The 55892-nt window shown below is 65.8% G+C and carries 56 protein-coding genes (1 of these 56 running past the window's edge); 30 read left to right on the top strand and 26 right to left on the bottom strand.

Annotated features, from left to right (window positions below):
* The 4 genes from fusA to BT264_RS25000 all read right to left on the bottom strand — a co-directional run.
* Positions 1-1217 carry the 5' portion of an elongation factor G gene (gene fusA, locus BT264_RS25015; protein WP_034178833.1) on the bottom strand. Its footprint begins 895 nt before the window's first position, so 1217 of the gene's 2112 nt are visible here — the first part of the coding sequence; the start codon lies at positions 1215-1217; its stop codon lies beyond the left edge, outside the window.
* Between the two features lie 219 nt (positions 1218-1436).
* The gene (locus BT264_RS25010) at positions 1437-1937 is read right to left on the bottom strand and encodes a DUF192 domain-containing protein (RefSeq protein WP_034178832.1); all 501 of its coding nucleotides are present in this window, start codon (positions 1935-1937) and stop codon (positions 1437-1439) included.
* Between the two features lie 160 nt (positions 1938-2097).
* The gene (locus BT264_RS25005; RefSeq protein ID WP_072444916.1) at positions 2098-2316 is read right to left on the bottom strand and encodes a hypothetical protein; all 219 of its coding nucleotides are present in this window, start codon (positions 2314-2316) and stop codon (positions 2098-2100) included.
* A gap of 279 nt (positions 2317-2595) precedes the next feature.
* A complete protein-coding gene (locus BT264_RS25000; protein ID WP_034178831.1) occupies positions 2596-3174 on the bottom strand; it encodes a pseudouridine synthase in 579 nt (192 codons plus the stop codon).
* Positions 3175-3450: 276 nt separating this feature from the next.
* On the opposite strand from BT264_RS25000, the gene icd reads away from it, so the two are divergent.
* Both icd and BT264_RS24985 read left to right on the top strand, forming a co-directional pair.
* Positions 3451-4707, top strand: coding sequence for an NADP-dependent isocitrate dehydrogenase (gene icd / locus BT264_RS24990; RefSeq protein WP_072444911.1), 1257 nt, complete (start codon positions 3451-3453; stop codon positions 4705-4707).
* Between the two features lie 282 nt (positions 4708-4989).
* Positions 4990-7218, top strand: a complete 2229-nt coding sequence (locus BT264_RS24985) for an NADP-dependent isocitrate dehydrogenase (protein ID WP_072444909.1) — start codon at positions 4990-4992, stop codon at positions 7216-7218.
* Between the two features lie 123 nt (positions 7219-7341).
* Here the strand turns inward: BT264_RS24985 and BT264_RS24980 are convergent, their stop codons facing one another.
* Positions 7342-7566 carry a hypothetical protein gene (locus BT264_RS24980; RefSeq protein ID WP_034178827.1) on the bottom strand — a complete coding sequence of 75 codons (225 nt, stop codon included), beginning with the start codon at positions 7564-7566 and terminating at the stop codon, positions 7342-7344.
* Positions 7567-8233: 667 nt separating this feature from the next.
* Here BT264_RS24980 and BT264_RS24975 point away from each other — a divergent pair.
* Positions 8234-9832, top strand: coding sequence for a multicopper oxidase family protein (locus tag BT264_RS24975; protein ID WP_072444906.1), 1599 nt, complete (start codon positions 8234-8236; stop codon positions 9830-9832).
* Positions 9833-10013: 181 nt separating this feature from the next.
* On the opposite strand, the gene BT264_RS24970 is transcribed toward BT264_RS24975, so the two are convergent.
* A complete protein-coding gene (locus BT264_RS24970; RefSeq protein WP_006478030.1) occupies positions 10014-10217 on the bottom strand; it encodes a cold-shock protein in 204 nt (67 codons plus the stop codon).
* 544 nt (positions 10218-10761) lie between these two features.
* Between BT264_RS24970 and clpS the strand changes: the two genes are divergently transcribed.
* The 4 genes from clpS to BT264_RS24945 all read left to right on the top strand — a co-directional run bounded on the left by clpS (position 10762) and on the right by BT264_RS24945 (position 15782).
* A complete protein-coding gene (clpS, locus tag BT264_RS24960) occupies positions 10762-11076 on the top strand; it encodes an ATP-dependent Clp protease adapter ClpS (protein ID WP_006398529.1) in 315 nt (104 codons plus the stop codon).
* A complete protein-coding gene (gene clpA / locus BT264_RS24955) occupies positions 11073-13373 on the top strand; it encodes an ATP-dependent Clp protease ATP-binding subunit ClpA (RefSeq protein ID WP_072444902.1) in 2301 nt (766 codons plus the stop codon). Before clpS ends, clpA begins: the two co-directional genes overlap by 4 nt.
* A 103-nt stretch (positions 13374-13476) precedes the next feature.
* Complete coding sequence (locus BT264_RS24950; protein WP_072444900.1) at positions 13477-14856, top strand: amino acid permease; 1380 nt, start codon at positions 13477-13479, stop codon at positions 14854-14856.
* A 155-nt stretch (positions 14857-15011) separates the two neighbouring features.
* Entirely contained in the window at positions 15012-15782 is a 771-nt protein-coding gene (locus BT264_RS24945; RefSeq protein WP_072444898.1) for a COG4705 family protein, read from the top strand.
* A 49-nt stretch (positions 15783-15831) separates the two neighbouring features.
* On the opposite strand, the gene dut is transcribed toward BT264_RS24945, so the two are convergent.
* The 5 genes from dut to BT264_RS24920 form a co-directional block, all read right to left on the bottom strand.
* On the bottom strand, positions 15832-16278 hold the full coding sequence (gene dut, locus BT264_RS24940) for a dUTP diphosphatase (RefSeq protein WP_021160741.1): 447 nt from the start codon (positions 16276-16278) through the stop codon (positions 15832-15834).
* A gap of 54 nt (positions 16279-16332) precedes the next feature.
* Complete coding sequence (gene coaBC, locus BT264_RS24935) at positions 16333-17544, bottom strand: bifunctional phosphopantothenoylcysteine decarboxylase/phosphopantothenate--cysteine ligase CoaBC (protein WP_072444895.1); 1212 nt, start codon at positions 17542-17544, stop codon at positions 16333-16335.
* Between the two features lie 67 nt (positions 17545-17611).
* Positions 17612-18112, bottom strand: coding sequence for a signal peptidase II (gene lspA / locus BT264_RS24930; protein ID WP_072444893.1), 501 nt, complete (start codon positions 18110-18112; stop codon positions 17612-17614).
* 2 nt (positions 18113-18114) lie between these two features.
* Positions 18115-20952 (bottom strand): isoleucine--tRNA ligase, encoded by a 2838-nt coding sequence (ileS, locus tag BT264_RS24925; RefSeq protein ID WP_072444891.1) that lies wholly within the window; start codon positions 20950-20952, stop codon positions 18115-18117.
* Positions 20953-21053: 101 nt separating this feature from the next.
* Positions 21054-22046: a bifunctional riboflavin kinase/FAD synthetase gene (locus BT264_RS24920; RefSeq protein ID WP_072444889.1), complete on the bottom strand. Its 993-nt coding sequence runs from the start codon at positions 22044-22046 to the stop codon at positions 21054-21056.
* A gap of 122 nt (positions 22047-22168) precedes the next feature.
* On the opposite strand from BT264_RS24920, the gene purN reads away from it, so the two are divergent.
* From purN to nadC, 6 genes are all read left to right on the top strand, one after another.
* A complete protein-coding gene (gene purN / locus BT264_RS24915; protein WP_034178818.1) occupies positions 22169-22831 on the top strand; it encodes a phosphoribosylglycinamide formyltransferase in 663 nt (220 codons plus the stop codon).
* Positions 22828-24090 carry an RsmB/NOP family class I SAM-dependent RNA methyltransferase gene (locus BT264_RS24910; RefSeq protein WP_072444887.1) on the top strand — a complete coding sequence of 421 codons (1263 nt, stop codon included), beginning with the start codon at positions 22828-22830 and terminating at the stop codon, positions 24088-24090. Before purN ends, BT264_RS24910 begins: the two co-directional genes overlap by 4 nt.
* Positions 24091-24107: 17 nt before the next feature.
* Complete coding sequence (locus BT264_RS24905; RefSeq protein WP_072444885.1) at positions 24108-25535, top strand: mechanosensitive ion channel family protein; 1428 nt, start codon at positions 24108-24110, stop codon at positions 25533-25535.
* Between the two features lie 225 nt (positions 25536-25760).
* Entirely contained in the window at positions 25761-26957 is a 1197-nt protein-coding gene (locus BT264_RS24900) for a DesA family fatty acid desaturase (RefSeq protein WP_072444883.1), read from the top strand.
* Between the two features lie 258 nt (positions 26958-27215).
* Positions 27216-28352: a quinolinate synthase NadA gene (gene nadA / locus BT264_RS24895; protein ID WP_072444922.1), complete on the top strand. Its 1137-nt coding sequence runs from the start codon at positions 27216-27218 to the stop codon at positions 28350-28352.
* Positions 28349-29230 (top strand): carboxylating nicotinate-nucleotide diphosphorylase, encoded by an 882-nt coding sequence (gene nadC, locus BT264_RS24890; RefSeq protein ID WP_072444881.1) that lies wholly within the window; start codon positions 28349-28351, stop codon positions 29228-29230. The genes nadA and nadC overlap by 4 nt, the downstream gene beginning before the upstream one ends.
* Before the next feature lie 92 nt (positions 29231-29322).
* Here nadC and nadB read toward each other — a convergent pair whose 3' ends face one another.
* The 4 genes from nadB to radC all read right to left on the bottom strand — a co-directional run bounded on the left by nadB (position 29323) and on the right by radC (position 32502).
* The gene (gene nadB, locus BT264_RS24885) at positions 29323-30909 is read right to left on the bottom strand and encodes an L-aspartate oxidase (protein WP_072444879.1); all 1587 of its coding nucleotides are present in this window, start codon (positions 30907-30909) and stop codon (positions 29323-29325) included.
* 160 nt (positions 30910-31069) lie between these two features.
* Complete coding sequence (gene rpmG, locus BT264_RS24880) at positions 31070-31237, bottom strand: 50S ribosomal protein L33 (RefSeq protein WP_006478046.1); 168 nt, start codon at positions 31235-31237, stop codon at positions 31070-31072.
* A gap of 17 nt (positions 31238-31254) precedes the next feature.
* Positions 31255-31488, bottom strand: a complete 234-nt coding sequence (rpmB, locus tag BT264_RS24875) for a 50S ribosomal protein L28 (protein ID WP_004186391.1) — start codon at positions 31486-31488, stop codon at positions 31255-31257.
* A 240-nt stretch (positions 31489-31728) separates the two neighbouring features.
* Positions 31729-32502, bottom strand: a complete 774-nt coding sequence (radC, locus tag BT264_RS24870) for a RadC family protein (protein ID WP_072444876.1) — start codon at positions 32500-32502, stop codon at positions 31729-31731.
* On the opposite strand from radC, the gene BT264_RS40140 reads away from it, so the two are divergent.
* From BT264_RS40140 to BT264_RS24830, 9 genes are all read left to right on the top strand, one after another.
* A complete protein-coding gene (locus BT264_RS40140) occupies positions 32501-32635 on the top strand; it encodes a hypothetical protein (protein WP_256260709.1) in 135 nt (44 codons plus the stop codon). The two genes, radC and BT264_RS40140, sit on opposite strands and share 2 nt — an antisense overlap.
* A 3-nt stretch (positions 32636-32638) precedes the next feature.
* The gene (locus tag BT264_RS24865) at positions 32639-33094 is read left to right on the top strand and encodes an FKBP-type peptidyl-prolyl cis-trans isomerase (protein WP_034178811.1); all 456 of its coding nucleotides are present in this window, start codon (positions 32639-32641) and stop codon (positions 33092-33094) included.
* A 2-nt stretch (positions 33095-33096) separates the two neighbouring features.
* On the top strand, positions 33097-34077 hold the full coding sequence (gene ispH, locus BT264_RS24860) for a 4-hydroxy-3-methylbut-2-enyl diphosphate reductase (RefSeq protein WP_034178810.1): 981 nt from the start codon (positions 33097-33099) through the stop codon (positions 34075-34077).
* Between the two features lie 203 nt (positions 34078-34280).
* Positions 34281-35033 carry an amino acid-binding protein gene (locus BT264_RS24855; protein ID WP_256260708.1) on the top strand — a complete coding sequence of 251 codons (753 nt, stop codon included), beginning with the start codon at positions 34281-34283 and terminating at the stop codon, positions 35031-35033.
* A 213-nt stretch (positions 35034-35246) separates the two neighbouring features.
* Entirely contained in the window at positions 35247-36197 is a 951-nt protein-coding gene (locus BT264_RS24850; protein ID WP_034178808.1) for a branched-chain amino acid ABC transporter permease, read from the top strand.
* A gap of 18 nt (positions 36198-36215) precedes the next feature.
* Positions 36216-37385 (top strand): ABC transporter permease subunit, encoded by a 1170-nt coding sequence (locus BT264_RS24845; protein ID WP_072444872.1) that lies wholly within the window; start codon positions 36216-36218, stop codon positions 37383-37385.
* Positions 37386-37408: 23 nt separating this feature from the next.
* Positions 37409-38185 (top strand): ABC transporter ATP-binding protein, encoded by a 777-nt coding sequence (locus tag BT264_RS24840; protein ID WP_034178806.1) that lies wholly within the window; start codon positions 37409-37411, stop codon positions 38183-38185.
* Positions 38185-38901, top strand: a complete 717-nt coding sequence (locus BT264_RS24835; protein WP_034178805.1) for an ABC transporter ATP-binding protein — start codon at positions 38185-38187, stop codon at positions 38899-38901. The genes BT264_RS24840 and BT264_RS24835 overlap by 1 nt, the downstream gene beginning before the upstream one ends.
* Positions 38902-39203: 302 nt before the next feature.
* The gene (locus BT264_RS24830) at positions 39204-39875 is read left to right on the top strand and encodes a DUF2278 family protein (RefSeq protein WP_072444870.1); all 672 of its coding nucleotides are present in this window, start codon (positions 39204-39206) and stop codon (positions 39873-39875) included.
* Between the two features lie 27 nt (positions 39876-39902).
* Here the strand turns inward: BT264_RS24830 and BT264_RS24825 are convergent, their stop codons facing one another.
* The 3 genes from BT264_RS24825 to BT264_RS24815 form a co-directional block, all read right to left on the bottom strand.
* Positions 39903-40358, bottom strand: coding sequence for a GNAT family acetyltransferase (locus BT264_RS24825; protein ID WP_072444869.1), 456 nt, complete (start codon positions 40356-40358; stop codon positions 39903-39905).
* A 13-nt stretch (positions 40359-40371) separates the two neighbouring features.
* Positions 40372-41556: an acetylornithine transaminase gene (locus BT264_RS24820; protein ID WP_034178802.1), complete on the bottom strand. Its 1185-nt coding sequence runs from the start codon at positions 41554-41556 to the stop codon at positions 40372-40374.
* Between the two features lie 286 nt (positions 41557-41842).
* Positions 41843-42874 (bottom strand): CDP-6-deoxy-delta-3,4-glucoseen reductase, encoded by a 1032-nt coding sequence (locus BT264_RS24815; RefSeq protein WP_072444867.1) that lies wholly within the window; start codon positions 42872-42874, stop codon positions 41843-41845.
* A gap of 107 nt (positions 42875-42981) precedes the next feature.
* Here BT264_RS24815 and BT264_RS24810 point away from each other — a divergent pair, with 107 nt between their 5' ends.
* Positions 42982-44019 carry an NAD-dependent epimerase/dehydratase family protein gene (locus BT264_RS24810; RefSeq protein ID WP_072444865.1) on the top strand — a complete coding sequence of 346 codons (1038 nt, stop codon included), beginning with the start codon at positions 42982-42984 and terminating at the stop codon, positions 44017-44019.
* Here the strand turns inward: BT264_RS24810 and BT264_RS24805 are convergent.
* On the bottom strand, positions 44002-44190 hold the full coding sequence (locus BT264_RS24805; RefSeq protein WP_072444863.1) for a hypothetical protein: 189 nt from the start codon (positions 44188-44190) through the stop codon (positions 44002-44004). The two genes, BT264_RS24810 and BT264_RS24805, sit on opposite strands and share 18 nt — an antisense overlap.
* A 106-nt stretch (positions 44191-44296) precedes the next feature.
* Positions 44297-45013 (bottom strand): pseudouridine synthase, encoded by a 717-nt coding sequence (locus BT264_RS24800; RefSeq protein ID WP_072444861.1) that lies wholly within the window; start codon positions 45011-45013, stop codon positions 44297-44299.
* A gap of 104 nt (positions 45014-45117) precedes the next feature.
* Here BT264_RS24800 and BT264_RS24795 point away from each other — a divergent pair, with 104 nt between their 5' ends.
* The 4 genes from BT264_RS24795 (at position 45118) to BT264_RS24780 (ending at position 48140) form a co-directional block, all read left to right on the top strand.
* Positions 45118-45498, top strand: a complete 381-nt coding sequence (locus BT264_RS24795; RefSeq protein ID WP_072444859.1) for a copper resistance protein CopC — start codon at positions 45118-45120, stop codon at positions 45496-45498.
* A gap of 65 nt (positions 45499-45563) precedes the next feature.
* On the top strand, positions 45564-46064 hold the full coding sequence (locus BT264_RS24790) for a DinB family protein (RefSeq protein WP_072444858.1): 501 nt from the start codon (positions 45564-45566) through the stop codon (positions 46062-46064).
* 179 nt (positions 46065-46243) lie between these two features.
* A complete protein-coding gene (locus BT264_RS24785; protein WP_006478064.1) occupies positions 46244-47017 on the top strand; it encodes an SDR family oxidoreductase in 774 nt (257 codons plus the stop codon).
* A 187-nt stretch (positions 47018-47204) separates the two neighbouring features.
* A complete protein-coding gene (locus tag BT264_RS24780) occupies positions 47205-48140 on the top strand; it encodes a LysR family transcriptional regulator (protein ID WP_072444857.1) in 936 nt (311 codons plus the stop codon).
* A gap of 40 nt (positions 48141-48180) precedes the next feature.
* On the opposite strand, the gene BT264_RS24775 is transcribed toward BT264_RS24780, so the two are convergent.
* Positions 48181-49077 carry a LysR family transcriptional regulator gene (locus BT264_RS24775; protein ID WP_072444855.1) on the bottom strand — a complete coding sequence of 299 codons (897 nt, stop codon included), beginning with the start codon at positions 49075-49077 and terminating at the stop codon, positions 48181-48183.
* Positions 49078-49183: 106 nt separating this feature from the next.
* Between BT264_RS24775 and BT264_RS24770 the strand changes: the two genes are divergently transcribed.
* Complete coding sequence (locus BT264_RS24770) at positions 49184-50074, top strand: alpha/beta fold hydrolase (RefSeq protein WP_072444853.1); 891 nt, start codon at positions 49184-49186, stop codon at positions 50072-50074.
* 30 nt (positions 50075-50104) lie between these two features.
* Here the strand turns inward: BT264_RS24770 and BT264_RS24765 are convergent, their stop codons facing one another.
* Together BT264_RS24765 and BT264_RS24760 are read right to left on the bottom strand one after the other, a co-directional pair.
* A complete protein-coding gene (locus BT264_RS24765) occupies positions 50105-51004 on the bottom strand; it encodes an SDR family oxidoreductase (RefSeq protein ID WP_072444851.1) in 900 nt (299 codons plus the stop codon).
* Positions 51005-51048: 44 nt separating this feature from the next.
* The gene (locus tag BT264_RS24760) at positions 51049-51786 is read right to left on the bottom strand and encodes an SDR family oxidoreductase (RefSeq protein WP_072444849.1); all 738 of its coding nucleotides are present in this window, start codon (positions 51784-51786) and stop codon (positions 51049-51051) included.
* Positions 51787-51905: 119 nt separating this feature from the next.
* Here BT264_RS24760 and BT264_RS24755 point away from each other — a divergent pair, with 119 nt between their 5' ends.
* On the top strand, positions 51906-52808 hold the full coding sequence (locus tag BT264_RS24755; RefSeq protein WP_072444847.1) for a LysR family transcriptional regulator: 903 nt from the start codon (positions 51906-51908) through the stop codon (positions 52806-52808).
* A 28-nt stretch (positions 52809-52836) separates the two neighbouring features.
* Here BT264_RS24755 and BT264_RS39330 read toward each other — a convergent pair whose 3' ends face one another.
* The 3 genes from BT264_RS39330 to BT264_RS24745 all read right to left on the bottom strand — a co-directional run bounded on the left by BT264_RS39330 (position 52837) and on the right by BT264_RS24745 (position 54471).
* Positions 52837-53004: a hypothetical protein gene (locus BT264_RS39330; RefSeq protein WP_177318441.1), complete on the bottom strand. Its 168-nt coding sequence runs from the start codon at positions 53002-53004 to the stop codon at positions 52837-52839.
* A gap of 628 nt (positions 53005-53632) precedes the next feature.
* The gene (locus BT264_RS40135; protein WP_256260707.1) at positions 53633-53848 is read right to left on the bottom strand and encodes a hypothetical protein; all 216 of its coding nucleotides are present in this window, start codon (positions 53846-53848) and stop codon (positions 53633-53635) included.
* A 227-nt stretch (positions 53849-54075) separates the two neighbouring features.
* Positions 54076-54471 (bottom strand): hypothetical protein, encoded by a 396-nt coding sequence (locus BT264_RS24745; RefSeq protein WP_110281381.1) that lies wholly within the window; start codon positions 54469-54471, stop codon positions 54076-54078.
* 106 nt (positions 54472-54577) lie between these two features.
* On the opposite strand from BT264_RS24745, the gene BT264_RS24740 reads away from it, so the two are divergent.
* A complete protein-coding gene (locus tag BT264_RS24740) occupies positions 54578-54955 on the top strand; it encodes a helix-turn-helix domain-containing protein (protein ID WP_072444843.1) in 378 nt (125 codons plus the stop codon).
* The last annotated feature ends 937 nt before the right edge of the window (positions 54956-55892 follow it).

Below are 55892 nucleotides of genomic sequence, written 5' to 3'. Positions count from 1 at the left end.
ATGATCGGCTTGGTCGGATCGCACAGCGTGTCGCCCGTCGTCGCTTCCTTCAGGCCGACGGCCGCCGCGATGTCGCCCGCGCGCACTTCCTTGATCTCCTTGCGTTCGTTCGCGTGCATCTGCAGGATCCGGCCGAGCCGTTCCTTCTTGTCCTTCGTCGCGTTGAGCACCGTGTCGCCGGATTCGACGACGCCCGAATACACGCGGAAGAAGATCAGCTGGCCGACGAACGGGTCGGTCATGATCTTGAACGCGAGCGACGAGAACGGCTCGTCGTCGCTCGGATGACGTTCCGCCGGCTTTTCCGGATCGGCGAAGTCGTGGCCGAGGATCGCAGGCACGTCGACCGGCGACGGCAGGTAGTCGATCACCGCGTCGAGCATCGCCTGCACGCCCTTGTTCTTGAACGCGCTGCCGCACAGCATCGGCACGATCTCGTTCGCGATCGTGCGCTTGCGCAGCGCGGCCTTGATCTCGTCCTCGGTCAGCGATTCATGGTCGTGCAGGTACTTCTCGAGCAGTTCCTCGCTCGCTTCCGCCGCGGCCTCGACCATCTTCTCGCGCCATTCGTGCGCGAGCTCGACGAGATTCGCGGGGATCTCCTCGTACGAGAACTTCACGCCCTGGCTTTCGTCGTCCCAGACGATCGCCTTCATCTTCACGAGATCGACGACGCCCTGGAAATGATCTTCCGCGCCGACCGGAATCTGGATCGGCACGGCGACGCCCTTCAGGCGCTCGCCGATCTGCCGCTGCACGCGGAAGAAGTCGGCGCCGACGCGGTCCATCTTGTTGACGAACGCGATGCGCGGCACCTTGTACTTGTTCGCCTGGCGCCACACGGTTTCGGACTGCGGCTGCACGCCGCCGACCGAGTCGTAGACCATGCACGCGCCGTCGAGCACGCGCATCGAGCGTTCGACCTCGATCGTGAAGTCGACGTGGCCCGGGGTATCGATGATGTTGATCCGGTGTTCCGGATAGTTGCCGGCCATGCCTTTCCAGAAGGCCGTGGTCGCCGCCGACGTGATCGTGATGCCGCGTTCCTGCTCCTGCTCCATCCAGTCCATCGTGGCCGCGCCGTCGTGCACTTCACCGATCTTGTGGCTCACGCCGGTATAAAACAGGATGCGCTCGGTCGTCGTGGTCTTGCCGGCATCGATGTGAGCGCTGATCCCGATATTGCGATAGCGCTCGATGGGGGTTTTGCGGGGCACGTGAACCTCCTGGTGGTTCGGATCGTAAGCGGGCAGGCTGGGCCGGCCCGGGTTTGGAACAAGCGAGACTTAAAGCATAGCGCTTGCGCGTGGCTTTTGCAGATGCGGCCAGCGCCGGCGGAATCAAGCCGGGCAGCGTCGGCCGCCGGCGAAAAAAAAGCCGGCGCGCAACGGGCAGCCGGCTTCGGTCGGGGCACGGCGCGAGGCCGCGGACCGCCGTTACTGGGCCTTCGGCAGGCCTTCGAGCTTCATGCCGGGCTTGATGCCCTTCGCGGCGAACCAGCCCTTGCTCATTTCGAGCGCATAGACGCCGTTGTTGCGCGGGCAGTGGTTGTCGGTCGTCTCTGCCTTCATCTCGTCGATGTCGGTGATCGTGCCGTCCGCGCGGATGAACGCGATCGACAGCGGGATCAGCGTGTTCTTCATCCAGAAGCAGTGCACGGCATTCTCGTTGAACACGAACAGCATGCCTTCGTTCGGCGCGAGCTGCGAACGGTACATCAGCCCCTGTTCGCGGTCGGCGTCGTTTGCGGCGACGGCCGCGTCGATCACGTACATGCCGGCGCGCAGCTTCACGTGCGGGAACTCGCTCGGCTGCTTGGCGCCGGGCGGCATCTGCGCGCTGGCGGCCTGCATGCCGAGCGCGAGGACGGCGAGCGCGGCGGGAAACACGGCGGCGCGCGCAAGGCGGCCGAGCGACGAGCGCAGGGAGAATTGCACAGCAAGGCTCCTATCTGGAAAACGAGACCCGCATGGTACGCGATGCGCGCCGGCGGGCACAAAAAAGAAAAAGGCAGATCGCCTTGCGGTGATCTGCCTTTCAACGCCGTAAGAACGGCAAGACTGCGTGTTCTTGACTGCGTTATTACAACTTGCTTGCTTAGTTCGAAGCAGCTGCCGGGGCTTCGGCTTCGCTAGCTGCCTTCTTCGCAGCGTGGTGCTTCTTCGCTGCGTGGTGCTTCTTGTGCGTTGCCTTCTTAGCCGGTGCCGAAGCAGCTTCTGCCGGAGCAGCAGCAGCCGGAGCGGCCGGAGCCGAAGCTTGTGCGAAAGCAGCCGTTGCGAAGAGACCAGCGACCAGAGCGGCGATCAGTTTGTTCATGTTGTGTTCCTCAGCTTTAGTTAATTAACCAAATGACCCGGCATAGGAGTCATGACGTCTAACGGTGCCATCCACCTTTCGGTTGACAGACGCTTCGAGAAATTTCTCATTGCGCTGCGGGCGCCGAATCGTATTCGAAAAAGACGTCGCTTTCGTGACGCAAACACGTTCGGCTGCCGATACCGGATAGCTCAGGGTGGCATCTGCGTGGTTTAACGCGCGATCTTTGCAGGTGGTTGACGAAAAAGACGACGAAAAAAATCGTGCGTCCCGAATCCGTCATCCGGCGGGCGCGAAACCGTCCCACGGCGCGCGCGGCGGCAGTGCGATTGTTTCGCCCGGCGCAATGCCGAGCGCGAATATATCCAGCGCGCCGATGCCGACGCGCACCAGGCGCAACGTCGGGAAGCCGACGGCCGCCGTCATCCGGCGCACCTGCCGATTCTTGCCTTCGGTGATCGCGAGCTCGATCCACGTGGTCGGGATCGCGGCACGATAGCGGATCGGCGGATTGCGCGGCCACAGCGCGTCGGGTGGCTCGATGAATTCGGCGCGGCATGGGCGCGTCACGTAGTCGCCAAGATCGACGCCGCGCGCGAGCGCCTTCAGGTCGGCGGGGCCGGGCGCACCTTCGACCTGCGCCCAGTAGCGCTTGACGAGCTTGTGGCGCGGCTCCGCGATGCGCGCCTGCAGTGCGCCGTCGTCGGTGAGCAGCAGCAAACCCTCGCTGTCCGCGTCGAGCCGGCCGGCTGCATAGACACCGGGCGTTTTTACCCAGTCGCCTAGCGACGGCCGCGTCTCGTGCGCGGAAAACTGGCAAATCGTGCCGAACGGCTTGTTGAGGGCGATCAGGTTCATGGCGGGGCGCCCGCCCGGCGGGCCGCAGCAAGCGGGCAGGGCGGTCTATGGCAAATGGCGGAATCTTAATGCATAATACGGAACGGCAAGTCCTCTGTCTTATATAAGACATAAGTGAGGTCTTGATACGCAGTGCCGCGCTTCATGCCGAAGTGCCCGGTTGGGGCGCTAGAATAGCGGCTCGCTGTTGCCGTCACGGGGTGGCCATGCCGCGCCCCCGTCGCGCGCGCAGCTTCGACCAGCATCACCTGCTCAGCCACGTCACTGGAGTCGATCATGCCGTATCAGCACATCAAGGTTCCGGAAGGCGGTGACAAGATCACCGTCAACAAGGACTTCTCGCTCAACGTTTCCGATCAGCCGATCATTCCCTATATCGAAGGCGACGGTACGGGCTTCGATATCACGCCGGTCATGATCAAGGTCGTCGATGCGGCGGTCGCGCATGCCTACAAGGGCAAGCGCAAGATCCACTGGATGGAGATTTTCGCGGGCGAGAAGGCGACGAAGGTGTACGGTCCGGACGTGTGGCTCCCGGACGAAACGCTGCAGGTGCTGAAGGAATACGTGGTGTCGATCAAGGGGCCGCTCACGACCCCGGTCGGCGGCGGCATCCGTTCGCTGAACGTCGCGCTGCGCCAGGAACTCGACCTGTACGTGTGCCTGCGCCCGATCCAGTACTTCAAGGGCGTGCCGTCGCCGGTGCGCGAGCCGCAAAAGATCGACATGGTGATCTTCCGCGAGAACTCGGAAGACATCTACGCAGGCATCGAATGGGCCGCGGGCTCCGAGCAGGCGAAGAAGGTGATCAAGTTCCTGCAGGACGAGATGGGCGTGAAGAAGATCCGCTTCCCGGAAACCTCGGGGATCGGCGTCAAGCCCGTGTCGACCGAAGGCACCGAGCGCCTCGTGCGCAAGGCGATCCAGTATGCGATCGACAACGATCGCAAGTCGGTCACGCTGGTGCACAAGGGCAACATCATGAAGTTCACGGAAGGCCTGTTCCGTGACGCCGGCTACGCGCTGGCGCAGAAGGAGTTCGGCGGCGAGCTGATCGACGGCGGCCCGTGGATGCGCGTGAAGAACCCGAAGACGGGCAACGAGATCGTGATCAAGGATTCGATCGCCGACGCGTTCCTGCAGCAGATCCTGCTGCGTCCGGCCGAATACGACGTGATCGCGACGCTGAACCTGAACGGCGACTACATCTCCGACGCGCTGGCCGCGCAGGTCGGCGGCATCGGGATCGCGCCGGGCGCGAACCTGTCGGATTCGGTCGCGATGTTCGAGGCGACGCACGGTACCGCGCCGAAGTACGCGGGCAAGGATTACGTGAACCCGGGTTCCGAGATCCTGTCGGCGGAAATGATGCTGCGCCATCTCGGCTGGACGGAAGCGGCCGACACGATCATCGCGTCGATGGAGAAGTCGATCCTGCAGAAGCGCGTCACGTACGACTTCGCGCGCCTGATGGAAGGCGCGACGCAGGTGTCGTGCTCGGGCTTCGGCGAAGTGCTGATCGAGAACATGTAAGTCCCCTTCCGGGGTGGGCCGGAGCGTTTCCGGCCGCCCCGGCGCCTACTGCCGGCGCCGGGGCGTTTCGTGGATGGCAGGTTTGTTGGCAGGGCGGTCCGGCATGCGGGCCGCGGCGCCGCGATGCGGCCCGGATGCCCTGCAAGGTAGAACATGACGGCCCTCGCAATACCACCGCCCGGCTGAGCCGGCGCGGCCCCATTCGCGACCGATCCGGTCGCCCCTCCGCCGGTTATCGCCGGCGATCTTCAGTTCCAATATTCACGTAGCAACGCATCGACCATGTCCACTTCGCCCAAGATCATCTATACCCTCACCGACGAAGCGCCCGCGCTCGCGACCTATTCGCTGCTGCCGATCGTCAAGGCCTTCACGCGTTCGTCCGGCGTCGCCGTCGAAACGCGCGACATTTCGCTCGCCGGCCGCATCATCGCGGCATTCGCAGACAGCCTGCCGCCGGAGCAGAAGGGTTCCGACGATCTGGCGGAGCTGGGCCAGCTCACGCTGAAGCCGGAAGCGAACATCATCAAGCTGCCGAACATCAGCGCGTCGGTGCCGCAGCTCAAGGCCGCGATCGCCGAACTGCAGGCGCAGGGCTACAAGCTGCCGGCCTATCCGGAAGACCCGTCGACCGACGAGGAAAAGGCCGTCAAGGCCCGCTACGACAAGATCAAGGGCAGCGCGGTGAACCCGGTGCTGCGCGAAGGCAACTCCGACCGCCGCGCGCCGCTGTCGGTCAAGAACTACGCCCGCAAGCACCCGCACAAGATGGGTGCGTGGCAGGCCACGTCGAAGGCGCACGTCGCGCACATGAGCGAAGGCGACTTCTACGGCAGCGAGAAGTCGGCGCTGATCGCCGATGCGGGCAGCGTGAAGATCGAACTCACGACGACCGACGGCGCGAAGAAGGTGCTGAAGGAAAAGACGGCCGTGAAGGCCGGTGAAGTCATCGACGCATCGGTGATGAGCCGCAACGCGCTGCGCAGCTTCATCGAAGCACAGATCGCCGATGCGAAGGCGCAGGGCGTGCTGTTCTCGGTGCACCTGAAGGCGACCATGATGAAGGTCTCCGATCCGATCCTGTTCGGCCATTTCGTGTCGGTGTTCTACCGCGACGCGCTCGCGAAGCACGCCGACGTGCTGGCGCAGGTCGGTTTCAACCCGAACAACGGGATCGGCGACCTGTACGCGCGCCTGAAGGACCTGCCGGCCGACACGCGCGAAGCGATCGAAGCCGACGTCAAGGCCGAATACGCGGTGCGCCCGCGCCTCGCGATGGTCAACTCGGACAAGGGCATCACGAACCTGCACGTGCCGAGCGACGTGATCGTCGACGCGTCGATGCCGGCGATGATCCGCGAGTCGGGCTGCATGTGGGGTCCGGACGGCGAACTGTACGACGCGAAGGCCGTGATTCCGGACCGCTGCTACGCGGGCGTCTACCAGGCCGTGATCGAGGACTGCAAGCAGCACGGCGCATTCGATCCGGTCACGATGGGCAGCGTGCCGAACGTCGGCCTGATGGCGCAGGCGGCCGAAGAATACGGTTCGCACGACAAGACGTTCCAGATTCCTTCGGACGGCGTCGTGCGCGTCACCGATGAAGCCGGCAACGTGCTGCTCGAGCACGCGGTCGAGTCGGGCGACATCTGGCGCATGTGCCAGACGAAGGACGCGCCGGTGCAGGACTGGGTCAAGCTCGCGGTGAACCGCGCGCGCGCGACCGGCGTACCGGCCGTGTTCTGGCTCGATCCGGCGCGCGCGCACGATGCGCAGATCATCGCGAAGGTCGAACGCTACCTGAAGGATCACGACACGAACGGCCTCGACATCCGCATCATGACGCCGGAAGACGCAACCCGCTTCTCGCTCGAGCGTATCCGCGCGGGCAAGGACACGATCTCGGTCACCGGCAACGTGCTGCGCGACTACCTGACCGACCTGTTCCCGATCATGGAGCTCGGCACCAGCGCGAAGATGCTGTCGATCGTGCCGCTGATGGCCGGTGGCGGGATGTTCGAGACGGGTGCGGGCGGGTCCGCGCCGAAGCACGTGCAGCAGTTCGTCGAGGAAGGCTTCCTGCGCTGGGATTCGCTCGGCGAATTCCTCGCGCTGGCAGCGTCGCTCGAACACCTCGGCCACGCGTACCAGAACCCGAAGGCGGTCGTGCTCGCGAAGACGCTCGACCAGGCGACCGGCAAGTTCCTGGACGAGAACAAGTCGCCGGCGCGCAAGGTCGGCGGCCTCGACAACCGCGGCAGCCACTTCTACCTGTGCCTGTACTGGGCGCAGGCGCTCGCCGAGCAGACCGAGGACGCCGCGCTGAAGGCGCAGTTCGAAGGCGTGGCGAAGGCGCTGTCCGGCAGCGAAGCGCGCATCCTGGAAGAACTGGCGGCCGCGCAGGGCAAGCCGCAGGCCATCGGCGGCTACTACCGTCCGAACGTCGATCTGACGAGCCAGGCGATGCGCCCGAGCGCGACGCTGAACGGCATCGTCGACGCGGTCGCCTGACGCCGGCGGCGCAATCGCGCGGGCCAGCGCGGGCGTCGGCGCGGCGGGTTTCACCGTCCGCCGCTCTACGCAAAAGAAAAAACGCCCCGGACGCCGGGGCGTTTTTCGTTGCAGGCTTGCCATTCAGACGTGAACGATTTCCCACTCGGCGATTTCGTGCGGCACTTCGAGCGTCGCCGTGTCCATGTCGGACAGCTGCGGGCAGTCGCCGCGGGAGATGTGGTCGGCTGCCACTTCGGGGCACGAGAACGCGCCGAGCAGGGCGTTGCCGAACGTCGCTTCCCAGCCGCCGTTACCCGGCAGGATGTAGAACGACCCGAGCGCTGAACCAAAGCGAAATCCCTTCATTTCCGTTCTCCCTTTCTGATCACATGCGATTCTGTTGTGCCGCGTGCCGGCTCGGCCGGCCATGGCCCGACTGGCTGCTTGCGCCGGGTCCCGTATCGAACGTCGTGGCGAAGCGTCGGTGCATGGAACAAAGTCTACGTCCGCGACCCGGTCGGATGGTGCGTGTAGAACAGCTTCTCGAAACAAAAAATCCCTTTTAAAAACATTGCGTTATTTATGTCGTTTTGTATTGCGGAACGTTTTTTGGCATCGCGAAACAGGAAATTTGTGCCCTGCACCAAGAATTTTTACAACGCAGAGACTTGTTCCGCATCGTGAAATATTTACGGTTTCGCGGGGGATGACGCGGCGAGCGGCAATGCAGGGACGAACGGCAGGCGCCAAGCGGTGGCCAGGAGTCCGTAATCGGAGCGGATGAGTGGCGGCGGTCGCCGGTGAACCGGCGTACAGCGCTGCTCGATGATGCCGGCCGATGCGTATCGAGTTCGGTGTGGCAGCGCCGCGCGCTGCCGCGTATTGCCGCCCGACCGGCGGCGGCGCGTTTCGATCGGGCTCGCGGTTATGATGACGCGGGCATCAGGTTTCGCGTCGCGCATCGGCATTCGAGCCGGCCGGCGCGGGCGTCGCGGCTGCCGCGCGATGCAGCATGGATAACGAGGAACGATTGATGATACGGAGAACCTTCTTGTCGCGCGCCGTCGGTGTCGCGGCCGCGTCGCTGTTCGCGCGCACCGCGTGGGCGCAGCAGGCCGGTCATGAGGGCATGGCCGGCATGGATTCGATGGACGACATGCCCGGCATGTCAGGGATGTCGGGTCACGCGCAGCACGTCAAGCCCGCGCCGGCCGCGCTCGCGGCCGCCGACGCGCTGCCGGCCGGCGCGCCGCTCGCGACGTTGCGCACGCTCGCGAACGAAAGCCGCGAGCCCGGCACGTTCCGGGCCACGCTGGTGGCGCAGCCCGTTGCGCGGCCGATGCTGCACGGTGCGCGGCCGACCACCTTCTGGCAGTTCGGTGCGGGCACGCAGGGCCCCGTCGTCGGCCCGCTGATCGACGTGCGCGAGGGCGATACGGTCGAGATCCGGTTCGTGAACAAACTGCCGCAGCCGTCGACGATCCACTGGCACGGGCTGCCCGTGCCGCCCGACCAGGACGGCAATCCGTCCGATCCGGTCGCGCCGGGCGCGTCGCGCGTGTACCGCTTCACGTTGCCGAAGGGCAGCGCCGGCACCTACTGGTACCACCCGCATCCGCACATGATGACGGCCGAGCAGGTGTTTCGCGGGCTGGCCGGCCCGTTCGTCGTGCGCGCCGCGGACGATCCGCTCGTCGGCTGGCCCGAGCGCAACCTGTTCGTGTCGGACCTGAAGCTTGCGCGCGACGGCACGATTGCACCGAACGACATGATGGACTGGATGAACGGCCGTGAAGGTCAGTTCGTGCTGGTCAACGGCGCACGCCGACCGCGGATCGACGTCGCCGGCGACGAGCGTTGGCGGGTATGGAATGCGTGCAGCGCGCGCTACCTGCGCGTCGCGTTCGACGACGGTCGTGCGTTCGAGCACGCGGGCACCGACGGCGGGCTGTTCGACGCACCGCGCCGCGTGACGTCGCTGCTGATTGCGCCGGGCGAGCGCGCGGAGTTGCTGGTGCGCGCCGGCGATCGTGCGTCGCGCGCGGTGCTGCAGGCGGCCGAATACGACCGGCGCAAGATGGCGATGTCGCACGACGACGGCCACGGCAGCCTGCCGCCCGATCCGGCGCTGGCGCTGGCCGATGTCGCGTTTGCGCCCGCCGAGGCGCGCGCGCTGCCCGCCGTGCTGCGCGCGGTGCCGCTGCTGGGCGAACCGGTTGCGCACAAGACGGTCGAGTTCGGCGAAGAAATGGACATGGACGCGATGATGAAGGGCGCGGCGCACGGCCGCCCGGCGGGCATGCGCTTCACGATCAACGGCGAGACCTACGCGCCGCACCGCGCGACGCTGACGAGCCGTCGCGGCGACGTCGAGCGGTGGGAGATTCGCAATACCACCGACATGGATCACCCGTTCCATCTGCACGGCACGCAGTTCCAGGTGACCGAGCGCGCGTCGGGCGGCTCGCGCTCGAGCGAACCGTTGCGCGCATGGCGCGATACCGTGAATGTGCGCAGCGGCGAAACCGTGACGATTCTCGTCACGCAAGACATGCCCGGCGAGCGCATGTTTCATTGCCACATTCTCGAACACGAGGATCTCGGCATGATGGGCACGCTCAAGGTCGTGTAACGAAACGGTGAATATGTTTCACATGCCGGATAGGTATTCGATCTGCATGCGTGACAAGACAATGCGTGTTCAATTATCGGGATTGAACGAAAATCCCGGTCAATCGATTATCGATTGGCCGGCCTGAAAAAAAGAAACCCGGCGCAATGCGCCGGGTTTCTTCGTCCGATATCCGATGCCTTTATGCGGCCTGGATGTTCGACGCTTGCTTGCCCTTCGGTCCTTGAACGACGTCAAAGCTCACCTTCTGGCCTTCCTTCAGCGTCTTGAAGCCATTCATGGTGATAGCCGAGAAGTGCGCAAACAGATCCTCACCGCCCTCGTCGGGAGTGATGAAACCGAAGCCCTTCGCGTCGTTGAACCACTTAACGATACCAGTTGCCATACCTACTTCCCCTGTCACACAGTCGCTGCTACTTACCACGAGCACGCTCGAAAAGCTAAACGACCGGAAAATGCAGCCGTTCCCCCCTCACAAGCTCACCTCGGCCTCTTTCATTTCACCAACCGGCGATTTGAAAAAAGTGCCAGCTTGATTGTTGGCGCTCTTTATTGGAGTGTCAAGAGGAATTTTTAGACGGTTGGAGGGCCGTTGTAAAGAACCCATTTTCAGGGTTTTTCCGGCTTTGCTTCGCAGCATGCGGCCAAGCGCGAGGACTTGAAAAGCCGCATAATCGGCTCATATACCAGGCTCGAGTGACACGCGTTCGAGTCGTCCCGGCTTGTGGGATACTGGATGCGGATACGACGTTCCGGTGCGGTTCCCCCTGACGGTTCGTGTTCCGCGCCACGCGTGAAAGCCGGCACCGCAGCCGGCTTTCGTATGGCACGAAGAAGATCGCGTGTTCCGGGATACCGGGGAGGGCGCCGGCCGGTCGGTCGGGTAATGGCAGGATTGCGGGCCTGCCCGAGTTGTTTAGAATGGGTGTATGGCGATTATCCCGGACAAGCAGGACAGTACCGTCCTGGAACGCAAGCAGCAGAAGCTCAAGCCGCCTTCGATGTACAAGGTGGTGCTGCTGAACGACGACTTCACGCCGATGGAATTCGTCGTGATGGTCGTCCAGGAGTATTTCAAGAAGGATCGCGAGACGGCCACGCAGATCATGCTGAAGGTCCATCGCGAAGGGCGAGGGGTTTGTGGGGTCTATACGCGGGACATCGCGTCGACCAAGGTTGAGCAAGTCGTTACCCATGCGCGGCAGGCCGGGCATCCGCTGCAGTGCGTGATGGAGGAAGCATGATTGCCCAGGAATTGGAAGTCAGCCTGCACATGGCGTTCATGGAAGCACGCCAGGCGCGCCATGAGTTCATTACGGTCGAGCATCTGCTGCTGGCCCTGCTGGATAATCCGACGGCAGCCGAGGTGTTGCGCGCGTGCGCGGCAAACATCGAGGATCTGCGTCAGAACCTGCGCAATTTCATCCACGACAACACGCCTACCGTCCCGGGCACCGACGACGTCGATACGCAACCGACGCTCGGTTTCCAGCGCGTGATCCAGCGCGCGATCATGCACGTCCAGTCGACGTCGAACGGCAAGAAGGAAGTGACCGGCGCGAACGTGCTGGTCGCGATCTTCGGCGAGAAGGATTCGCACGCGGTGTACTACCTGCAGCAGCAGGGCGTCACGCGCCTCGACGTCGTGAACTTCATTTCGCACGGCATCGCGAAGACGAACAACGGCGAGGCCGCGAAGTCGACCGATGCGAACGCGGAAAGCGAAGACGCGAATGCGCAGAAGGAAACGCCGCTCGCGCAGTTCACGCAGAACCTGAACCAGATGGCGAAGGACGGCCGCATCGATCCGCTGATCGGTCGCGAGCCCGAGGTCGAGCGCGTCGTGCAGGTGCTGTGCCGTCGTCGCAAGAACAATCCGCTGCTCGTCGGCGAGGCCGGCGTCGGCAAGACCGCGATCGCGGAAGGGCTCGCCTATCGCATCACGCGCGGCGAAGTGCCCGACATCCTCGCGAATGCGCAGGTCTATTCGCTCGACATGGGCGCGTTGCTCGCGGGCACCAAGTATCGCGGCGATTTCGAGCAGCGCCTGAAGACGGTGCTGAAGGAACTGAAGGAGCGCCCGCACGCGATCCTGTTCATCGACGAGATCCATACGCTGATCGGCGCGGGCGCCGCGTCGGGCGGCACGCTCGATGCGTCGAACCTGCTGAAGCCGGCGCTGTCGTCGGGCACGCTCAAGTGCATCGGCGCGACCACGTTCACCGAGTATCGCGGCATCTTCGAGAAGGATGCGGCGCTGTCGCGGCGCTTCCAGAAGGTCGACGTGAGCGAGCCGACCGTCGAGCAGACGGTCGCGATCCTGCGCGGGCTGAAGTCGCGCTTCGAGGAGCATCACGGCGTCAAGTATTCGTCGGGTGCGCTGTCGGCCGCGGCCGAACTGTCGGCGCGCTTCATCACCGACCGTCACCTGCCGGACAAGGCGATCGACGTGATCGACGAAGCGGGCGCCGCGCAGCGCATCCTGCCGAAGTCGAAGCAGAAGAAGACGATCGGCAAGAGCGAGATCGAGGAAATCATCTCGAAGATCGCGCGCGTGCCGCCGCAGAGCGTGTCGCAGGACGACCGGAGCAAGCTGCAGACGCTCGATCGCGACCTGAAGAGCGTCGTGTTCGGCCAGGATCCGGCGATCGACGCGCTGGCGGCATCGATCAAGATGGCGCGCGCGGGCCTCGGCAAGATGGACAAGCCGATCGGTGCGTTCCTGTTCTCCGGCCCGACGGGCGTCGGCAAGACCGAAGTGGCGCGCCAGCTCGCGTTCACGCTCGGCATCGAGCTGATCCGTTTCGACATGTCGGAGTATATGGAGCGTCATGCGGTGAGCCGCCTGATCGGCGCGCCGCCGGGCTATGTCGGGTTCGACCAGGGCGGGCTGCTGACCGAAGCCGTCACGAAGAAGCCGCATTGCGTGCTGCTGCTCGACGAAATCGAGAAGGCGCATCCGGACATCTACAACGTGCTGCTGCAGGTGATGGACCACGGCACGCTGACGGACAACAATGGCCGCAAGGCGGATTTCCGCAACGTCATCATCATCATGACGACGAACGCGGGCGCCGAGTCGATGCAGAAGGCGACGATCGGCTTCACGACGCGCCGCGAAACGGGCGACGAGATGACCGACATCAAGCGCCTGTTCACGCCGGAGTTCCGCAACCGCCTGGATTCGATCATCAGCTTCCGCTCGCTCGATGAGGAAATCATCATGCGCGTGGTCGACAAGTTCCTGATCCAGCTCGAGGAACAGCTGCACGAGAAGAAGGTCGACGCGCTCTTCACCGACGCATTGCGCAAGCATCTCGCGAAGCACGGCTTCGACCCGCTGATGGGCGCGCGGCCGATGCAGCGGCTGATCCAGGACACGATCCGTCGCGCGCTCGCCGACGAGCTGCTGTTCGGCAAGCTCGTCAACGGCGGTCACGTGACCGTCGACGTCGACGAAAGCGACAAGGTGCAGTTGTCGTTCGACAAGCTGGCGAATCCGCCGCACAAGCCGAACGAAGAGACGGTCGAAGTCGAGTAAGCGATAATTCGTTGTTCATGCGAACGGCGCGGGAAGTTCTCCGCGCCGTTTCGTTTTATCCGGCGCCGGCGGCGCAATGGTGGTACAGGGGAGTGGTAACGCAGTGACACAACAACAACGATCGTTCGACAGCATCGTCGCGCGCGAACAAGGGTTGCGCCACGCGCTGACGTCGGGGCAAATGGCGATGATCGCGATCGGCGGCGCGATCGGCACGGGGCTGTTCCTCGGCAGCGGGTTCGCGATCGGGCTCGCCGGCCCGAGCGTGCTGGTGTCTTATGCGATCGGCGCGCTGATCGCGCTGCTGCTGATGGGCGCGCTCGCTGAAATGACCGTCGCGCATCCGACGGCCGGCTCGTTCGGCGCGTATGCCGAACACTACGTCGGCCCGCTCGCGGGCTTTCTGGTGCGTTATGCGTACTGGTTCGCGGTCGTGTTCGCGATCGGCACCGAGATCAGTGCGATCGCCGTGTTCATGAAGTACTGGTTCCCGGCCGTGCCCGGCTGGTACTGGGTGATCGGCTTCTCCGCGCTGCTGATCGCCGTGAACCTCGCGAGCGTCACGCTGTACGGCTCGGTCGAGTATGCATTCTCGCTGCTGAAGATCGCGGCGATCGTCGTGTTCATCGTGCTCGGCGCGTACCTCGTGTGGTCGGCGCCGGCCGCATCGGGTATCGGTTTCGCGAACTACACCGCGCACGACGGCTTCATGCCGAAGGGGCCGTGGGGCACCTGGGTCGCGGTGATCGTCGCGATCTTCAGCTACATGAGCATCGAGGCCGTCGCGATCGCGGCGGGCGAAGCGCGCGATCCGCAGCACGCGGTCACGCGCGCGTTTCGCTCGACGGTGTTCCGGCTCGTGCTGTTCTACCTGCTGACGCTGTCGCTGATGCTCGCGATCGTGCCGTGGACGCAGGCCGGCACCGACGAAAGCCCGTTCGTGAAGGTGATGGCCGCGACGCACGTACCGTACGCGGCGGGCGTGATCAACTTCGTGCTGCTGATCGCGGCGCTGTCGGCGATGAACAGCCAGCTCTACGTGACGACGCGGATGATGTTCAGCCTGTCGCGCGCACGGCTCGCCCCCGCGGTATTCGGCCGGCTCGGCACGAACGGCGTGCCGCGTGCGGCGCTGTGGATCTCGACGAGCGGCGTCGCGGTGGCAGCCGTGCTGGTCGCGCTGGCGCCCGACACGGCGTTCACCGTGATGATGGCGATCGCGATGTTCGGCGCGCTGTTCACATGGCTGATGATCTTCGTCACGCACCTGCGCTTCCGTTTGCGGTATCGCGGCCCCGCGCTCGCGTTCCGGATGTGGGGTCACCCGTTCGGCAGCCTGCTCGGCGCGGGACTCGTCGCGGCGATCCTGTTCACGACCGCGTTCACGCGCGAATTCCGGATGACGATGGTGGTCGGCGTCGTGTTCGTCGTGCTGCTGACGCTCGCGTATGCGCTGCACTACCGGCACCAGCACGCACGCTGACGGCGCCGACGCGGTCACGACGACCGCGCCCGCAGGCCATCCCGTTCTTCACATTCGCTAAGGTTCCGTTAAGCCGACGGCGGCTACATTCGATCCTGTCTGCAACGCGGGCCGGCACGCGCCGGCTCGCCGCTTTCCTGCAAAAAGGGGTTCGAATGAACAAACTTCCCGAAATCACGCTTGCGTTCTGGATCATGAAGATCTGCGCGACGACGCTCGGCGAAACTGGCGGCGATTTGCTGTCGATGACGCTGAACGTCGGTTATGCGGTGAGTTCGATCCTGCTGTTCGGCTTCTTTCTCGTGACGCTGGGCGCGCAGCTCAAGACGACGCGCTATCGCCCGGCGGTCTACTGGGCCGTGATCGTCGCGACGAGCACGGCCGGCACGACGATGTCCGACTTCATGGATCGCACGCTCGGCCTCGGTTATGCGGCCGGCTCGTCGATCCTCGTCGCGATCCTGCTGGCGATCTTCGCGGTCTGGCGGCTCAGCGGCGAATCGCTGTCGGTCGACCTGATCCGCACGCGCAAGGTCGAACTGCTGTACTGGATCGCGATCCTGTTCTCGAACACGCTCGGCACCGCGCTCGGTGATTTCCTCGCGGACAGCTCGGGCCTCGGCTTCGGCGGCGGCGCGCTGCTGATCGGCGGGCTGCTTGCGGCGATCGTGCTCGCGCACTATTTCACGCGGATTTCCGGCGTGCTGCTGTTCTGGGCCGCGTTCGTGCTCACGCGCCCGTTCGGTGCGACGGTCGGCGACCTGCTGACGAAGCCGGTCGCGAAGGGCGGGCTCGCGCTCGGTACGGTCGGCTCGTCGATCGTGCTGCTCGGCGTGCTGGTCGCGATGGTGATCTATGCGGGCGTCGCGCAGACGCGGCGGCGCGAACCGGTACCCGCGCGGATCGCGCAGCCGGCCGGCGAATGACGGCGAACGAAAAAAAGGGCCTCGCGGCCCTTTTTTTGCGTTGCGTCGTTCAGTGACGGCCGGTGCTGCCGAAGCCGCCCTCGCCGCGATCGCTTTCAGCGAAGTCGTCGACGATGTTGAACTGCGCCTGCACGACCGGCACGATCACGAGCTGTGCGAGCCGTTCGAACGGGTTCAGCACGAACTCGGTCTGGCCGCGGTTCCACGTCGAGACCATCAACTGGCCCTGGTAGTCGGAGTCGATCAGGCCGACGAGGTTGCCGAGCACGATCCCGTGCTTGTGGCCGAGGCCCGAGCGCGGCAGGATCAGCGCGGCATAGCCGGGGTCGGCGAGGTGGATCGCGAGGCCGGTCGGCACGAGCGTCGTTTCGCCCGGCTGCAGCGTGACCGGCGCGTCGAGGCACGCGCGCAGGTCGAGGCCCGCGCTGCCGGTGGTCGCGTAGGCGGGCAGGTAGTCGCGCATGCGCGCGTCGAGAATCTTCAGGTCGAGTTTCATGCGGTCGTCGAAGCGGTCGGGAAGGGCGCGGCGGCGAGGGCCGCCGCGCGGGGATCAGATCAGGTGGTTGTCGGGCAGGCGCTTCGCGATTTCCGCGACGAGCGCATGCGCGAGTTCGTCCTTCGGCGCGCGCGGCAGGCGCGTGAGGCCGGCGGCTTCGAACAGCACGACTTCGTTGTCGTCGCGGCCGAACGTCAGCGGGCCGAGGTTGCCGACCAGCAGCGGCACGTTCTTGCGCTTGCGCTTCTCGTCGCCGTGCACGTCGAGGTCGCCGCTTTCGGCCGCGAACCCGACGCAGAACGGCGGATCGGGCAGCGTCGCGACCGACGCGAGGATGTCGGGGTTCTCGACGAACGCGAGCGCCGGCATCTTGCGGTCGGCCGTCTTCTTCATCTTGTGCTCGGCCGGCTGGTCGACACGCCAGTCGGCGACCGCGGCCACCGCGATGAAGATGTCGGCATCGGCGACCGCTTGCATCACCGCGTCGTACATCTGCTGTGCGGTCTGCACGTCCTGGCGGGTCACGCCCCACGGCGTGTCGAGCGCGACCGGCCCCGCGACGAGATGCACGTCGGCGCCGGCCTGCTGCGCGGCGCGCGCGAGCGCGAAGCCCATCTTGCCGCTCGAGCGGTTCGTGAGGCCGCGCACCGGGTCGAGCGGTTCGAACGTCGGCCCGGCGGTGATCAGCACGCGCCGGTGCGCGAGCACCTTCGGCGCGAAGTGCGCGACGATCGCTTCATAGATCGCGTCGGGTTCGAGCATGCGGCCGTCGCCGACTTCGCCGCACGCCTGCGCGCCAGAATCCGGGCCGAGCACCGACACGCCGTCCGCGCGCAGTTGCGCGACGTTGCGCTGCGTGGCCGGGTTTTGCCACATCTGGCGGTTCATCGCGGGAACGACGAGCAGCGGACAATCGCGCGCGACGCACAGCGTCGACAGCAGGTCGTCCGCGAACCCGTGCGCGAGCTTCGCGAGGAAATCCGTCGACGCGGGCGCGATCACGATCGCGTCGGCTTCGCGCGACAGGTCGATGTGCGCCATGTTGTTGTCGATGCGCGCGTCCCACTGGCTCGTGTAGACGGGCCGGCCCGATAGCGCCTGCATCGTGACGGGCGTGATGAACTGCATGGCGGCTTCGGTCATCGCGACCTGCACGGTCGCACCGGCCTTCGTGAGCAGCCGCGTGAGCTCGGCGATCTTGTAGCAGGCGATGCCGCCCGTCAGGCCGAGAACGAGGTGTTTTCCTGCGAGTTCTGCGTGTGCCAACTCAGGCCTCCAAGGGTCAAACGGGACGGCCGGCGCGAGGCCGGCCGTCGACGCCGAGTATGCGCGCTTAGCGCGAGCCGCGCACGCGACGCAGTTCGTCGTAGATCAGCAGCACCGCGCCGACCGTGATCGCGGAATCGGCGAGGTTGAACGCCGGGAAGTGCCAGGCGCCGAGGTGGAAATCGAGGAAGTCGATCACGTGACCGTAGACGAGCCGGTCGATCACGTTGCCGAGTGCGCCGCCGAGGATCAACGCGAGCGACAGGCTGAACAGCCGCTGGTGGCCGTGGCGCTTCAGCAGGAAGCAGATCACGAGCGTCGCGCCGATCCCGAGCGCAGTGAACGCCCAGCGCTGCCAGCCGCCTGCGGTCGACAGGAAGCCGAACGCGGCGCCGCGGTTGTACACCAGCACGAGGTTGAAGAACGACGTCAGCGCATGCTGCGCGCCGTACACGAACGTTTTCAGGATCGCGATCTTCGACAGTTGATCGAACAGGATCACGATCAGCGAAATGCCGAGCCAGGGCGCAAGCGCGCCGCTGGCCGGTTTCGACAGGGTTTTCGCCATAGTCAAGCAGCGCTCCGGATTTCGCCGTTTTCAAAGAGGTTCGAGAAGCAGCGGCCGCACAGCGTCGGATGATCGGCGTGCGCGCCGACATCTTCGCGGTAGTGCCAGCAGCGTTCGCACTTCTGGTACTTCGACGCGGCCACGTCGACGCTTTCCTGCGCTTCGTCGTCGACCTTGACGACCGTCGCGGCCGACGTGATCAGCACGAACTTCAGGTCTTCGCCGAGGCTCGTGAGCGCGTCGTGGCGCGCGCCGCTCGCGTGCACGGTCACTTCGGCCTGCAGCGACGAACCGATGCGGTTCGCGGTGCGCGCTTCCTCGAGCGCCTTCGTCACGTTGCCGCGGACGTCGCGCAGCAGCGCCCACTTCTCGATCAGCGCGGCCGAGCCGGCGACTTCCGGATACGCGTAGTAGGTTTCCGTGAAGATCGTGTCGCTGGCCGGCTGGAACACCTTCCATGCTTCTTCCGCCGTGAACGACAGGAACGGCGCGAGCACGCGCAGCAGGCCGTGCGTCAGGTGGTACAGCGCCGTCTGCGCGGAGCGGCGTGCGCGCGAATCGGCCGCGCTCGTGTACAGGCGGTCCTTCAGCACGTCGAGGTAGAAGCCGCCGAGATCTTCCGAACAGTACGTCTGCAGCTTCGCGACGACCGGGTGGAATTCGTACTTCTCGTAATGGCCGAGCAGTTCCGTCTGCAGTTGCGCCGAGAATGCGACCGCATAACGGTCGATCTCGATCCATTCGCCGGCCGGCACCGCGTGCTGCGCGTAGTCGAAGTCCGACAGGTTCGCGAGCAGGAAGCGCAGCGTGTTGCGGATGCGGCGATAGCCTTCGGTCACGCGCTTCAGGATTTCCTCGGAGATCGCGAGCTCGCCCGAATAGTCGGTCGACGCGATCCACAGGCGGATGATTTCCGCGCCGAGGCGGTTCGCGACTTCATGCGGGTCGACGCCGTTGCCGAGCGACTTGCTCATCTTGCGGCCTTCGCCGTCGACCGTGAAGCCGTGCGTGAGCAGGCCCTTGTACGGTGCGCGGCCGTCGATCATCGACGCGGTCAGCAGCGACGAGTGGAACCAGCCGCGATGCTGGTCCGAGCCTTCGAGGTACAGGTCGGCCGGGAACTGCAGTTGATCCTTGTGCGAGCCGCGCAGCACGTGCCAGTGCGTCGTGCCGGAGTCGAACCACACGTCGAGCGTGTCGCGGTTCTTTTCGTACAGGTTCGCGTCGTCGCCGATCAGCTCGCGCGGATCGAGCGTCTGCCACGCCTCGATGCCCGACTGCTCGACGCGCTTCGCGACTTCCTCGAGCAGTTCGAGCGTGCGCGGGTGCAGCTCGCCGGTTTCCTTGTGCACGAAGAACGCCATCGGCACGCCCCACTGGCGCTGGCGCGACAGCGTCCAGTCGGGACGGTTCGCGATCATGCTGAACAGGCGCTGCTTGCCCCACGACGGGTAGAACGCGGTCGCGTCGACGCCTTCGAGCGCCGTTTCGCGCAGCGTCTTGCCGCCGGCGCGCGGCGTGACGTCCATGCCGGCGAACCACTGCGACGTCGCGCGATAGATGATCGGCGTCTTGTGGCGCCAGCAGTGCATGTAGCTGTGCGTGTACTTCTCGCTGCGCAGCAGCGAGCCGGCCGCGTTCAGCGCGTCGACGATCTTCGGGTTCGCATCCCAGATCGACAGGCCGCCGAACAGCGGCAGCGATTCGATATAGCGGCCGTCGCCCATCACCGGGTTGATGAAGTCCGAATCGGTCATCCCGTGCGCCTTGCAGGACATGAAGTCCTCGATGCCGTACGCGGGCGACGAGTGCACGACGCCGGTGCCCGTGTCGGTCGTCACGTAGTCGCCGAGGTAGACGGGCGCAGTGCGCTTGTAGCCGGGGTGGGCCGGTGCGAGCGGGTGGTGGAAGCGCAGGTTCGCGAGCTTCACGCCCGGCGCGGTCGCGACGACGCGGCCCGTCAGCTTGAATTCCTCCATGCATGCGGCGACGCGTTCTTCCGCGATGATCAGCAGCCCGCGCTCGGTGTCGACCAGCGCGTAGACGATTTCCGGATGGAGGTTCAGCGCCTGGTTCGCGGGAATCGTCCACGGCGTGGTGGTCCAGATCACGATGCCGCCTTCGGCGCGCGGCAGTGCCGGCAGGCCGAACGCCTGCGCGGTCTTTTCCGGTTCCGCGAACGCGAACATCACGTCGATCGTCGGATCGGTGCGGTCCTTGTACTCGACTTCCGCTTCGGCGAGCGCCGAGCCGCAGTCGAAGCACCAGTTCACCGGCTTCAGCCCGCGATACACATAACCCTTCTCGATGATCTTGCCGAGCGCGCGGATCTCTTCCGCCTCGTTGACGAAGTTCATCGTCTTGTACGGGTTGGCCCAGTCGCCGAGCACGCCGAGGCGCTTGAAGCCGACCTTCTGCTTCTCGATCTGCTCGGTCGCGTATGCGCGCGCCTTGCTCATCACTTCGGCCGCCGGCAGCGACTTGCCGAACTGCTTCTCGATCTGGATCTCGATCGGCATCCCGTGGCAATCCCAGCCCGGCACGTACGGCGCGTCGAAGCCGGCCATGTTGCGCGACTTGACGACGATGTCCTTCAGGATCTTGTTGACGGCGTGGCCGAGGTGGATGTCGCCGTTCGCATACGGCGGGCCGTCGTGCAGGATGAACTTCGGCCGGCCCTTGCTGGCCGCGCGGATCTTGTCGTAGATGCCGCGCTCTTCCCATTCCTTGACCCACTGCGGCTCGCGCTTGGGCAGGTCGCCGCGCATCGGGAACGGCGTGTCGAGCAGGTTGACCGGATACTTGGCCTGCGGTTTCGAATCGGCTTTCTTGTTGCTCATGATGGGATCGCTATCAAATCGGGGGACGCTCGTGCGTCGTGAATCGGGTATGCGCGCGAGTGTGCTGCGCGTGGGTGCGGCGCGGGGCGCCGCCGTCCGGATCAGCTAATTCGGTCGGTTGCCGACGTCGAGAAGCCCGTTGCGCGGCTGCCCGGCGCACGATCGCGCTCGACGAAATACGCGCGCGCATTCGCGACGTCCAGTGCGATCGCGCGCGACAGCGCCTCGAGATCGTCGAATTTCGCTTCGTCGCGCAGCTTCTTCAGGAATTCGACTCGGATGAGCTTGCCGTACGCATCGCCGTGCCAGTCGAGCAGATGGACTTCGAGCAGCACGCGGCCCGAATCGTCGACGGTCGGACGCAGGCCGAGGCTCGCGACGCCCGGCAGCGGGTCGGGGCCGAGGCCGTGCACCTGCACGACGAAGATGCCTGCGAGCGCCGGCCGCTTGTGCGCAATAGGCAGGTTCAGCGTCGGGAAGCCGAGATCGCGGCCGAGCTTCAGCCCGTGCGCGACGTGGCCGCTGATCGCATAACCGTGGCCGAGCGCCTGCGCGGCCGCGTCGAGATCGCCGGCCGCGAGCGCGGCGCGCACGCCCGAGCTCGAGATGCGCGTGCCGTCGCTGCCGGCCACCGTGCCCATTTGCTCGACTTCGAAGCCGTATTGCTCGCCGGCCGCCTTCAGCGTGTCGAAGGTGCCCGCGCGCTTCGCGCCGTAGCAGAAATCGTCGCCGACCATCATCCAGCGCGTGTGCAGCCCGTTCACCAGCGTGCGCTCGACGAACGCCTGCGGAGACTGGCTCGCGAACGTGTGATTGAAGTGCTCGACGACCACGCGGTCGACGCCGTGCTCGCGCAGCGCCTCGAGCTTGTCGCGCAGCATCGCGATGCGCGGCGGCGCGCCGGCCGGGTTGAAGAATTCGCGCGGGTGCGGCTCGAAAGTCATCACGCACACGGGCAGGCCGCGCGCGTCCGCTGCCGCGCGCACGCGCGCGAGCAGGGCCTGGTGGCCGCGATGGACACCGTCGAAGTTGCCGATCGTCAGCGCGCACGGGGCGCGGCTCTCGGCGTTGGGCAGGCCGCGGAAGACTTTCACGATAGCGGATGCAGCGTCGGGGAATGAGCGGTGGGATGCCGCAAAGCAGAAGATTATAAACGTTCGGGCGGGCCGGCGGCCGAGAAGGCGGGAAACGCGGGGGCGAATGGTAAAATTCGCGGATGAAAAAACTCGTGATCCTGATTTCCGGTCGCGGCAGCAACATGGAGGCCATCGTCCGCGCGTGCGCGCAGGAACGTTGGCCGGCCGAGGTTGCTGCCGTGATCGCCAACCGGCCCGATGCGGCCGGCCTGGCTTTTGCCGCGTCGCACGGGGTGGCGACCGCGGTGGTCGACCACCGGTCGTTCGACGGCCGCGACAGCTTCGACGCGGCGCTCGCCGCCGAGATCGACCGCTTTGCCCCCGATCTCGTGATCCTCGCGGGCTTCATGCGCATCCTCACGCCGGCATTTGTCAGACGATACGAAGGCCGGCTGCTGAACATTCACCCGTCGCTGCTGCCGAGCTTCAAGGGCATCCACACGCACCAGCAGGCGCTGGACGCGGGTGTCGCGCTGCACGGCGCGAGCGTGCACTTCGTGATTCCCGAGCTCGACAGCGGCGCGATCGTCGCGCAGGGCGCGGTGCCCGTGCGCGCGGGCGACGACGCGGCCGCGCTCGCGCGGCGCGTGCTGACGGTCGAGCATGTGCTGTATCCGCGCGCGGTGCGCTGGTTCGTCGACGGGCGTTTGCGCCTCGAGAACGGCCGGGCAGTGGTGGCGCCGGAAGAGGCGCGCTGGATTTTCGCGGATCAACCGCATACCGAAACGAGTGAGGGCGTATGAAGCTGCACGGATTCCTGATCGGCCAGACCGAGACTTTGCTGGCCGAGGTGCTGAAGTTCGCCGGCCCCGCCGACGCGACGACGAGCCGGTTCTTCCGCGCGCACCCGAAGCTCGGACATGCCGAGCGCGGCGTGATCGCCGAGGCCGTGTTCGCGGTGCTGCGCCGGAAGATGGAGTTTTCGCATCTCGCCGAGAGCGGCACGGGCACGCCCGCGCGGCGCCTCACGCTGCTCGGCCTGATGCAGACGGCCGGCCGCAATGCGCTGAAGCCGTTTTTGTCCGACACCGAGTCCGCATGGCTCGAGCACGTATCGAAGATCGATCCCGCGAGCCTGCCGGTGCGCGTGCGCACGAACCTGCCGGACTGGATCCACCAGGCGCTGTCGGCACGTTTCGATGCCGAGGAGCTCGCGCAGCTTGCCGCCGCGCTGAACTACCCGGCGCCGCTCGACCTGCGCGCCAACGCGCAGAAGGCGACCCGCGACCAGGTGATCGACGCGCTGCGCGCGAACGGCATCGATGCGGGTGCGACACCGTTCGCGCCGTTCGGCGTGCGCGTGGTCGGCAAGCCGGCGCTGACGCGCCTGAAGCTGTTCGAGGAAGGCGAGATCGAGGTGCAGGACGAAGGCAGCCAGTTGCTGTGCTCGCTGGTCGCGCCGCGCCGCGGCGAGATGGTCGTCGATTTCTGCGCGGGCGCGGGCGGCAAGACGCTCGCGCTGGGCGCGATGATGCGCTCGACCGGGCGCCTCTATGCGTTCGACGTGTCGGAAAAGCGCCTTGCGAAGCTGAAGCCGCGCCTCGCGCGCAGCGGGCTGTCGAACGTGAACCCGGTGCTGATCGACAGCGAGCACGACGCGAAGATCAAGCGGCTCGCCGGCAAGATCGACCGCGTGCTGGTCGACGCGCCGTGCAGCGGCCTCGGCACGCTGCGCCGCAATCCGGACCTGAAGTGGCGCCAGACGCGCACGGCGATCGACGAGCTGGCGCCGAAGCAGGCGTCGATCCTCGCGAGCGCCGCGCGCCTCGTGAAGAAGGGCGGCCGGCTCGTCTACGCGACCTGCAGCGTGCTCGACGCCGAGAACGAGCGCATCGTCGAGCAGTTCCTGGCCGACCATCCCGAGTTCGTGCTGGTGCCTGCACAGAAGGTGCTGGCCGACCAGCGCATCGAACTCGAGACGGGCGACTACCTGTCGTTGTGGCCGCACCGTCACGCGACCGACGGCTTCTTCGCCGCGGTGCTCGAGCGGCGCGCGCAGTAACGGCGGCACGGACGAACATGGAGAATCTGCAGAGCCGCCTGCTGTCGCACCGGCTGGCATCGGTGATTCGCGACTTTCACCAGCCGGTGATGATCTGGCAGGCGGCGATCCTCGTCGGCGCGCTGTGTTTCGCATGGGTGGCGGCACGCTTCGTGCACGGCCGGATCGATGCGCGCCGGCGGGCGGCCGGACGCGCGGCCGGTGCGGGTGCACATAGCCTGAAACGCGCTTTGTTTCCGTTGTTCGGCGGCATCTTCGTGGGCGTCGCGCAGCTCGCGTTCGACCCGTTCATGTCGACGGCGCTGCTGTCGCTCGCGCTCGTGCCGTTGTTCGGCATCGGACTGATCTACGTGCTGTTCTTCTTCGCGCGGCGCGTGTTCGCGCGCGATGGCCACACGCATGCGTGGCTGTCGATCGTCGAGAAGATCGTGTCGACCGTCGTGTGGGCCGCGATGGTGCTGACCGTGCTCGGCATCCAGCACGACGTGCTCGGCTGGCTCGACAGCGTGCAGTTCCGCGTCGCCAATGCGCACCTCACGCTGCTGTCGCTGATCTCCGGCGCGCTGTGGGTCTGCGTGACGCTGATGGTCGCGATGTGGCTCGGCTCGGTGCTCGAGGATCGCCTCACGCGCGCGAGCACGCTCGATGCGAACCTGAAGGTCGTGCTGTCGCGGGTCGGCCGCGCGCTGCTCGTGTTCGCGGCGATCCTGATCGGGCTGTCGCTCGTCGGCATCGACGTGACGGTGCTCGGCGTGTTCGGCGGCGCGGTCGGTGTCGGCCTCGGCTTCGGGCTGCAGAAGATCGCGAGCAACTATGTATCGGGCTTCATCATCCTGCTCGACCGCTCGCTGCGGCTCGGCGACGCGATCAGCGTCGGCGGGCTGCAGGGCGTCGTCACGCAGATCCGCACGCGCTACACGGTCGTGCGCGGCCTCGACGGCAACGAGACGCTGATCCCGAACGAGAAGCTGATCACCGACGTCGTGCAGAACCAGTCGTCGTACCTGACGCGCGGTTATGCGAAGGTCGCGGTGCAGGTCGCGTACACGAGCGATGTCGAGCACGCGCTCGTGCTGCTCGCCGACGCCGCGAAGGACGTGCCGCGCGTGCTGGCGGAGCCCGCGCCGACCCCGTATCTGGTGAGCTTCGGCGCGGACGGGGTCGACCTGGAGCTCGGCTTCTGGATCGAGGATTCGGCGAAAGGCACGTCGGGCGTGCGTTCGGCCGTGAACCGCAACATCTGGCGGCTGTTCGGCGAGCACGGGATTTCGATTCCGTTTCCGCAGCGCGAAGTGCGCGTCGTCGGGCTGCCGGACGGTTTTGCCGCCGCTGGTGCAGCGGCGGGGCACGATCCGGCGGCCGGCGATCCGGCAGCTGGCGATCCGGCGGCTGGCGGTCCGGTGGCCGGCAACGGTGCGGCGGACGGGCGCGTGCCGGCTGCATAGCGCGCGTCGGTCGTCAATCGTATCGGTCCCGCGGTCGGAACCGGATCGCGGGCCTTTCCAAGTCCGCCCGTGGACTGTTCCGGTTGCGCCAGGGCAAGAAAATATTCATTTTTTACAAAGACTTGGAACGGTTGAAGTAAAATCCAAGTCTATTCGCGGTATGCTTTCATTTTTCTGACGCCTGCGCGAGCCGGCATCGCTCTCATCTCATCACAGGTAACTGCCTTGTTGAATTCCCTGCTCGATTTTCTTTCCCACGGGCTCCTGCATTTTTCGTGGTGGCAGGTCGCGCTGTTCGCGCTCGCCGTCACGCACGTCACGATCATCGGCGTGACGGTTTATCTGCACCGTTGCCAGGCGCACCGCGCACTGGAACTGCATCCGATCGCGAGCCACTTCTTCCGCGTCTGGCTGTGGATGACGACCGGCATGCTGACCGGCCAGTGGGCCGCGATTCACCGCAAGCACCATGCGAAGTGCGAGACCGAGGAAGATCCGCACAGCCCGCAGACGCGCGGCATCTGGAAGGTGTTCCTCGAGGGCGCCGAGCTGTATCGCGCGGAAGCGAAGAATGAAGAGACGATGCGCAAGTTCAGCCACGGCACGCCGAACGACTGGATCGAGCGCAATGTCTACTCGAAGTACCCGATCCTCGGCGTGAGCCTGATGATGGTGATCGACGTCGCGCTGTTCGGCGTGCTCGGCCTGACCGTATGGGCCGTGCAGATGGTCTGGATTCCGTTCTGGGCGGCAGGCGTCGTCAACGGCTTCGGCCACTTCTGGGGCTACCGCAACTTCAACTCGGCCGACGCGAGCACGAACCTGTTCCCGTGGGGCATCGTGATCGGCGGCGAAGAGCTGCACAACAACCACCACACGTTCGCGACGTCGGCGAAGCTGTCGAACAAGTGGTACGAGTTCGACATCGGCTGGATGTACATCCGCATCATGTCGGCGTTCGGTCTCGCGAAGGTGAAGAAGGTCGCGCCGACGCCGCGCCTGAACAAGCCGAAGACGGTGCTGGACCAGGAAACGCTGCAGGCCGTGCTGTCGAACCGCTACGAAGTGATGGCGCGCTACGGCAAGGCCGTGAAGCGTGCGTACCGTCAGGAGCTCGCGCACCTGAAGGAGCTCGGTTCGAGCGAGAAGTACCAGTTGATGCGCGGCGCGCGCAAGTGGTTCCACAAGGACGCCGACGGCCTCGACGAGCCGCAGAAGAAGCTGCTGCCGGAAATCTTCGCGAACAGCCAGAAGCTGCATACCTACTTCCAGTTGCGCCAGGATCTTGCCGCGATCTGGGATCGTTCGACCGCGTCGCGCGAACAGCTTCTCGCGCAATTGCAGGATTGGTGCCATCGCGCGGAACAAAGCGGCATCAAGGCGCTGCAGGAATTCGCGACACGCCTGCGTCGCTACGCCTGATTCGAAATCGATTAGAATCTCAGGACGTCAAAAACCCCGCGTTGGCGGGGTTTTTTCATTTGGGCCGCCGGTTTTTGACGAAAGAAATCGGCAGGGCTCGAATTCGTATGAGGCTTGGGGCAGCGGCGCAATGGTGCCCCGGGGCGAGCGTAGAGGATGGGATCGGAGTAGTGTTGAAGCGCTGATTCTGGTTGACCGCGAAGCATGGGACCAGAGTAAGCGCTAAAGCGCTAACTCTGATCGACAGGAGATATGGAGATGCAATCGACGATCAAACCCGTCGAGTACGACCGGCCCGTCGCAGCAGGGACCGTGTGCGGCGTGGGGCAGGCATGGGCCAAGGTGCCCGATGCGCCGTCCGCCGAGGAACGCGCTGCGCTGAAGGCGCGCATCAAGGCGCTGCTCGTGCGTGAAAAGGCCGTGCTGGTCGCGCACTACTACGTGGATGCCGAGCTGCAGGAACTCGCCGACGAAACCGGCGGCTGCGTTGCCGATTCGCTCGAAATGGCCCGCTTCGGCCGCGATCACGACGCGCAGACGCTGGTCGTCGCCGGCGTGCGCTTCATGGGCGAAACCGCGAAGATCCTGAGCCCGAACAAGCGGATCCTGATGCCCGATCTCGATGCGACCTGTTCGCTCGACCTCGGCTGTCCGGTCGATGAATTCTCGGCGTTCTGCGATGCGCATCCCGATCGTACCGTCGTCGTCTATGCGAACACCAGCGCGGCCGTGAAGGCCCGCGCGGACTGGATGGTCACGTCGTCGATCGGCCTCGAGATCGTGGCCGACCTGCACGCGCGCGGCGAGAAGATCATCTGGGCGCCCGATCGCCATCTTGGCAGTTATATCCAGAAGAAAACCGGCGCGGACATGCTGCTGTGGCAGGGCTCGTGCCTCGTCCACGACGAGTTCAAGGGCATCGAGCTCGATCTGCTGCGCGCCGAATATCCGGATGCGAAGGTACTCGTCCATCCGGAATCGCCGGAAAGCGTCGTTGCGCAGGCCGATGTGGTCGGCTCGACGACGCAGCTGATCGATGCGGCCGTGAAGCTGGACGCGACGCGCTTCATCGTCGCGACCGATCTCGGCATCCTGCACAAGATGCAGCTCGCGGCGCCCGGCAAGACCTTCATCGCAGCGCCGACGGCCGGCAACAGTGCGACCTGCAAGAGCTGCGCGCACTGCCCGTGGATGGCGATGAACGGTCTTGCGAACCTCGCCGACGTGCTCGAACGCGGTCACAACGAGATCTTCGTCGATCAGGCGGTCGGCGAACGTGCGCGCCTGCCGATCGACCGGATGCTCGATTTCGCGGCCGCGCACAAGAAGCGCGTGCAGGCGAGCGGCGACCTGCAGCGCGACCAGCAACTGTTTGCGAACGTGGGGGCAGCATGACCGGTGCTGTATCTCCGCTTTACGACATCGTTCGCGAGCAATACGGCGCGGCATTCGACGACGCGATCGCGCGCAACGTCGCCGATGCGATCGCGGAAGACGTCGGCGCCGGCGACCAGACCGGGCGGCTCGTGCCGGCCGGCGGGCGTCGCCGCGCGCGCATCATCGTGCGCGAGGAAGCCGTGCTGTGCGGCGTGCCGTGGTTCGAGGCCGTGATCGGCAGGATCGATCCGGCGATCGCCGTGCAATGGCGCTATCGCGAAGGCGACCGGATGATGCCCGATTCGACCGTCTGCGAACTCGAAGGGCCGGCGCGCGCGCTGTTGACGGCCGAGCGCAACGGGCTGAATTTCCTGCAACTGCTGTCGGGTGTCGCGACCGCGACGCGCCGTTACGTCGACCGCGTCGAAGGCACGCGCGCGAAGATCCTCGACACGCGCAAGACGCTGCCGGGCCTGCGCCTCGCGCAGAAGTACGCGGTGCGCGTCGGCGGCGGCGAGAACCAGCGTCTCGCGCTGTACGACGGCATCCTGATCAAGGAGAACCACATCGCAGCGGCGGGTGGTGTCGGCGAGGCGCTCGACGCGGCGTTCGCGCTCGATTCGGGCGTGCCCGTGCAGGTTGAAGTCGAGACGCTCGCGCAGCTCGACACGGCGCTCGCGCATCGCGCGCAGTCGGTGCTGCTCGACAATTTCACGCTCGACATGATGCGTGAAGCGGTGCGTGTGGCGGCCGGCAAGGCCGTGCTCGAAGTGTCGGGCGGCGTCAATTTCGACACGGTCCGCGCGTTCGCGGAGACGGGCGTCGATCGCATCTCGATCGGCGCGCTGACAAAGGACGTGCGTGCGACGGATTATTCGATGCGGATCGTCGACTGACCGAGCGTCATGTGATCAGACAAAAAAGCCGTTGGCGCGCAAACGCCAACGGCTTTTTTCCTGTGCGACCGCAGCCGGGAAGGCGCAGCGGTTCAGCGACGCGCGCGCGGCGTGAGCACGCTCGGCAGCGCCTTCGGCAGCGTGTGCGGCCAGTCGCGGCTGTAGTGCAGCCCGCGGCTTTCGCGGCGCGACTGCGCGCTCTTCACGATCAGCGTCGCCACGTCGACGAGGTTGCGCAGCTCGAGCAGGTCGCGCGTCACGCGGAAGTTCGCGTAGTACTCGTGGATCTCGTCGCGCAGCAGCGACAGCCGGTGCTTCGCGCGTTCGAGGCGCTTGTCGGTGCGCACGATGCCGACGTAGTTCCACATCAGGCGGCGCAGCTCGTCCCAGTTGTGCGCGACGACGACTTCCTCGTCCGCATCCGACACGCGGCTTTCGTCCCACGCGGGCAGCGTGGCCGGCGTGTCCGAATCGAAGCCTGCCGCCTCGATCGCTTCGGCCGCCGCGCGGCCGATCACGAGACATTCGAGCAGCGAGTTGCTCGCGAGCCGGTTCGCGCCGTGCAGCCCCGTGTACGACGTTTCGCCGACCGCGTACAGGCCCGCGAGATCGGTGCGCCCGGCGAGATCGGTCACGACGCCGCCGCACGTGTAGTGCGCGGCCGGCACGACGGGGATCGGCTGTTTCGCGATGTCGATGCCGAATTCGAGGCAGCGCGCATGGATCGTCGGGAAGTGTTCGCGCAGGAACGCTTCCGGCTGATGGCTGATGTCGAGATACACGCAGTCGATCCCGCGCTTCTTGATCTCGAAGTCGATCGCGCGCGCGACGATATCGCGCGGCGCGAGCTCGGCGCGAGGATCGTGCGCGGGCATGAAGCGCGTGCCGTCGGGCAGCTTCAACAGGCCGCCTTCGCCGCGCACGGCCTCCGAAATCAGGAACGATTTCGCATACGGATGGAACAGGCAGGTCGGGTGGAACTGGATGAATTCCATGTTCGACACGCGGCAGCCGGCGCGCCATGCCATCGCGATGCCGTCGCCGGTCGCCGTGTCGGGATTCGTCGTGTACAGATAGACCTTGCCGGCACCGCCCGTTGCGAGCACCGTGTGCGGTGCCTCGATCGTGATCGTGCGGTCGTTGTCGACGTCGAGCGCATAGAGGCCGTGACAGCGGCGGCCGGGCAGGCCGAGCCGGTCCGACGTGATCAGGTCGATCGCATGGTGATTTTCGAAGAACGTGATGTTCGGATGCTGGCGCGCGCGCTCCGACAGCGTCGCAAGCACCGCATGGCCGGTCGCGTCGGCCGCGTGAATGATCCGGCGGTGGCTGTGGCCGCCTTCGCGCGTCAGGTGGAAGCCGAGTTCGGCTGCGTCGTCCTTCGTGAACGGCACGCCTTGCGAGATCAGCCATTCGATCGCTTCGCGGCCGTGCTCGACGATATAGCGCGTCGCGCCTTCGTCGCACAGGCCGCCACCGGCGACCAGCGTGTCGCCGACGTGGTTCTCGATGCTGTCCGCCGAATCGAGGACCGCCGCGATGCCGCCCTGCGCGTTATCGCTTGCGCCCTCCATCATCGAACGTTTCGCGATCAGCGCGACACGTCGCGTGCTGGCCAGATTGAGTGCGACCGACAGGCCTGCCAGGCCGCTGCCGACGATCGCCACGTCGAATTTCATGCTGCATCTCCATCGTTACGCTTTTGATCTTGTGCGTTCCGGCGGCCATGGCCGCGGAAAGGGGAGAGCATACCGCGTCGGGCCCGAGCGTGCGCGCAAAACAAAAAGCCCCGCATGCGCGGGGCTTTTCGGTCGCCGTCAGGCTGGCAGAAACCGGAGATTACTTGATCTTGGTTTCTTTGTATTCCACATGCTTGCGGACGACGGGATCGAACTTCTTGATCGCCATCTTTTCCGGCATGTTGCGCTTGTTCTTCGTGGTCGTGTAGAAGTGACCCGTACCAGCGGTCGACTCAAGCTTGATCTTGTCGCGTGCGCCTTTTGCCATGATTGTGCTCCTTGGGCTTAGGCTTCGCCGCGTGCGCGCAGGTCAGCGAGCACGGAATCGATGCCGTTCTTGTCGATCAGGCGCAGGCCGGCGTTCGAAACGCGCAGGCGCACCCAGCGGTTTTCGCTCTCTACCCAGAACCGGCGGTTTTGCAGGTTCGGCAGGAAGCGGCGCTTGGTCTTGTTGTTGGCGTGGGAAACGTTGTTGCCGCTCATCGGCGCTTTCCCAGTTACTTGGCATACGCGTGCCATGAGAGCACTCCTAATACGCTAAATTCGGGGTTCGATCGCCGATGAAGGTTCTCATCGCGCCGCCACGTGATCCATGGCTGCACTCTCAGAACGCCGTAGCCCTTGCAGACAAGGCCCTTCGATGGCTAGAACTGGTTGGAAAAAAGACAGACGGCGATTCTAGCAGAAAAAGTTCAGGAAAATCAAACCTAATTTCGCTTCACCGTTGTGGCGCCCCGAGGCGGGCCGCCGCGCCACAGTCTACAGCCAACCGGCACGTGCGAACGAGAAAGTGTCGCTGGTGCCGACGACGACGTGATCGAGCAGCCGCACGTCGACGAGTTCGAGCGCGTCGCGCAGCACGCGGGTCAGGCGGCGGTCCTCCGCGCTCGGCTGCACCGCGCCCGACGGATGGTTGTGCGCGACGATCAGCGCCGCGGCGTTATGCGTCATCGCGCGGCGCACGATCTCGCGCGGGTAGACGGCCATGCGCGTCAGCGAGCCGCGCGTGATTTCCTCCGTCTCGATCAGGCCGTGGCGGGCGTCGAGGTACACCGCGACGAACACTTCGTGCGGGTGCGAGCCGATCTTCAGCCGCAGATAATCCTCTACCGCGCCGGGCGAATCGATCGGCGTACGTTCGGATGCTTTCTCCTTCAGCATGCGCCGCGCGATTTCGGTGACCGCGGCCAGCCGTGTGGAGCGCGCAGGGCCGATGCCGGGGTGCGCCTCGAAATCGTCGGTCGTCGCCTCGAGCAGCCCGCGCAACGTTCCGAACTGCTTGACCAATGCGCGGGCGCTGACGAATACGTCGTGTCCTGGCTTGCCGGTGCCGAGCAGCAGCGCGATCAGTTCGTCGTCGGTCAGCGCGGCCGGTCCGCGCTCCAGCAATCGCTCGCGCGGCCGCTCGGGCCGCCAGTCGCCCGGGCGGCGCTTGCTCCGGCGAATCGGGAGGGCGCGGCGGGGCGGATCGGTCGGCACATCGGCGTCGTCGCGGCATTCGACCGGCGGCAGGGCGAGGCAGGGTGACAGCATGCTCGAAACTCCATTGGCGGCGGGCGGTCTGCGCGACGTCATCGCACTTTCCGCCTTGCGCGCTCAGGTGACTTACAATATTGGTTTTGCGCCGGGCCTTTTCGGCCGTATCGGGCGCCGACTGAACGAGTAATTCATGAGCCTCATCGACCTATCCGAAGTGAAGCCCGGTTCCCACGTCACGTTGCATTACCGGCTCGCACTGGCCGACGGTGCCGACATCGTCAACACCTTCACCGACAAGCCGGCCACGCTGCTGCTCGGCGCGGGGCAACTGGCGCCGTCGCTGGAACAGATTCTGCTCGGGCTCAGGGTTGGAGACCACTCGACTTTTCAGCTAACGCCCGAACAGGGGTTCGGTCCCCGGAATCCCGACATGCTCCAGCGCGTGACGCTGTCGACGCTGCGCGAGAACGGGATGGTCGGCGACGATTTCACGCCGGGCGAGCTGATCGAGTTCAATGCGCCGGACGGCGGCCGGTATGCGGGGGTGCTGAAGGAAGTCGGCGAAACCTCGGCGCTGTTCGACTTCAACCATCCGCTCGCGGGCCAGGCGCTCACGTTCGAAGTGAAAATCATCGGAATCCTGTAATCATGAGCACCACCGATACGCTGTCCGGGCAGACCGTCGCCGCCGACGCCGAAATCCTGCTGGCCCAGCCGCGCGGCTTCTGCGCGGGCGTCGACCGCGCGATCGAGATCGTCGAGCGCGCGATCGCGATGCACGGTGCGCCGATCTATGTCCGTCACGAAATCGTCCACAACAAGTACGTGGTCGAGGATCTGAAGAAGAAAGGCGCGATCTTCGTCGAGGAACTCGAGGAAGTGCCGGCCGGCAATACCGTGATCTTCAGCGCGCACGGCGTGTCGAAGGCCGTGCGCGACGAGGCCGACGTGCGCGGGTTGCGCATTTACGACGCAACCTGCCCGCTGGTCACGAAGGTGCACGTCGAGGTGGCGAAAATGCGTCAGGACGGCGTCGATATCGTCATGATCGGGCACAAGGGCCACCCGGAAGTCGAGGGCACGATGGGGCAGGTCGAGCGCGGGATGCATCTCGTCGAGAGCGTCGAGGACGTGCAGAAGCTCGAACTCGCCGATCCCGAGCGCATCGCGCTCGTCACGCAGACGACGCTGTCGGTCGACGACGCGGCCGAGATCATCGCCGCGTTGAAGGCGAAGTACCCGAAGATCCGCGAGCCGAAGAAGCAGGACATCTGCTACGCGACGCAGAACCGCCAGGATGCGGTGAAGTTCATGGCGCCGCAGTGCGATGTCGTGATCGTCGTCGGCAGCCCGAACAGCTCGAATTCGAGCCGGCTTCGCGAAGTGGCCGAGAAGCGCGGTGTGGATGCGTATATGGTCGACGCGCCCGATCAGATCGATCCGGCATGGGTCGCAGGCAAACGCCGCATCGGCGTGACGGCCGGCGCGTCGGCACCCGAAGTGCTCGCCCAGGCCGTGATCGCGCGACTGCGCGAGCTCGGCGTGCGCAACGTTCGCGCGCTCGACGGCATCGAGGAAAACGTGTCGTTTCCGCTGCCGCGCGGGTTGAACCTGCCGCCCGCTGCCTGATTGCCGCATCGCACCCGCGGAACACCGAAGCGCGCCTCCCGGCGCGCTTTTTTTTGTACGTTGAAATCGAGATCGCAACCATTATTCGCGGTAATGGTGCAACCCGGTTGCTCCGCGTGTTCGTGACCGTCTCTCAAAATTGGTTGCAATGCAGGAAAACCCCATCGAATCAGGATTATTGGCGTCCTATAAATGGAGTTACAATGCGCCCGTTTTCAAGCCTGAATGGCTTTGAAATCGGATTTTGGCAAGGCGCGGGAGACCATTCAATGCATGTGAAGTTGGCTTACGCCGTGTCCGTCGCCGCACCGGTTGCAATGCGTGCCGGTTGCAGCAAAAAGAGCGACGACGGGGCGGGCAGGGAGGCTGCGGTGTTCGCGGCATCGCCGGCCAGCGGCGTGCGCGTCGCCGGAACCGGTCGTGCGGCACCATCGGCGTGCCGCATCGCGCAATTGGGCAAGGACAAGGAAAACGGGGCACGTTTGGCGATCGAGGAAATCAACGCGCTTGGCCTGGCGAACGGCCGGGCAGCGGGCATGGAGGTTGCATTGCAACAAGCCGCCGGTCGCGGTGTGGCAGCGACCGTGCGTGCCGATCGACGGATGACGGCTACGGCGCCGCATGCATGCGGCGATGCGCACATCGTGCGGATGTCACCGCCCCCTTTTCATTTCGATTCGACGAAACAGCGTGTCGCCGCGAGCGGTGGTGTCGTGGTGTGCGGTCTGGTTCGTACGATGGATTCCGACGCAGCCCCGACGCATGTCGGGCGCGGCTTTCGCGATGCCTTGCCAGGCGACGCGGCACGGAATCCGATCCGCCCGGATGCGGGGCTTGCCTCGCACCGGACGGGAAAAGGCACGGATGCCGGGCAACCGGACGATGGCCGTCCCGGCATGCTGCCCTACGACTTCAAGGAGGCCTCGAACACCGTCCTCGACGTCGTGACGATTTAGCGACGGGACTCATGACGGCACCGGAACAGTGCGGTGCCGTTTTTGTATCCGCTCCGGCGGCAGGTCCGGCCGTACAGGCCGGGCGGCGCGCGCCGGGACGATCCACACCCTTACCGGTATCGACTAGTACCCGCAGTGTCGCCGAGAAGGCGCGATTCCTCGCTTACCCGCGGGGCGCAGCGTCCTCCGGCAGCACGGGCCAAGGAGCTTTAAATGGATATTTTCGTCCAGCAGGTTCTCAACGGGCTGGTGCTCGGCAGTGTGTACGCCATCATCGCGTTGGGTTACACGATGGTGTACGGCATTCTCGGCATCATCAACTTCGCGCACGGCGACGTGCTGATGATCGGCGCGATGGTCGCGTTGTCGGCCATCACCGTGCTGCAGAACCACTTCCCCGGACTCGGCAACATCGCCACGCTGACGATCGGCCTGGGCATCGCCGCGGTCGTTTGTGCATTCGTCGGCTTCACGATCGAGCGTGTCGCGTACCGGCCGCTGCGCCGCGCGCCGCGCCTCGCGCCGCTGATCACCGCGATCGGCGTGTCGATCCTGCTGCAGACGGCTGCGATGATCATCTGGTCGCGCAACCCGCTGCCGTTCCCGCAATTGCTGCCGACCGATCCGATCAACGTGATCAAGGCCACCGACACGACGCCGGGCGCCGTGATCTCGGTGACTGAAATCGTGATCATCGCGGTGGCGTTCATCGTGATGGGCGGCCTGCTGCTGCTCGTGCACAAGACCAAGCTCGGCCGCGCGATGCGCGCGATCGCCGAAAGCCCGAACACGGCAAGCCTGATGGGCGTGAACCCGAACTTCGTGATTTCCGCGACGTTCATGATCGGCTCCGCGCTCGCCGCGCTGGCCGGCGTGATGATCGCGTCCGAATACGGCAACGTGCACTTCTACATGGGCTTCATCCCCGGCATGAAGGCGTTCACTGCGGCGGTGCTCGGCGGTATCGGCAACCTCGGCGGTGCGATGGTCGGCGGCGTGCTGCTCGGCCTGATCGAGCAGCTCGGTGCCGGCTACATCGGCAACCTCACGGGCGGCGTATTCGGCAGCAACTACCAGGACGTGTTCGCCTTCATCGTGCTGATCATCGTGCTGGTGTTCCGTCCGTCGGGCCTGCTGGGCGAACGGGTCGCGGATCGCGCGTAACGGAAGGGAGCAAACAACATGACATCCATTCAACCGATCGAATCCTCGACGTCGCTCGTCGAAGAGCGCAATACCGCCAAGACCGTCATCATCGGCATCCTGACCGCTGTGTTCGTGATCGCCGCGCCGATCATCATCGGCTCGGCCGGCGGCAACTACTGGGTCCGCGTGCTCGACTTCGCGATGCTGTACGTGATGCTCGCGCTCGGCCTGAACGTGGTGGTCGGCTTCGCCGGCCTGCTCGACCTCGGCTACATCGCGTTCTACGCGGTGGGCGCGTATACGGCGGCGCTGCTGTCTTCGCCGCACCTGACCTCGCAGTTCGAGTGGATCGCGGCGATCGCGCCCGGCGGGCTGCACATCCCGTTCCTGATCATCGTGCCGATCGCGATGGCGCTGGCGGCCACCTTCGGGATCCTGCTCGGTGCGCCGACGCTGCGCCTGCGCGGTGACTACCTGGCGATCGTGACCCTCGGCTTCGGCGAAATCGTCCGGATCTTCATGAACAACCTCGACCGTCCGGTGAACATCACCAACGGCCCGAAGGGGATCACGGGCATCGATCCGGTGCATGTCGGCGGCTTCAACCTGTCGCAGACGCACTCGCTGTTCGGCCTCCAGCTGCCGTCGGTCTACATGTACTACTACCTGTTCGTGCTGTGCTCGCTGCTGGTGATCTGGACGTGTACGCGCCTGCAGCACTCGCGCATCGGCCGCGCATGGGCGGCAATCCGCGAGGACGAGATCGCGGCGAAGGCGATGGGCATCAACACCCGCAACGTGAAGCTGCTCGCGTTTGCGATGGGCGCATCGTTCGGCGGCCTGTCGGGCGCGATGTTCGGTTCGTTCCAGGGCTTCGTGTCGCCTGAATCGTTCACGTTCTGGGAATCGATCGTGGTGCTGGCGTGCGTGGTGCTCGGCGGCATGGGCCATATCCCGGGCGTGATCCTGGGTGCGGTGCTGCTCGCGATCTTCCCGGAATTCCTGCGCTCGACGATGAGCCCGCTGCAGCATGCGCTGTTCGGTCATGACATCGTCGATACGGAAGTGATCCGTCAGGCGCTGTACGGCCTCGCGATGGTGATCATCATGCTGTACCGCTCGGAAGGCCTGTGGCCCGCGCCGAAGCATGAGGACAAGATCGCGAAACTGGCGAAGCGCGCCAGCAAGAAGCCGGTGCGCGCGTAACGAACGGACAAGGGGATACACACATGAGCGACAAGCAAATCCGACTGTCCGTGCAGGGCGTGAACAAACGCTTCGGCGGCCTGCAGGCACTGTCCGACGTCGGCCTGCAGATCAAGGAAGGCGAGATCTACGGTCTGATCGGCCCGAACGGCGCCGGCAAGACGACGTTCTTCAACGTGATCACGGGCCTCTACACGCCGGACTCCGGCGACTTCAAGCTGGACGGCCAGAACTACACGCCGACGGCCGTGCACCAGGTCGCGAAGGCCGGCATCGCGCGCACGTTCCAGAACATCCGCCTGTTCGGCGGGATGACGGCCCTCGAGAACGTGATGGTGGGCCGCCACGTGCGCACCAAGCACGGCCTGCTCGGCGCGGTGTTCCAGACGCCGGCCGAACGCCAGGAGGAGCGCGAGATCAAGGAACGCGCGATCGAGCTGCTCGAATACGTGGGCGTGCTGCAGTACGCGGACTACACGTCGCGCAACCTGTCGTACGGCCACCAGCGCCGTCTCGAGATCGCGCGGGCGCTGGCGACCGACCCGAAGCTGCTCGCGCTCGACGAGCCGGCGGCCGGGATGAACGCGACCGAGAAGGTCGAACTCACGCGCCTGCTCGACAAGATCCGCTCGGACGGCCGCACGATTCTCCTGATCGAGCACGACGTGAAGCTCGTGATGGGGCTGTGCAACCGGATGACGGTGCTCGATTACGGCAAGGTGATCGCCGAGGGTCTGCCGCAGGACGTGCAGAAGAACCCGAAGGTGATTGAGGCATATCTCGGCGCAGGGGTGCACTGATGGCAGCGGCAATGTTGAAAATCAAGGGCTTGCAGGTCAACTACGGCGGCATCCAGGCCGTCAAGGGCGTTGACATGGAAGTCCGTCAGGGCGAGCTCGTGACGCTGATCGGCGCGAACGGCGCGGGCAAGACCACGACGATGAAGGCGATCACGGGTCTGAAGCCGTATTCGGCGGGCGACATCGAGTACGACGGCAAGTCGATCAAGGGCATCCCGGCACACGAGCTGCTCAAGCGCGGCCTCGCGATGGTGCCGGAAGGCCGCGGGATTTTCGCGCGGATGTCGATCGTCGAGAACATGCAGATGGGCGCGTACCTGCGCAACGACACCGAGCAGATCAAGAAGGACGTCGACCGGATGTTCGGCTTCTTCCCGCGCCTGAAGGAGCGTGCGTCGCAGCTCGCGGGCACGCTGTCGGGCGGCGAGCAGCAGATGCTGGCGATGTCGCGCGCGATTCTCTCCAAGCCGAAGCTGCTGCTGCTCGACGAGCCGTCGATGGGGCTGTCGCCGATCATGGTCGAGAAGATCTTCGAAGTCGTGCGCGAGATCTCGAAGGAGGGCATCACGGTGCTGCTCGTCGAGCAGAACGCGCGCCTCGCGCTGCAGGCGGCCGACCGCGGCTACGTGATGGACTCGGGCATGGTCACGATGGAAGGCGACGCGAAGCAGATGCTCGACGATCCGAAGGTGCGTGCAGCGTATCTGGGTGAGTAAGTGAATGAATGAGCGGGCCCGGTGACGCGCGGCGGCAGATGCCGCGTGCGTCGTACAAGGGCTTTCGAAAGGCTGTCACGGGATGCCGTGACAGCCTTTTTTTTCGTGTTGTGCGATTCGTGTCGAACTGTGTGTGCGAAGGCGACTCCATTCGACTGTTGCACCACGCACGCGACGCGGGAAACGGCAGGGCAGGCCACCCGAAGCCGGTTGCCCGCAGCCGGTCGCCCGCCGCCGGTCGCCCGCAAACCGACACGCGGGCCGCGTAGCATCGACAGCCCGTCGGCACACGGAGAACACGCATGAGTCTGGACTACGGTTTCGTGAAGGCGAAGGTGACATCGGTGGCGAAGCTGAAGGGCTCGCCGCACGGCAGCGAGATCCAGTATCACATCCACCTGACGCTGGCGCTGCCGGCCGGCGACTGGGATGTCGCGATCAACGTCGGCACCAGCGATGCGGACGACTTGCTGAACTACAAGCTGGTCTACGATTTCCACCATCCCGTCACGCAGACGCTCGCGGCTGCGGCGGAGGGCTACACCGACCTCACGGGGCAGGCCGTGCTGCCCGCGCTCGACTACCTGCGCAGCGACATCCTGAACGAGACGGGCGCGTGGCGCGCGAGCGCGGTGATGGACGGCACCGAGAACCCGGAGCCGATCCCGTCGCTGCTGCGGCTCGTGAGCGCCGCGCAGTCGCAGGGCCTCGACGTCGTCGTGTTCGGCCGCACGTATGCGGAAGGCGACGGTATTCACGACACGCACATGAACCAGGGCTCGACGGGCCCGAACTACCTGCATCGCGCAGGCGACGACCATAACGACCACAACGACGTCTGGCAGGACGGCGCGCTGATCGTGCGCGTGAGCGATACGCAGTGGGCCGCGTATTTCGCGGCGTTCGAACAGCAGGCCGTGCCCACCGACGCGCTCGGCAATCCGCTGCCGGGCGCGGGGCCGATCACGCGCTGAGGGCGGCCACTGTCGCCGCCAGCTGAATCACGCGGCCGGCAGCGTCTTGCCGAACGAGATGCGCTCCTCGACGCGATAGCCGAGCGCCGCATAAAAGCGGCATGCATCGTCGTTGCCGGGCAGCACCTGCAGGTTGATCTTCAGGCAGCCGCGCGCGGCGAGCGCGCTTTCCGCGTGCGCGATCAGCGCGCGGCCGACGCCGAGCCGCCGCGCGTCGTTCGCGACGCCGAACGAGTAGAGCCAGCCGCGATGTCCGTCGAAACCCGCCATCAGCGTGCCGACGACGCGCGCGCCGCTGGTCGCGACGAAGAACAGCTCGGGCTGCGTCGCGAGCTTCAGCTCGATCGATCGCAGCGGATCGCGGTGCGGCGGCGCGCCGGCTTCGTCGTACTGCGGGAACGCGTCGCGCCATACCGCGAGCACGGCATCGGTGTCGGCGCGTTCGAACGGGCGGATCGCGACAGCATCGGCGGAGGCATCCATCGCGGCGGTCTCCTTAGAGCGTGTCGAGGATCGACCGCAGCATCGCCATCATCTGGTCGATCTCGTCGGTCGTCACGTTCAGCGCGGGCATGAAGCGCAGCAGGTTCGGCCGCGCGGCGTTCAGCAGCAGGCCGTCGGGCTGCATGTCGCGCGCCTTCTCGACGATCTGCGGGCCGATATCCTTGCCGAGCAGCAGCGCGCGCAGCAGGCCTTCACCGCGTTCGCCTTCGAAGCCGCGCTCCTCCGACAGCTCGAGCAGCTTGCGCTTCAGGTATTCGCCGCGTGCGCGCACGCCTTCGAGGAAGCCGGGCGCGACGAGCTGCGAGATCACCGAATAGCCGGCCGCCGTCATCAGCGGGTTGCCGTTGTACGTGCCGCCCTGGTCGCCGGCCTCGAACACCGCGACGTCGGCCTTCGACAGCAGCGCCGCGAGCGGCACGCCGCTGCCGATACCCTTGCCGAGCGTCATGACGTCCGGCTCGATGTCGGCGAGCTCGTACGCGAACAGCGTACCCGCACGGCCGCAGCCGCTCTGCACTTCGTCGACGATCAGCAGCAGGTTGTGCTGCTTCGTCAGCGCGCGCAGTTCGCGCATGAACTCGCGCGTTGCCGGGATCACACCGCCTTCGCCCTGGATCGGTTCGAGCATCACGGCGACGGTCTTGTCGGTGATCAGCTTCTCGACCGAGTTGATGTTGTTCAGTTCGGCCTTCGGGAAGCCCGGCACCTGCGGCGCGTAGATCGTGTCCCAGCCCGGCTTGCCGCTGGCCGACATCGTCGCGAGCGTGCGGCCGTGGAAGCTGTGGTCGAACGTGATGATCTCGTACGCACCGTTGCGGAACTTGCGGCCCCACTTGCGCGCGAGCTTGATCGCACCTTCGTTCGCCTCGGCGCCGCTGTTCGTGAAGAACACCTTGTCGAACACGCTGTGCTGCGTGAGCAGGCCCGCAAGCTTCGCCATCGGCTCGTTGTAGAACGCCGGCGACGGGTTCAGCAGCTTTTCGGCCTGCGTCTTCAGCGCTTCGACGACACCGTCGTTGCAGTGGCCGAGGCTGTTGACGGCCCAGCCCTGGATGAAGTCCAGATAGCGCTTGCCCGTGTGATCGTAGAGCCACGAACCCTTGCCGTGCGTAAACACGATGTCGGGGCGGTTCGTGATGTACATCAGCGAGTCGATCGGGTAATCGTTCAAGGGCATGGCAGCAGACTCCAGCGGACGTTGAAAGGGAAACGGGCAATAAAAAAGCCACGGAAGGCCGTGGCTGGTGGGTTCGAACAGCTTGTGCGTAACCGGTGAAGCAGTGTGGGGTTACGCGCGAGTCCGTGACGAGCCTGCGGCATCCGGGCGGAGCGGCGAGCGGCGACGTCGAAGAGCGGACAGGAAGCGGTTCATGTGCGCAAGCATAAGGCATCCCGCGCCCCACTGTAAACCGCCGCGATGCCACGGATGTGACATCGCGGCGCGGAACGCGGGCGTGCCGTACTCAGACCGGATGCGCGAGATCGGCAGCGCTCGTGAACGAATCCGCGTAGAACTCGTCGGCCGGCAGCGCGTGGTGCTGCGTGAAGTCGCGCTGCGCGGATTCCACCATCACCGGCGCGCCGCACGCGTACACCTGGTGACCCGACAGATCGGGCAGGTCCTCGATCACCGCGCGATGGACGAAGCCCGTGCGGCCCGTCCATTGGTCGCCGTCGTCGGGCTCGGAGAGCACCGGCACGTACTTGAAGTTCGGGATTTCGCCGGCCCACTGCTCGGCGAGCTCGCCGAGGTAGATGTCCTTCTTGCGGCGTGCGCCCCAGTAGAGCGTCATCGGGCGCGTGATACCCCGGTGCTTCACGTGTTCGATGATCGCCTTGATCGGCGCGAAGCCCGTGCCCGATGCAAGCAGTACGATCGGCTTGTCGGAATCCTCGCGCAGGAAGAACGTGCCGAGCGGGCCTTCGAAGCGCAGGATGTCGCGCTCCTTCATCGCGCCGAACACGTGGTCGGTGAACTTGCCGCCCGGCATGTGGCGGATGTGCAGCTCGATCGGGCCTTCCTCGTGTGGCGCGTTTGCCATCGAGTAGCTGCGGCGCGAGCCGTCCTTCAGGATGAACTCGACGTACTGGCCCGCGAGGTACTGCAGGCGCTCGTTGGCGGGCAACTGCAGCTTCACGACCATCACGTCGTCGGCTTTGCGCTCGAGCGCGGCGATCCGGCACGGCAGCTTCTTGACCTGCACGCCGTCGACGCCGGCGATTTCGCGCACGTCGATCTCGAGATCGCACTGCGCCTTCGAGCAGCACAGCAGCGCGAGGCCGCGCGTGCGCTCGTCATTGGACAGGGCCGACGCGGCATGCGGGCCCTGTTCGATCTGGCCCGACACGATCTGGCCCTTGCAGGAGCCGCACGCGCCGTTCTTGCAGCCGTACGGCAGATGGACGTTCTGGCGCAGCGCGGCCGCCAGCACGGTTTCGTCCGACTCGACCTGGAATTGCCGGCCGCTTTGCTTGAGAGTGACGTTGAATGCCATAGAACCAAACTAGAACAAAATGTGGGGACCGTGCATGTCGAGCACGGCAGCTACAATGCAAACCCGTTGCGCGTCGCGCAACGGTGGCTACTGATTTCGCAACCAACATGATCGCGACACGAATCCTGCGCCGGCCGCGCGCACTGATCGTCGGCTGCGGCGACGTCGGCATGCGCTGCGTCGCGCAATGGCGCGACACGCGCCGCAATCTGCGGATCTTCGCGCTGACGAGCCACCCGGCCCGCTGCGACGAGCTGCGTGCCGCAGGCGCGACGCCGATCGTCGGCGACCTCGATCGCCCGGCGACGCTCGGCCGCCTCGGGGGCCTTGCCCGCACGATCCTGCATCTCGCGCCGCCGCAGTCCGACGGCCGCGACGACCGGCGCACGCGTGCGCTGATCGCCGCAACGACCGTGCCCATGCGGCGACCGTCGGCACCGCCGGCCCCTGCGGTCGGCCGGCTCCGAACGCTGCGCGCCGCTGCCCGGCAGGCCGGCGCGCCCGTTCGGGCAGCGCGTATTGTACCCGACGGTCTTCGCGCGCCGAGGCTCGTCTACGCGAGCACGACGGGCGTATACGGCGATTGCGGCGGCGCGCGCATCGACGAAACGCACCCGCTGCGTCCCGCGAATCCGCGCGCGTTCCGGCGCGTGTCGGCCGAGCGGCAACTGCGCGCGGCGACGGTGCGCGGCGTGCTGTCCGCGCGCATCGTGCGCATTCCCGGCATCTACGCGGCGAACCGTCTGCCGGTCGCGCGGCTCGAGCGCGGCACGCCGGCGCTCGAGCCGGCCGACGACGTCTATACGAACCACATCCACGCCGACGATCTCGCGGCGATCCTGCGCCGCGCAGCCGAGCGCGGCAGGCCGGCGCGCGCCGTGCACGCGTCGGACGACAGCGAACTGCGGATGGGGGAGTATTTCGACCGGGTCGCGCAGGCGCTCGGCCTGCCGCGGCCGCCGCGCGTCAGCCGCGCGGACGCCGAACGCCAGCTCGAACCGGCGCTGCTGTCGTTCATGCGCGAGTCGCGGCGCCTGTCCAACGCACGGCTCAAGGCCGAATTGTGCGTGACGTTGCGTTATCCGACCGTAGACGATTTCCTTCAAACGCTCGCGCCGGGCAGCGCGTCAGGTCAGCGCCGGTAACGCCTCGATCAGCAGGAAGCACAGCAGCGCGCCGATCAGCGCGCCGATCAGGTTCGGATGATATTTGTGCTTCCGGTGCATCGCGGCCAGCAGCCCGCCGATCACGATGACGCCGACGACCGCGAACGCGATCATCACGTACGGCAGTTCGAAAGAATGGTTGATGTTCATGATGTCTCCCCCTGCATCGCTGCTCGTGCAGCTTGTGATTTGAGTATAGCGGGGGATCGTGAGGCCGAGACGCGGCCGGACACCGAACGGTCGTGCGGATTTTCCCTTACAGGGTTTTGTCGGGATTGCGCAACGCTGAAAGGTCGGCGTCGTCGAGCCACCGCCACCCGCCGGGTTCGAGGTCGTCCGGCAGCGCGAAGCCGCCGATGCTTTCGCGGTGCAGCAACTCGACGCGATTGCTTGCCGCCGCGACCATGCGTTTCACCTGGTGATACTTGCCTTCCAGAACGGTCAGCGCGAGCGCGTGCGTGTCGCGCGCATCGGCGGCGACCGCCGCGATCGGCTTCGGCTCGCCGTGGAGCTGCACGCCGGTGCGCAGCGCGTGCAGTTGCGCGTCGTCGAGCGGATGGCGCACGGTCGCCACGTAGGTCTTCGGCACCTTGCGCTTCGGCGACGTGTACGCGTGCACGAACTGGCCGTCGTCGGACAGCAGCAGCAGGCCTGTCGTGTCCTGGTCGAGACGGCCGACGCATTGCACGCCGCGCGCGACGAGCGGCGCGGGCAGCAGGCTGAACACGCTTGCATGATGTTGCGGATCGCGCGAACACTCGTAGCCGGCCGGCTTGTTGAGCGCGAGATACGCGTGCGCGTGGAACGGCCAGGCCGTATCGTCGACCGAGAATACGAGGCCGTCGGTGTCGAACGACGCGTCGGGGTCGGTCGCGCGGGCGCCCGAGACGGCGACGCGGCCCGCTTCGATCAGGCCGCGGCACTGGCGGCGCGAGCCGAAGCCCTGGGTGTAGAGAATGCTTTCGAGATCCATAGCGCGCGCATTCTATCAAGCGGCGCGCGGTCGGCATGAACACGCATGCGCTGGTAAGCTCCCGGAACGCCGCGCGACGCTCGTTCATTCTTCACGGAAAATCCATGCATTTCGATTCGTTCCCGTTCGGCCGCAAGGCTGCCGCAGTCATCCTTGCCGCGACCGCTTCGTCGGCCGCGTTCGCGCATGCGCATCTCGCGAAGAGCGATCCGGCGGCGGGCGTGGTGCTGGCCGCGGCACCGGCCGCCGTCACGATCGACTTCACCGAGCCGCTGGAGCCGGCGTTCAGCTCGATCGTCGTCGTCGACGGCGACGGCGACGGCAAGACGGTGTCGGACGGCAACGCGCGCATCGATGCGTCGAACCGCAAGCGGATGACGGTGCCGCTCACGGCGGTCGGCACGGGCGCCTATACGGTGAAATGGGTGGCCGTCGCGACCGACGGGCACCGCACGCAAGGGGCGTACGGCTTCGGCGTGAAGTGACGCAATGGCGGCGGCAGGCCCGTGCCAGGGCTGCCGCCGCTCTTATCCGACAGGGAGTTTCCCGCATGAATCCGACGACGCTCGATGCACTCGCCGATTTCCCCCGTCTGCTCGAAGCCCATTTCGCGGCCGTGCCCGACGGCTACGCGCGCTGGACGCCCGACGACTGGGCCGGGATCCCGAGCGAGCACTTCTCGCCGCTCGGGCAGCTCTGCCATGTGCGCGACATCGAGATCGACGGTTATCACGTGCGGCTGCGGCGGATGCTCGACGAAGATCGGCCGCTGCTCGTGTCGATCGACGGTGATGCGCTCGCGGTCGAGCGCCGCTACAACGATGCCTATGCGTCCGACGTGCTCGCGGCGATCCGCGAAGCGAGACGCGAGACGCTGGACCTCGTGTCGCGCCTCACGCCCGAACAGTTCGAGCGTATCGGCGAGTTCGACGGCTACGGCTCGCTGACCGTGCGCGGGCTCGTCCATTACCTGTGCAGCCACGATCAGCAGCATCTGGCCGGCATGCAATGGCTGCTCGGCAAGATCGACGCGGCGCTGTACGCACGCTGAACCGGCCGGCGCTCGCGCCGCCGCGAGCGGATTCCGGTGCCGCCGTCGGTGCGGCAGCGCACACTGCGACGTTCCGATTGGATCGGTTTTCTGGATAATCCATCCAGCCGCGACCGGCTGACCGGCGCGGCGCGCGTGCCTACACTCCAAGCTTCGTTCAACGAGAAAAGGAGTCAACCGTGGCAACTCACACGCTCGCAGACAAGGTCGTCCTGATCGCAGGCGGCGCAAAGAATCTCGGCGGCCTGATCGCGCGGGACCTGGCGGGCCACGGCGCGAAGGCGGTGGCGATTCACTACAACAGCGCGGCGTCGCAGGCGCAGGCCGAGGAGACGGCCGCCGCGGTGCGCGCGGCCGGTGCCGAGGCCGCAACGTTCCAGGCCGACCTGACGACGGCCGCCGCGGTCGAGAAGCTGTTCGACGACGCGAAGCAGCGCTTCGGCAAGATCGACATCGCGATCAACACGGTCGGCAAGGTGCTGAAGAAGCCGTTCACCGAGATCAGCGAAGCCGAGTACGACGAGATGTTCGCGGTCAACAGCAAGTCGGCGTTCTTCTTCATCAAGGAAGCGGGGCGGCACCTCGAGGATCACGGCAAGCTCGTCACGCTCGTGACGTCGCTGCTCGGCGCGTTCACGCCGTTCTATGCGGCGTACGAAGGGTCGAAGGCACCGGTCGAGCACTTCACGCGCGCGGCGTCGAAGGAGTACGGCGCACGCGGGATTTCGGTGACGGCCGTCGGGCCCGGCCCGATGGACACGCCGTTCTTCTATCCGGCCGAGGGCGCCGATGCGGTCGCATATCACAAGACGGCGGCCGCGCTGTCGCCGTTCAGCAAGACGGGCCTGACCGACATCGAGGACGTCGTGCCGTTCATCCGCCATCTCGTGACCGACGGCTGGTGGATCACGGGCCAGACGATCCTGATCAACGGCGGCTATACGACCAAGTAACCGACCGCTTAATGGGCCGCACCGGCCGCCGCCGCGGGCGCACGGCGCACCGCAATGGCTCGTTTGCGTGGACAATGGACGGGCGCGCAGCCGCGAGGCCGCGCGCCCGTTTTCTCTGTGCCGCCGGACCCTGCCGCGATGCGCGACGGCTGGCGGCGACGGTCGTCCGAACTCACGTTCCCCGCCGATGGACAAGCTGGATCAGGTCAGAATCTTCCTGCAGGTTGCCGAGATGGGCAGCTTCATCAAGGCCGCGCATGCGCTCGACGTGCCGCGCGCGACCGTGTCGGCGGCCGTCCAGCAGCTCGAGGCGGGGCTCGGCACGCGCCTCTTGCACCGCACGACGCGCCAGGTGCAGTTGACCGCCGACGGCGCGCTGCTGCTCGAACGCGGCCGGCGCCTGCTCGCCGAGGCCGACGAGCTCGATCGACTGTTCCGCCGCCGCGACCGCGACGTGGTCGGGCGGCTGAACGTCGACGTGCCTAGCCGGATCGCGCGCCGCGTGGTCGCGCCCGCGCTGCCGTCGCTGTTTCGCCGCTACCCGAAGCTGCAATTGTCGCTCGGCTCGACGGACCGCTCGATCGACCTGGTTCAGGAGGGCGTCGACTGTGCGATCCGCGTCGGGCGGCTCGCGGACAGCAGCCTCGTCGTGCGGCCGCTCGGACAGTTCACGCTGATCAACTGCGCGAGCCCCGACTACCTGCGCGAATGCGGCGTGCCCGAGCATCCGGATGCGCTCGCGCACGGGCACTGGGCGATCGGCTATGCGTCGCCGACGACGGGGCGCGAGCTCGGGTGGGAATACTGCGTGGACGGCGAGCGGCACACGCTGACGCTGCCGAGCCGCGTGATCGTCAACAACGCCGAAACCTATATCGCCGGCTGCATCGCCGGGATGGGGCTGATCCAGATTCCGCGGTTCGACGTCGAGCATCTGCTGGACAGCGGCGCGCTCGTCGACGTGATGCCTGGCCATCGCGCCGAGCCGATGGGTGTGTCGGCCGTGTATCCGCACCGGCGGCACCGGTCGCGCAGGCTCAATGCGTTCGTGGATTGGTTCGGGGAGCTGATGGCGGATGCGTTGACGGGGGCGGCGGCCGGGAAGGGCGCGGAAGGCGATTGACCGGGGCGGCCGGTTTGCGGCGTGCGCCGTCGCGCGTGTCTCAGTCGGCCAGCGCTGCGAACCGCCGGTTGCGCCCGACTTCCCGCACCGCTTCGATCAGCGCCGCGCCGGTGCCGTCCGGCTTCGACGCGAACGCATAAAAACGCGCGGCCGGCAGCGCGGGCAGGCCGTCCTGCGGCCCGCATGCGCGCAGCCCGTCGCGTAGCTGGCTGCGCGCCAGTGCGGTGACCGCGAAGCCCGCGAGCGCGGCCGACACGCAGCCGGCCATGCTGCTGCTCTCGAACAGCACGCGAAACGGCCGCAGCGCGGCGGCGAGCGCCGATACGGCGGCTTCCCGATAGACGCACGGTTCCGGAAACAGCGCGAGCGGCACTTCGCCGCCGGCCTCGAGCGTGCGGTCCGACGCGAATGCCCATGCGAGCGGTTCTTCCCACAGCAGTTCGCCCGACGCGTCGACCTGCCGGCACTGCTTGCCGAACACGACATCGAGCCGGCCGAGCGCCTGCTCGCGCAGCAGCGACGCGGTGATCCCGACCTTCAGCTCGATCGCCGTACGCGGATGGCGGTCGCGGAACGTGCGCAGCACGTGAGGCAGCCACGCACCCGCGAAATCCTCCGACGAGCCGACGCGCAGCCGCCCGTGCGCCGGCGCGCCGCGCAGCCTTGCGCGCACTTCGCGCTCCATGTCGACGATGTTGCGCGCATACGCATACAGCGTGTCGCCGGCCGGCGTGAGCGCGATACGGCGCGTCGTGCGTGCGAGCAGCACGGTGCCGGCCGCCTGTTCGAGCCGCTTGATATGGCCGCTGACGGCGGACGGCGTCAGCGCGAGGCGTTCTGCTGCCGGCGCGAACCCGCGGCTGTCGACGACTTCGAGGAAGGTGCGCAGCAGCGCGATGTCGAGCGAGGTCGACGCGGGGTCGGTCAGCGGTTCCATAGGTCAATTCAACGCGATATTCGATGAATGAATCATGATACTCCGTGAATCGTGATGAAAGGCCGACCTACCATCGTTTGCTCAAGTTGACCCGACGGAGAACACGATGACTGCCTATGCGTATGCGACGACCGCATCGCTCGATATCGCCTATCTCGAATGGAACCCGCGCGGCGAACGCGTGGCCGTGCTGCTGCACGGCTGGCCGGACAGCCCGGTCGGCTGGGAGCCCGTGGCGGCGGCGCTTGCCGCGCGCGGCTACCGCGTACTCGCGCCCGCGCTGCGCGGCTTTGCGCCGACGCGCTTTCGCGACGCATCCGTGCCGCGCAGCGGCGAGCTCGCGGCGCTCGGGCGCGACCTGCTCGAATTCGTCGATGTGCTCGGCGTCGAGCGGCCGGTGCTGGTCGGGCACGACTGGGGGGCCCGTGCGGTCGCGAACGCGTGCGGGTTGCGCGACGGCGTCGCATCGCATCTGGTGATGCTGTCGGTCGGGTACGGCACCAACGATCCCGGTCAACCGCTGTCGCTGCAGCAGGCGCGCAACTACTGGTATCACTGGTTCATGGCGACGCCGCGCGGCGAGCAGGCGCTGCGCGACGATCGCCGCGCGTTTGCCCGCGTGATGTGGGACACGTGGTCGCCGCCCGGCTGGTATCGCGACAGCGATTTCGATGCGGCCGCCGCCGCGTTCGACGGGCCCGACTGGATCGACGTCGTGCTGCATTCGTACCGGCATCGCTGGGGGTTCGCGCCGGGCGCGCCGGCCTATGCCGACGACAATGCGCGGCTGAATCCGGCGCCGGTGCTGTCGGTGCCGACGCTCGTGCTGCACGGCGGCGCGGACACCTGCAATCATCCGGACAGCTCGGCTGGGCGCGAACGGTTCTTCGCCGGGCGCTACGCGCGGCAGGTGCTGGACGGCGTGGGGCATTTTCCGCAGCGCGAGGCGCCGGCGGCGGTCGCCGACGCGATCCTCGGGTTCTGCGAGCGCGACTGACGCGCGCCGGCCGGCCCGGCGCGCAGGGGATCAACCGCCGACGCGGGGCGCGAGCAGGTCGGCGAGGCCGATGTTCCGGAACATCTCGCGGCGGATGCGATCGCCGACGCGGAACACTTCCTCCGCGCCGTCCTGCGACGGATCGACGAACACGCGATACGGGCGCTTGCCGGCCGGCGCGGCGACGAGGTCGGCGATCGCCGTCGCGACGGCGCCGGCATCGGCGTCCGTGGGTTCGAGCGCGGCGAGGCCCTGCAGCGCCTGCTCGGCGACGCCCGCGTACGGCCCGCTGTCGTAGGCCGCCAGCACGACGGCATCGGCCGGCTTGCCAGCGTGGACGAAGTGATTCGTGCCCCGGGTGAACGCGCCCGGCACGACGATCGACGTTTCGATGCCCCAGCGGGCGAGCTCGGCCGCATACGACACCGCGAGCGAATCCATCGCGGCCTTCGCGGCGAAGTAGGGCGCGAGGAACGGCGGGGTGCCGCCGCGCGCCGACGAGGACGACACCCACACCAGCAGGCCGCGCCCCTGGCGGCGCAGGTGCGGCAGCGCCGCCCGGTTCACGCGCTGGGTCGACACGACGTTGACGTCGTAGAGCTGCGCCAACTGTTCGGGCGTGAACGCCTCGGCGGGGCCGAACACCATGTGGCCGGCGTTGTGAACGACGACGTCGAGGCGGCCGTGCTCTGCGATCACGCGGCCGATTGCGGCATTGACGGACGCGTCGTCGCCGACATCGAGTTCGACGGTGCGCAGATCGACGCCGTGCTCACGCGCATAGGCGGCGACCGCCGCGACGCGCGGCGCGTTGCGGCCGGCGGTTTCGCGCATCGACGCGTAGACCGTATGGCCGGCGCGCGCCAGCGCCTGGGCCGTCAGCAGGCCGAAGCCGCTGGATGCGCCGGTGACGAGGATGACTTCGTTCATGATGGATCTCCTGGCAGCAGGATGGGGCGGGCGTGCCCGGTGCGTCAGCACATGCCGCCGTTGGCGCGCAGGATCTGGCCGTTGACCCATGCGCCGTCGGAGCCGGCGAGGAAGGCGACGACGCGCGCGATGTCGTCGGGCTGGCCGAGCCGCTCGAGCGGATTCAGCTTCGCGAGCCGGTCGATGAGCTCGGGGCTCTTGCCGTCGAGGAACAGCTCGGTCGCGACCGGCCCCGGCGCTACCGCGTTCACGCGGATCCCGCGCCCGCGCATTTCCTGAGCGAGCACCTGCGTGAGGCTTTCGACCGCGGCCTTGCTCGCGACGTACAGGCCGTAAGTCGGCATGCGCATGCCGATCACGCTGGTCGACAGGTTGATGATGCGTCCGCCGTCGCGCACGCGCTTCGCCGCTTCGCGGCAGACGTTGAAGGTGCCCTTCACGTTGATCGCGAGCGTCTCGTCGAGCACCGCATCGTCGAACTCGGCGATCGCGGCGAGCTTCATCACGCCCGCCGAATTGACGACCACGTCGAGTCCGCCGAACGTGTCGCGCGCCGCATCGAACAGCGCGGCCACGCCCGCCGGATCGGCGACATTCGCCTGCACCGCGACAGCCTGGCCGCCGTCGCCGACGATCGCGTCGACGACTTCGCGCGCCGGCCCGGCGCTGCCCGCATAGTTGACGACGACCCGGAAGCCGTCCCGGGCGAGATGGCGGGCGATTTCCGCGCCGATGCCGCGCGACGAACCCGTGACGAGTGCGACCTGTTCAGATGTGCTCATGTCCTGCTCCTTGGTAGGGGATAAGTGCCGTGCGATCCGGCGACAGGACTACTGTAGGCTTCCTCGATAAATAAAAATAATGAATAATGATCAGTTGATGAATGACTAAAAGTAAGTCAATGGCTTTCGACAGCAGGCTGCTCAGCGGCATTGGGGTGCTCTCGGCGGTGATCGAGGCGGGCACGTTCGCGCGCGCCGGCGAGGCGATGGGGTTGACGCAGCCGGCCGTGAGCCGCGCCGTCGCCCGGCTCGAAGAGCGGGTCGGCATTCGAATCTTCAATCGCACCGCGCGGGCGATCACGCTGACCGACGAAGGGCGGCGCTTTTACGAGGCGGTCGCGCCGCTGCTGGCGGGGATCGAGGAGGCGGCGGTCGACGCCGGCCAATCGAAGGCGCGCGTGCGTGGGCGGCTGCGCGTCAACGTGGACGGCACGTTCGGCCACGCGGTGCTCGCGCCGAGAATGGCGGAATTCCTCGACCGCTTTCCCGAGCTGTCGGTGGAGATCAGCGTGCGGGACCGGATGGGCGACCTCGTCGCCGACGGATTTGACGTGGCGGTGCGTTTCGGCGTGCCCGAGCCGTCGTCATACCGCGCGCGGCTGCTGCTCGAGACGCGCGTGCTCACATGTGCGTCGCCGGCCTATGTCGCGCGCTACGGTGAACCGCGGCATCCGAGCGATCTCGCGCAAGGGCACCACTGTGTGCTGATTCGCGATCCGGTGACCGGCCGGCCGTATGAATGGGAGTTCCATCGCGGCAAGGAGGTCGTGCCGGTCGAGGCGGCCGGCAGGCTGACGGTCAACGACACGGGCGGGCTGCTCGGCGCGTGTATCGGCGGTGTCGGCATCGCGCAACTGCTGGCGCTGTACGCGCGCGACATCGTCGCCGACGGTCGAGTGGTCCAGCTGTTGCCCGAGTGGTCGGACGAGACGTTTCCGCTCTACGCGTATCACCATGCGTCGAGCCTCGTGGCCGCGAAGGTGAGGGTGTTTCTCGACTTCGTCCGCGAGTTGACGGCCTGAGCGACGCGCGCGCCAGGCCGCCGCCGGCTTACTCGGTACGGTGTGGAACGTTGTCGGGGAACGGGTAGGGCGCATGCGGCCCCGGCCATTCGGGGACGGGCGGCATGCTCAGCACGTCGCATCCGCCGACGACGAGCGACAGCAGCGCGGCCAGCGCGCTGCGACAGAGCGTGGACGACATCGTGCGCATGGACATGGCCTGCCTCCGTACGGCTCGTCCGTCATGATGCTTGGACCGGTGGGGAAGGGCGGGCGTTGCGAAGGGCGTGGCGCGCGCAAAAACAAAAAACCCGCGAAGCAGCGAGCTTGCGCGGGTTTCGACGGATGCAGCGGATGAGCGCTGCGAAAAACTGGTGCCAGGGCCGGAATCGAAAAGTTCTTGCTATCGCTTGCCTGGAAATGGTTCGCAGAATTTTCAAGGTGCGGATACCACCATAAATACCACCGGATTACAAACTACGCTGACACCGAGGTCAACTACCTACGCGGTTGGGAGGCGTTGGGCGGTGACGCCTCCGTAGCGGCTGATTCGTTATCGAATCTCAGTACGATCAGCAGTGCGCAGCAACTCGCCGTGATATCTTCGCAGTCCCTCGATCATGTATGGGCACGGTGAGCGGCAATGGCCCGTCGATCAGCGCCGACTCTGTCATGAATCACTGTGGTCCGGTCTCCCGGGCGGCAAAGACCGGGGCAGTGGCGATCGATCGCCGGTGTGATCGACACCACAAAGGGCGACATCAAAGCGAATGCCCTGAATGCAACGATTACCGGCGCCTCGCTGATAAACGCCCAGTTTGTGATCGACGGTGATTGAAGTAAATTCAGCCAAGCCTTTCTGTTTCTATCGAAAGGCGGCCAACGGGATTGCCGACCCTGTTGTGATCGTCGTTAGCCGCTGCTTCCAAGTGGACCCAGAAGACGAAATCGAAGCCCCGTTCCTCCAGTCGCTCGCACTGCTCTTCGGCGGCGGCAAGCTTCAGCAGGCATTGAGCCTGCCAATCCAGCCAATTGCGAACCACCTCCACGAGTCGTTCCATGTGCGCCACAGGATCGCGCCGGCGCTGCAATGATCGTGCGCATTCTCCAGCCGATTTGGACCAAAAAGGCAGAGGCAGCGCTCTCGATCGAGTTGCTCGCCTTCCAGATCGTTTTGCACGGCGAGTGCGCCGGTCAGAACGTAAGGTGCCGGTTCTTCCATTGAACCTCCATTGATTCGATTCGCCCAGCCCCACGAATAGTGCTGAGATATCGGTGTTCTCACGGTCTAGCTCGCTACCGAACGAAACTTCTCGAGAATCTGGGCTTGGCGTTGCAGGAAGGCCTCCAGTTGAATGTGCTCGTCAGCGAGTTCCTTGAGCATGTCTACGTGCACGGCACGTCCGACCGGTATAAATGACGGTTCTCCGTAACGAACTCGTCTGAAGATTGTGCCGATCCGTGCCCATTTCTGGGAGAATTCTTCCACGGCGTCCTCGACGGCTTCCGCTTCGTCGTCGGTCAGTGCGCCGCGAATGCGAATCACGAGTGAATGCGTGACGGCATCCGTTGCGAAGTAAATGTCGGCGGGGGCGGCAATTGTCTGCGCGAACTGCTGGGCATGGTAGTGCCGGAAGTTGTCGACAACAGATAGAGCGCCGCAGATTTCAATGGTGAAAGGCATAGCACCTCCCCGATGAAGGACCACCGTCTTGGGGGACTTCGCGAACATCCTGCAACCATCGGCAGTCGGTTGGTCACGTTCACTACATTATTGTTCAATTGGATATATGAAAACAAAAAATTCTCAATCGAACATATTTTACGTTCGCCTGAAATTGGAGCGGAAACGGCTGGGCATGAATCAAACGGAGTTCGCTGCAGCGGGCGGCGTGCTCCAGCATGCCCAGGTCAACTACGAAAAGGGGGCAAGATATCCCGATGCCGGCTACTTGGCGGGAATCGCGGAGGTGGGTGTGGACGTGCAGTATGTGCTGACCGGCCGGGCGTCTACTTCCGCAACGCTGTCGCTCACGGTCGACGAAGAGCGGCTACTGGCAGGCTTCCGTGAATTGAAGACGCGAGAAAGGCGGGGAGTTTTAGCGCTTGTAAGCGCGATCAACGGGACGCCGTCCGATGATCAAGAGAATGGCATCGCAGAGACGTAACGCGATCCGGGATGTGTGGATTGGTCAATCGGTAGCGGACGTAGAGGGGTCGGCGATGTGTGTCGAGTTGTCCACGGCGCGACTGCACGTCGATAACCAATCATCAAGCGTATGGTATAGGGTTGGGGTTGCCTCCGACTTTTTGTCTTCGACGGAAGCGCTGCCCTTAGCGGTTCTTAGAAACCGCAGTTCCATACCGCTGTATCGCCGACGTGCCACGTGGTTATGTGCATGGCGCCGAATACCGGCGCAAGGCTATCCTGCAGTTCCTCGATTTTCGCGTTGTTTTCGGTGCCGGGTGTGACTTTCGCGCGCACGATGTACAAGCCACGTACAACCGAGATTCACATCCGTGTAATCGCAGTGCGCGATGCATTTAACGCGGCGACGTGAAGAAGTCGGCATGCGCGTGCATGGCCGATTGGTCACGAAGGTATCGGATGTAGAGACTTGGCGAGAACGTGTCAATGCCCGATAAGGTGCAGCGTGTATTTGACGCGTCATCCGTTCAATGCAGGTGGAACTGATGTTCGATCCGCATTCGCAGGGCCGTGGGCGTCTGCGCAAGTCGAATGCACATGCTTGGCGTCGGTGTGGCAATGACGGGACGAGACGGATGAGCATGGTGTTCGCTGGGCAGCGACATCGAATGCGTTCCGGTTGTCCTTCACTGTGAATCGACAGGCACACGATGTTCACCGCGATTCGCGCCAATATGCGCGAACGGGGAAAGCTGATGAAACTGCGTGTGAATCGAGGAAAGCTCTGGTGAAATCAGAAAAAATATTTACTGTTCCGACATGCTCCTAAGTATTCCGATGTATTCCTGACTCATCGAAAGCGACATGAATCGGGTGTTGACGACGCGCAAACGCGTGCGCAAGATGATGTGAAGGTCGTGCATCGGAGTGAGTCATGTCGGGTGTCAGGAGTTTCA

It is taken from the genome of Burkholderia sp. NFPP32, from assembly GCF_900119325.1.
Classification (GTDB): Bacteria; Pseudomonadota; Gammaproteobacteria; order Burkholderiales; family Burkholderiaceae; genus Burkholderia; species Burkholderia pyrrocinia_C.
The sequence above is the reverse complement of the archived record's forward strand: the minus strand, read 5'-3'. Positions and strand labels throughout refer to the sequence as shown.

Bases quoted from the DNA above. Each gene is read 5' to 3' on its own strand.
- BT264_RS25005 (WP_072444916.1), bottom strand. From the start codon at position 2,316: ATGAACAAACTGATCGCCGCTCTGGTCGCTGGTCTCTTCGCAACGGCT.
- BT264_RS25000 (WP_034178831.1), bottom strand. From the start codon at position 3,174: ATGAACCTGATCGCCCTCAACAAGCCGTTCGGCACGATTTGCCAGTTT.
- icd (WP_072444911.1), top strand. From the start codon at position 3,451: ATGCCGTATCAGCACATCAAGGTTCCGGAAGGCGGTGACAAGATCACC.
- BT264_RS24985 (WP_072444909.1), top strand. From the start codon at position 4,990: ATGTCCACTTCGCCCAAGATCATCTATACCCTCACCGACGAAGCGCCC.
- BT264_RS24980 (WP_034178827.1), bottom strand. From the start codon at position 7,566: ATGAAGGGATTTCGCTTTGGTTCAGCGCTCGGGTCGTTCTACATCCTG.
- BT264_RS24975 (WP_072444906.1), top strand. From the start codon at position 8,234: ATGATACGGAGAACCTTCTTGTCGCGCGCCGTCGGTGTCGCGGCCGCG.
- BT264_RS24970 (WP_006478030.1), bottom strand. From the start codon at position 10,217: ATGGCAACTGGTATCGTTAAGTGGTTCAACGACGCGAAGGGCTTCGGT.
- clpS (WP_006398529.1), top strand. From the start codon at position 10,762: ATGGCGATTATCCCGGACAAGCAGGACAGTACCGTCCTGGAACGCAAG.
- clpA (WP_072444902.1), top strand. From the start codon at position 11,073: ATGATTGCCCAGGAATTGGAAGTCAGCCTGCACATGGCGTTCATGGAA.
- BT264_RS24945 (WP_072444898.1), top strand. From the start codon at position 15,012: ATGAACAAACTTCCCGAAATCACGCTTGCGTTCTGGATCATGAAGATC.
- dut (WP_021160741.1), bottom strand. From the start codon at position 16,278: ATGAAACTCGACCTGAAGATTCTCGACGCGCGCATGCGCGACTACCTG.
- lspA (WP_072444893.1), bottom strand. From the start codon at position 18,112: ATGGCGAAAACCCTGTCGAAACCGGCCAGCGGCGCGCTTGCGCCCTGG.
- ileS (WP_072444891.1), bottom strand. From the start codon at position 20,952: ATGAGCAACAAGAAAGCCGATTCGAAACCGCAGGCCAAGTATCCGGTC.
- purN (WP_034178818.1), top strand. From the start codon at position 22,169: ATGAAAAAACTCGTGATCCTGATTTCCGGTCGCGGCAGCAACATGGAG.
- BT264_RS24910 (WP_072444887.1), top strand. From the start codon at position 22,828: ATGAAGCTGCACGGATTCCTGATCGGCCAGACCGAGACTTTGCTGGCC.
- BT264_RS24905 (WP_072444885.1), top strand. From the start codon at position 24,108: ATGGAGAATCTGCAGAGCCGCCTGCTGTCGCACCGGCTGGCATCGGTG.
- nadA (WP_072444922.1), top strand. From the start codon at position 27,216: ATGCAATCGACGATCAAACCCGTCGAGTACGACCGGCCCGTCGCAGCA.
- nadC (WP_072444881.1), top strand. From the start codon at position 28,349: ATGACCGGTGCTGTATCTCCGCTTTACGACATCGTTCGCGAGCAATAC.
- nadB (WP_072444879.1), bottom strand. From the start codon at position 30,909: ATGAAATTCGACGTGGCGATCGTCGGCAGCGGCCTGGCAGGCCTGTCG.
- rpmG (WP_006478046.1), bottom strand. From the start codon at position 31,237: ATGGCAAAAGGCGCACGCGACAAGATCAAGCTTGAGTCGACCGCTGGT.
- rpmB (WP_004186391.1), bottom strand. From the start codon at position 31,488: ATGGCACGCGTATGCCAAGTAACTGGGAAAGCGCCGATGAGCGGCAAC.
- BT264_RS40140 (WP_256260709.1), top strand. From the start codon at position 32,501: ATGCTCGAAACTCCATTGGCGGCGGGCGGTCTGCGCGACGTCATCGCA.
- radC (WP_072444876.1), bottom strand. From the start codon at position 32,502: ATGCTGTCACCCTGCCTCGCCCTGCCGCCGGTCGAATGCCGCGACGAC.
- BT264_RS24865 (WP_034178811.1), top strand. From the start codon at position 32,639: ATGAGCCTCATCGACCTATCCGAAGTGAAGCCCGGTTCCCACGTCACG.
- ispH (WP_034178810.1), top strand. From the start codon at position 33,097: ATGAGCACCACCGATACGCTGTCCGGGCAGACCGTCGCCGCCGACGCC.
- BT264_RS24855 (WP_256260708.1), top strand. From the start codon at position 34,281: ATGCGCCCGTTTTCAAGCCTGAATGGCTTTGAAATCGGATTTTGGCAA.
- BT264_RS24850 (WP_034178808.1), top strand. From the start codon at position 35,247: ATGGATATTTTCGTCCAGCAGGTTCTCAACGGGCTGGTGCTCGGCAGT.
- BT264_RS24845 (WP_072444872.1), top strand. From the start codon at position 36,216: ATGACATCCATTCAACCGATCGAATCCTCGACGTCGCTCGTCGAAGAG.
- BT264_RS24840 (WP_034178806.1), top strand. From the start codon at position 37,409: ATGAGCGACAAGCAAATCCGACTGTCCGTGCAGGGCGTGAACAAACGC.
- BT264_RS24835 (WP_034178805.1), top strand. From the start codon at position 38,185: ATGGCAGCGGCAATGTTGAAAATCAAGGGCTTGCAGGTCAACTACGGC.
- BT264_RS24830 (WP_072444870.1), top strand. From the start codon at position 39,204: ATGAGTCTGGACTACGGTTTCGTGAAGGCGAAGGTGACATCGGTGGCG.
- BT264_RS24825 (WP_072444869.1), bottom strand. From the start codon at position 40,358: ATGGATGCCTCCGCCGATGCTGTCGCGATCCGCCCGTTCGAACGCGCC.
- BT264_RS24820 (WP_034178802.1), bottom strand. From the start codon at position 41,556: ATGCCCTTGAACGATTACCCGATCGACTCGCTGATGTACATCACGAAC.
- BT264_RS24815 (WP_072444867.1), bottom strand. From the start codon at position 42,874: ATGGCATTCAACGTCACTCTCAAGCAAAGCGGCCGGCAATTCCAGGTC.
- BT264_RS24810 (WP_072444865.1), top strand. From the start codon at position 42,982: ATGATCGCGACACGAATCCTGCGCCGGCCGCGCGCACTGATCGTCGGC.
- BT264_RS24805 (WP_072444863.1), bottom strand. From the start codon at position 44,190: ATGAACATCAACCATTCTTTCGAACTGCCGTACGTGATGATCGCGTTC.
- BT264_RS24800 (WP_072444861.1), bottom strand. From the start codon at position 45,013: ATGGATCTCGAAAGCATTCTCTACACCCAGGGCTTCGGCTCGCGCCGC.
- BT264_RS24795 (WP_072444859.1), top strand. From the start codon at position 45,118: ATGCATTTCGATTCGTTCCCGTTCGGCCGCAAGGCTGCCGCAGTCATC.
- BT264_RS24790 (WP_072444858.1), top strand. From the start codon at position 45,564: ATGAATCCGACGACGCTCGATGCACTCGCCGATTTCCCCCGTCTGCTC.
- BT264_RS24780 (WP_072444857.1), top strand. From the start codon at position 47,205: ATGGACAAGCTGGATCAGGTCAGAATCTTCCTGCAGGTTGCCGAGATG.
- BT264_RS24775 (WP_072444855.1), bottom strand. From the start codon at position 49,077: ATGGAACCGCTGACCGACCCCGCGTCGACCTCGCTCGACATCGCGCTG.
- BT264_RS24770 (WP_072444853.1), top strand. From the start codon at position 49,184: ATGACTGCCTATGCGTATGCGACGACCGCATCGCTCGATATCGCCTAT.
- BT264_RS24765 (WP_072444851.1), bottom strand. From the start codon at position 51,004: ATGAACGAAGTCATCCTCGTCACCGGCGCATCCAGCGGCTTCGGCCTG.
- BT264_RS24760 (WP_072444849.1), bottom strand. From the start codon at position 51,786: ATGAGCACATCTGAACAGGTCGCACTCGTCACGGGTTCGTCGCGCGGC.
- BT264_RS24755 (WP_072444847.1), top strand. From the start codon at position 51,906: ATGGCTTTCGACAGCAGGCTGCTCAGCGGCATTGGGGTGCTCTCGGCG.
- BT264_RS39330 (WP_177318441.1), bottom strand. From the start codon at position 53,004: ATGTCCATGCGCACGATGTCGTCCACGCTCTGTCGCAGCGCGCTGGCC.
- BT264_RS40135 (WP_256260707.1), bottom strand. From the start codon at position 53,848: ATGGAACGACTCGTGGAGGTGGTTCGCAATTGGCTGGATTGGCAGGCT.
- BT264_RS24745 (WP_110281381.1), bottom strand. From the start codon at position 54,471: ATGCCTTTCACCATTGAAATCTGCGGCGCTCTATCTGTTGTCGACAAC.
- BT264_RS24740 (WP_072444843.1), top strand. From the start codon at position 54,578: ATGAAAACAAAAAATTCTCAATCGAACATATTTTACGTTCGCCTGAAA.